This is a genomic window from Betaproteobacteria bacterium, assembly GCA_009377585.1.
Lineage (GTDB): Bacteria > Pseudomonadota > Gammaproteobacteria > Burkholderiales > WYBJ01 > WYBJ01.
Genome location: WHTS01000008.1, coordinates 7,438 through 63,916, shown reverse-complemented (window position 1 = coordinate 63,916; position 56,479 = coordinate 7,438). Strand labels below are relative to the sequence as shown.

Below are 56,479 nucleotides of genomic sequence, written 5' to 3'. Positions count from 1 at the left end.
AGCGCTTTCTGGACGAGGAGCGCTTCGTGCGCAGCGCCCAGACGCTGGCAACCGTGCGGCCCCGCAGCCACGTGCTCGCGCAACCGCGGCCGCAGGGCGCGCAGGCCGTGATCCCGCGCTGCACCTACCGGCTGCAGCTGCATCGCGAGTTCGACTTCTCCCGCGCCACCGCGCTCATCCCGTATCTCGCCGCACTGGGCGTGAGCCACGTCTACTGCTCGCCGTACCTGCGCGCACGCGCCGGCAGCCAGCACGGCTACGACATCATCGATCACGCCGCGCTCAACCCGGAGATCGGCAATCGCGACGACTTCGAGCACTTCGTGGCCGAGTTGAAGCGCCACGGCATGGGCCAGATTCTCGACATGGTGCCCAACCACATGGGCGTCATGGGGCGCGACAACGCCTGGTGGATGGATCTGCTCGAGAACGGACCGGCCTCGGCCTATGCCGACTATTTCGACGTCGACTGGCGCCCGATCGACCCCGAGTTCGCCAATCGCATCGTGCTGCCGGTGCTGGGCGATCATTACGGCGCCGTGCTCGAGCGCGCGGAGCTGCGCCTGGAGTTCGAGCCGGCAGCGGGCTCGTTCGCGGTGTTCTACTACGAGCACCGCTTTCCCATCGATCCGCGCGAGTATCCGCGCATCCTCGACCGTGCGGTGCGAAGCCTCGGCTCGGGCGAGCTCGACCCGGATGCGCAGGCGGGGCTGGAAAGCCTGATCGCCTCGCTCCATCACCTGCCGGCGCGGGAAGCGACCGAGCCCGAGGCGATCGCCGAGCGCACGCGCGACAAGGAAGTGCACAAGCGCCGGCTTGGCCGCATGGTCGCCAGCCAGCCCGTGCTGGGCGAGGCGATCGAGCGCAGCGTGCGCTTCATCAACGGCGCCAACAGCGAGCCCGACCGCTTTCGCGCCCTGCACGAGCTGCTCGACGCGCAGGCCTATCGCCTTGCCTACTGGCGGGTGGCGGGCGACGACATCAACTACCGCCGCTTCTTCGACATCAACGACCTGGCGGCGCTGCGCATGGAGAACGATGCCGCGTTCGAGGCGACCCACCGCTTCGTGCTGGAGCTGGCGGCGGCGGGCCAGGTGGATGGGCTGCGCATCGATCACCCCGACGGGCTGTTCGAGCCGGCGCGCTATTTTCGCAAGCTGCAGGAGCGCTACATCCAGCTCGCGTTCGCGGCCGGCTCAGCGCCGCCGCCCGATGCTGCCGCCCGCCCCCTCTACGTGGTGGTGGAAAAGATCATCGCCCCGCACGAGCATCTGCCCGAATCCTGGCCGGTGTACGGAACGACCGGCTACCGCTTCGCCAACGTCGTCAACGGCGTCTTCGTCGATACCGAGGCGCGAGAGCGCGTCCATCGCGCGTGGAAGGCGTTCGTCGGCGACGAGTCGGCGGCGTTCATCGAGGCCTGCTATCGCGGCAAGCGCATCGTGCTCACCAGCGCGCTCGCGGGCGAGCTGGCGGTGCTCTCGCGCCGGTTGCTGCACTTGGCGCGTGCCGACCGGCGAACCCGCGACTACACCGTCAACACGCTGCAGCGCGCGGTGACCGAGGTGATCGGCTACTTTCCGGTCTACCGCACCTACATCGCGGACTCGATCTCGAAGCAGGACCGGCGCTACATCGAATGGGCCATCGGGCGCGCGCGCGAGCACGGCCGCGGCGCGGACGCGAGCGTGTTCGACTTCCTGCGCTCGATCCTGCTGCAGCAATTGCCGACCGACGCGCCCGAAGCCCTCAAGGCCGAGTGCCGCGCCATCACCATGCGCTTCCAGCAGCTCACTTCGCCGGTCGCGGCCAAGGGCATCGAGGACACCGCCTTCTACAACTTCAACCGCCTGGTCTCGTTGAACGACGTCGGCGGCGATCCGGATCAGTTCGGCATGCGCGTGTCGGCCTTCCACGGCGCGAGCGCCGACCGCGCCGCCAAGTGGCCGCACACGCTGCTGGCCACGTCCACCCACGACAACAAGCGCTCGGAGGACGTGCGCGCGCGCATCGACGTCATCTCCGAGATGCCAGCGGCATGGCGGCTGCTGGTACGGCGCTGGAGCCGGCTCAACCGCGCCCGCAAACGCAACATCAACGGCGCGGTCGGGCCCAGCCGCAACGACGAATACCTGCTCTACCAGACGCTCATCGGCAGCTTTCCGGCGGACTGCACGGACGAGGCGCTCGCCGCGTATCGCGGCCGGATCGAGGGTTACATGGTGAAGGCGGCGCGCGAGGCCAAGGTGCGCACGAGCTGGCTCAACGTCAACGAGCCGTACGAAGCGGCGCTGATCGAATTCGTGCGCGGGCTGCTCGGGCGCAGCACAGGCAACCTTTTTCTCGACGACCTGGCGGCGCAGGCCCGGGCGTTCGCGTGGTACGGGGCACTCAACAGCCTGTCGATGGCGGTCATCAAGCTCACCTCCCCCGGGGTGCCGGACATCTTCCAGGGCAACGAGACGCTCGACTACAGCCTGGTCGATCCCGACAATCGCCGCCCGGTCGACTACGAGCATCGGCTGCGCATGCTGGCGGCGCTGCAGCGAATGAGCGCTAGAGCGGGCGAAAAATTGGGCGAGGCCGTGCGCGCGCTGGTCGAGTCCGCTTGGGACGGGCGCGCGAAGATGTGGGTCGTGCTGCGCTCGCTCGGCCTGCGGCGCAGCTCGCCCGAGCTTTTCAGCCACGGCGATTACCTTCCGGTCAAGCTGACCGGCGCGCGCGAACAGCATGCGCTTGCCTATGCACGCCGCCACGGCGAGAGCGGGATCCTGGTCGTTTGCGCGCGCATGTTCGCTTCACTCGGCGTCGATGTCGGCAGCGCGCCGGTCGGCGCAGCGCTGTGGCAGGATACGGTGGTGGATGCCAGCATGCTGCCCGCGGGCGCCGAGCTGACCGACCTCATCACCGGAGCGCGTTTCCAGGCCACCGACGGACGGCTCGACCTCGGGCGCGTCTTCGATTATTTTCCAGGGGCCATCCTGCACTACGACACGCAGGCTCGATAACAGCGAGTGAGTGTTGCGATGAAGGAATTTTCGGCTACCCTCCAGCAACTGGATCCGACGGCGCTGACCGCCATACGGATCGCCTTGATCCTGGCGGCGGCGTGGATCGTAGCCGCGCTCCTGCGCCACCTCATCCGCGTGTTTCGTAGCCGCGTGACGTTGCGCCTGGCCGACGCCGAGGCCAGCAAGCGCGCCGAAACGCTCAGCCAGGTGTTCCGCTACATCGCGAACGTCGCGCTGCTGCTGATCGTCGGCATGCTGATCCTGTCCGAGGTCGGCGTGTCGGTGGCGCCGATACTCGGCGCGGCCGGCGTGGTCGGTATCGCCATAGGGTTCGGCGCGCAAAGCCTGGTGAAGGACTACTTCACCGGCTTCTTCATTCTGCTCGAGAACCAGATCCGCCAGGGCGATGTGGTGCAGATCGCGGACAAGTCCGGACTGGTCGAGGAAGTCACGCTGCGCTTCGTGCGCCTGCGCGACTACGAGGGCAGCGTCCATTTCATCCCGAACAGCCTCATCAGCACGGTAACCAATATGAGCCGCAGCTTCGCCCATGCGGTGATCGATGTGCGAATCGGTTATGGCGACGATGTCGACACGGCGTTCGGCATCATGCGCACGGTGGCCGCGGGATTGCGCGCCGATCCCGCCTTCGCGCCGAACATCATCGGCGATCTGGAGATTGCCGGGGTGGAAAGCCTCGCCGAATCGGCGGTCATGCTGCGCGCGCGTCTCAAGGTGATGCCGCTGGAGCAATGGAGCGTGCGACGTGAATACCTGCGCCGGCTCAAGCACGCCTTCGGTGAGGCCGGTATCGAAATACCCTATCCGAGGCTGACCGTGCGCGGCATGGCGGAAGTAAAGAGTGAAGCGCGTGAAAAGTGAAGGGTGAACAGGCCGCGCGCTCAGCGACTCATTCATACGCCCTTCACGCTGCACGTTTCACTCACTCACGCTTCACTCGACCTAACACATCGGAGGAAATTCCAATGAACCAGTTGTCGCTACTCGGCCGCCAGGCCGGCGAATTGCTCAAGCTGCGCGGGGATACGATTACAGTCGCCGAATCGTCGGCGGGCGGCATCATCAGTGCCGCACTGCTTTCACTGCCCGGCGCGTCGGCATACTTTCGCGGCGGGGTCGTCACCTACACGCGCGAATCGCGCAAGGCCTTCCTGGAGCAGGCCGGCGATCCGTTCTCCGGCGTTGCGCCGAGCAGCGAGGCGTACGCGCTGGCATTGGCCCGCTGCGCGCGCGAACGGCTCGCAACCACCTGGGCGATCGGCGAGACCGGCGCCACCGGACCCACCGGCAATCGCTACGGTTACGACGCGGGCCACGCCTGCATCGCGGTGGCCGGGCCGATCGAGCTCTCGGCCATGATCGAAACGCGCACGGCCAACCGCGAGCTCAACATGTGGAGCTTCGCCTCGGCTGCGCTGGACCTGTTGTACAAGGCGCTGCAGCAGGCCGGGGGCGCGAGCGCCGGCACCCGGCGCACCTAAGCCCGCATACGCCACCAGGCCGCCCGTGCGCCGATGAAGTATCCGAGCTAGCGGAGCCGCATGACCCCCCGCCCGCGCAGGCCACGCCGATCGAGACAATGTCACCGGCGCGATCGCGTTGCTGCTGTATAACCTGGGCGAAGGCGGTATCCGCGCGGCCAGTCCACGCTGCCGCGCCTGTGCGAGATGTCGATGCCGGCGTCGTCGCGCCTTCAGTGCGATCCTTCATGATGGCCGGCATAGCCGCCTGCGCCGGCACCGATGGCGGCTCCGATCGGCCCGCCCACAATGCCGCCCACCACGGCGCCGCCGGTAGCGCCCACGGCCAGGCCGCGCTCCGAACCATCCATTTCATCCCACGTGGCGCATCCGCTGCCGAGCGCCGCCAGAATCAGTAAACCGACGGTCAATGTCGTACGCATGGAATTCTCCAGGGTTGTTCGATCGTCATACAGCAAATGAAAGGCCTGGGACGGCTGCCGCACTCATCGAGTCCAGGCCGGTCCGCAAGCGCCGTGCCACCGTTGCTCGTTGTATCATCGACGTTGCAGGTTCGGGAGAACGCACATGGCTGAATCGTCCATATCGAACTGGAAGTATCACGGCGTGCGGGTGGTGCACGGCAACGAGGTCGACATCAATACCGCACAAACACCGGGCATGAACCGCGCCGCCGCGATCACCCATGCCCGCACCGGCGCCGAGAAGCTCTGGGCGGGCACCGTGGTGATCCATCCCAAGGCGAAGACCGGAGCGCATCATCACGGGCCGGTCGAAAGCGTGATCTATGTCGTCAGCGGCAAGGCCCGCATGCGCTGGGGCGACAATCTCGAATTCATGGCCGAGGCCGGTCCAGGCGATTTCATCTATGTCCCGCCCTACGTGCCGCATCAGGAGATCAACGCCAACGACGACGAGCCGCTCTCATGCGTGCTGGTCCGGAGCGGCCAGGAGCCGGTGGTGGTCAACCTCGACATACCGGTGGTGGAAAAGCCGGAGGAAGTGCACTGGGTGGACAACATCCATCCCGCGCCCAAGGCGTGATCCGCGCTCTAGCGCGTGCCGCCGCCGCGGATGCGTCCGTACGATCCATGTTGAGCCCGTGCTGTGCCGAGCCGGGGATCATGTGCCCATAACGCTCCGCCCGGCAGCAAACAGCATGCGCTTCGGAATGTTCGGCGGCGCCCAGGCTGCCGCGTCCCGACCGGGCGCGCCGATGGGCCAGGGCTTCCACGATTACATCGAATTTGCCGTGGAAGCCGACGCGCTCGGCTACCATAGCTCGTTCGTCGTCGAACACCACTTCAGCGGCTGGACGCAGGTTTCGGCGACGCTGAATCTGCTCACCTGGCTCGCTGCGCGCACGCGCAGGCTGCGCGTCGGCACGGCGGTCATGGTGCTGCCATGGCACAACCCCGTCCTGCTGGCGGAGCAGACCGCAACGCTCGACCTGCTTTCGGGCGGACGGCTCGATCTGGGCATCGGCAAAGGTTATCGTCACAACGAGTTCCTTGGTTTCGCAATCCCGGCCGAAGAGGCCGATGCGCGCTTCGACGAATGTCTGGACGTGCTGCTGCGCGCCTGGAGCGCGACGTCGCCGTTCTCGCATGCCGGCCGCTTCTGGCGCTTCCGGGACATCATCGTCGAGCCGCCGCCGGCACAGCGGCCGCACCCGCCGATCTGGATGGCGGCCGGCAGCGCCGAGTCGATCCGCAAGGTCGCGCAACGCGGATTCAATCTGCTGCTCGATCAGTTCGCCGGCATCGACCTCATCGGCGAGCGGATCGCCCTTTTCAAGGCCGAGGTGCAGGCGCAAGGCCGAAGCTTCGACCCGATGAGGGTCGCGGTGGCGCGCGACGTCTACGTGGCGCGCGATGCGGCCGACAAGGCTCTAGCGCTCGAGCGCAATGCACGCATACGCCGACGCACCATCGAGGTCGCGCGTGCACCGGGGCAGCAGCGCGGCTCGCATGTGCTTGCGTACGCCGATGCGCCGGGCGGCAACGAAGCGGCCGCGCTCTACGGCAGCCCGAACGAGATCGCCGCTCAGCTCGAGGCGCTGCGCGCGGCCGGAGCGAGCTACATCCTGGCCAACATGGGCGGCGCCTCGCGCGAGAGCCTGCGCCGGTTCGCGCGCGAGATTGCGCCCGCATTCGATACGGAGTTCGAGCATGCGTAACCATGCAGGATCGGCCAGCGACTCGCGGCAATGGGGGCTCACGAGCCACCGCAACCGCGGCATGATGCGCGCTCGACTCGCGTGCGCGGCTCTCGTCCTGCTGCTCGCCGGCTGCGAGGGCCTTTTCACCGGTGCGCGCGAATCCGTTCACACCTTGATGCAGGGCGACGACGGCAGCTTCGCGCCGGTGCGGCTCGATCTCGACCCGGACATGAATCCGATCGCTTTCAATCTACGCGGCACCACGGTGGCAGCGTACGCGGAGATGGACCGCTGGAACAGCTACCGCGCCACGCTTTCGCTCGACGGCGCCCCGATCGCGACCGGCAGCTTCAACATCAACAACCCGGGCACCAACCAGATGCCGCAAGGCGGCGACTTTGCCCACACCATGCTGATCGTTTCGGTTCCGCAAGCCGGCAACTACGAGTTGAGCGTCCTGGTGGCGAAACCGAAAGAGATCACCATCGAATCGCCCAGGCTGGAAGTACGCCGCAACGTCGAGTTGCCGCCGGGCACCAAAACGCAATGAGCGCGCGGCTAGCGGTGCAGACCAACGGTCACGTTTACAATCGCTGCATCCGCCTGCTCGAACAAGATTGGAAATGAGGAGACACGACATTGACCTTGAAACGTTGCGTATCGCCTGAAGCCCCGGTCGCCGCTGCCGCGACCATCGCCGCCGGAAAGCGCGCCGAGGGCGCCGGCATCCGGATCGGCATCCTGGACAACAGCAAGGCGAACGCGGATCACCTGCTGCAGTTCCTGCTCGACGCCGCCGCAGATTCGCTTCCGATCAGCGCGACCGTCAAGCGCCGCAAGCCGGCGGCCTCGCGGCCGGCCGCGGCCGAAATCGTGGAGGATCTCGCGCGCGAGGCGGACTTCGTCTTGAGCGCGATGGCCGATTGAGGGTCGTGCACGTCGTGGAGTGTCCACGACATGGCGACGCTTCGGAAGCGTGGGCTGCGCACTGCGGTCATCTGCACCGAGCCGTTTCTCAACCTCGCGCAGGCGCAGGCGAAGACGTTCGGCGTGCCCGACCTGCCCATCATCATGATCCCGCACCCGCTGGGCGGCATCAGCGTCGAGCAGGTGGAAGGCCGCGGCCACGCCGCCTGGCCGCAGCTGGAGAAGCTGCTGGCGGAGATGCTGAAATGAGCGCTGCCGAGAAGCTACTGGCGGAAATGCTCAAATGAGCGCCATCGACAAGCTGCTGGTCGAGCCCGGCGCCGGCTTCGAGGCCGAGGACGATTCCGAGGCCGCGTTCGAATATTGCATGCAGCACGGCTGGAGCGATGGCCTACCCGTGGTGCTGCCCACGACCGAACGCGTCGAGCGCATGCTCGCCTACTGCGATCGACCCTGGGATCAACCGATCGCCATGCTGGCGCCTCGTTTCGGCGCCGCGACCCCGCTGCGCCTGGCGGCCAATGCCGTCATGGCCGGTTGCCGCCCGGAGTATTTTCCGTTGGTCGTGCTCGCCATCGAAGCGATGGCCGAGGAGCCGTTCAACCTCTACGGCATCCAGGCGACCACGCATCCGTGCGCGCCGCTCGTCATCGTCAACGGGCCGGGCGCGCAGGAGCTCGGCATGAATTCCGGGCATAGCGCGCTGGGTGCGGGCAATCGCGCCAACGCGACCATCGGCCGCGCGGTGAGGCTATCGCTGGTGAACATCGGCGGCGCGATCCCGGGGATCGGCGACATGTCGACCTACGGCGATCCGACCAAGTTCACCTACTGTGCCGCCGAGAACGAAGCGGGCAATCCCTGGCAGCCGCTGCATGTCGAGCGCGGTTTTCCGCTCGAAGCCACCACCGTGACAGTCGTCGCCGCCGAGCCGCCGCACAATGTCAACGACCACGAGAGCTACACCGCCGCCGGGCTTCTGACCACGATAGCGGGCACCGTCGCCAATACGGGACAGAACAATACCTACTACGCATCCGAACCCGTGGTGTTGTTGAGCCCGGAGCACGCGGCGACGATTGCCGGCGACGGCTATTCGAAGCAGGCGGTGAAGGAGTTCCTGTTCGAGCACGGGCGCGTGCCGATGCACAAGTTCTCGAAGGAGAATATCGAGCGGCGCTTTCGCATGAAGCTCGCGCACCGGTACGGCGATGCCGATCCAGACACGCTGGTGTCGATGGTGGAGCGCGCCGAGGACTTCATCGTGGTCGTGATCGGCGGCGCCGGCAAGCATTCGGCCTACATCCCAACCTTCGGCAATACGCATGCCGTGACGCGAGCGCTGAAGCATGGTGATGGACGTCTCGCTACGTCGATCGCCTCGATGAGAAAGTGAGAACCCAATGACCTTGCACTCCAAATACGGCGCCGACGCGTTCGAAGCCGGCATGGCGCTACAGCCGAAATCGTTCGAGCGGCGCGTCGCGCAGCGCGACGACATCGATCAGCACTTCACCCGGCTGTGGCTGGACTTCGCGATCAAGGGTCTCGGCCGCCGGCCCGCGCTCGATACGCGCACGCGGCTCCTGGTCCTGATCGGCCAGTACACGATGGCGAAAAGCCACGGCGCGCTGGAGGATTCCATCCATGCCGCACTGGCCGCGAAGGTGCCGGTGCGCGAGATCGCCGAAATCGTGCTTCAGTGCATCGTCTACGGCGGCCATACCGTGGTCGATCCGGCGATCGAAGTGCTGCACCGGGTGGCGGAAAGCGCGGGTTTGTTGGACGAGTTACGCCGCACGCAGCTGCCGCTGGACGGCAACGACCGCACCCGCTCGTACCAGGACGAGCGCAAGAAATGGCATCCCGACGATGCCGCCGATCCGCGTGCCGCCGAGCTGATCGGGAAGCATGGCTGGCATGCGGTCAGCCGCGGGCTCGTCATGCGGCCGCGCCATCACCTCAATATCCTGTCGTGGCTGGACGCAATCGACTCCGACATGGCCGATCTGTGGGTGAAGTTCTGCTATGGCGGCATGTATGCGCGCTTCATGATCGACGACAAGACGCGGCTGCTGTGCATGGTGGGCGATTGCCTTGCCGTCGGCGAAGAGACCAACGCGCGCGGTCACATGCGCGGGGCGCTGCGTCAGGGCGCCCATCCGCGCGAGGTGCTCGAGGTCGTGTTTCTCACCTGCGCCAACTTCGGCATGCCGCCCATGCTGCAGGCGCTGGAAGTGTTCGTGCAGGTGATGGCCGACGACAAGCGGCTGGACGAGATCGGCAATCCGCCGTTGAAGGTCGAGAGCTTCGGGAAGTAAGCGCGGACCACCCCGTCCGCGACACTGTCGCGTCCAGCCCCTCCTCGACGAGGAGGGGAAGATTCAATCTCGCGCCTCTCACGGGAGGGAAGATTCAATCTCCCCGCCTCTCACGAGGCGGGGTGTCGGCGTAGCCGACGGGGGTAAGGCCGGGAATTCGCGGACCATAGCGGCGCGAGCTTACCGGGCGAGGGGCCCCACTTGTGGGGATCGACCGCAAAGCGAGTCGACGCCAACCGCCAGGGCACTGACCACCGAGCCGGCCACGCAGCTCTCCGAGGCGGTCCGCGCCGGCCGAACGGCATCGGCCTGCATGCCGATGCGCGCCCTGCAAGGGGTGTGGTTTTCGGGGGCGAAGCGACTCTCGCATGTCACTCCCGTCCCACCCAGCCGCCGTGGACCGGATGATGCGAGCAGATGAATTCCAGCAGCGCGGGCCGGCCCTTGGCGTTTTCCGCGAAAGCGCGTTCGAACGCCGGAACGATCTCGGCCGGCTCGGTCACGTCCTCGGCATGAAAACCGAGTGAACGTGCCATCGAAGCCATGCACGCCGAGCCGTGGTCGGACACCTTCCAGGTGTACGGATCGTGACCCTTGCCCCAGAATCCGGGGCCGTAGCCCGAATAACCGCCGTTGTTGATGTGCACGGTCGTGATGCCGATGCCATAGCGCGCCACCGCCTCGAAGTTGCCCATCATGTAGCACACGCCGGCATCGCCGGTGATGTTGACGCACTGGCGCTGCGGATACGCGAGCTTGGCTGCGATCGCTCCGGCCAGGCTGAAGCCGAGCGTGGACACGTTGCCCCAGCCGAGGTGGCCGCGGGGAATCTGCGCTTCGTACACCGTGCTGGTCTGGTCGCGCGTGTTGCCCGAATCGGCGGTCACGAACGATGCTCTTGGATCGAGCACCTTTATGAGGTCGCCGATCACGCGGTAGGGATTGATCGGCTTGTCGCCCGATTCCAGCCAGGGACGGAACTGCGCCTGGAATTCCTGCCGCCCGGCCGCGATCTCCTCCAACAGCGCGGCATCCTTGCGCGCCCCGCCCGCCTGCTTGGTGTATTCGGCGATCAGGGCCCGCAGCGTAAGTTGGGCATCGCCGATCACCGCGTGCCGCGTCTCGTAGCTGCGATTGATGTCGAGCGTGTCCACGGCGCACTGCACGATCGTTTTCGCCTGCGGTTCCGGAATCGCGTGGCTGAAGCGATTGGGGAAGAGGCTCGAGCCGATCGAGAACACCAGGTCGGCAGCCTGCAGGAAATGCGCGGCGAGCGAGCCGCGCACGCCGAGCGCGAGCGGATGATTCTCCGGGAACGCGCCCTTGGCTTTCAGCGTCGTGAGCACGGGCAGCGACGCCAGCTCGGCGAATTGGCGCAGCTCCTCGGTCGCACCCGCGTAATAGACGCCCTCGCCGGCGTGGAGCAGCGGCCGCTTGGCCGCGCGCAGCGCCGTCACCGCGGCCGCTACGTCGTCCGGATCGGGTGCGCTGCGCCAACCCTTCACCGGCACATAGGGATAGCGCTCTTCGTCGTACTCGCCCAGATCGCGCGGCACGAGCAGCAGCACCGGGCCGGGGCGGCCGGAGCGCAGATGGGTGAAGGCGCGGCGCATGTAGTCCGGCACCAGCTCGGCGCGATCGATCTTTCCCACCCACTTGGTGACCGGGCGGAGCGCCTCCGCCATGTCGTAATGCGTGTGTCGGCTCGCACCCTGACTCAGGCCCTCGGCAATCACGAGTAGCGGAGACGAATCCTCCCACGCCTGGGCGATCGCACCGTAGGCCATCTGGATACCGGCGGCATTGAGGCTCGCCATGACCGTGCATACGCCGATCTGCTGGCCGCAGGTCACGCGCGAAAAGGCGTCCGCGACGCCGACCGCGAAGCGCTCCTCACCCATCATCAGGATGCGCACGCCCTCTTCGCCCAGCGCATTGTTGACGTGACTGGTCGGATAGCAGCTCACCCAGGGCACGCCCTCGGCCTTCAGAATGCGCGCGACACCGTTTGCAGCTTTGATCTTCATGGCGGATCTCCCGTGATTGCCGAGCTTTTCCGAAATGGTTGGCGCTCGGCTCCCTTCCTTGCAGTGCGCGCATCGGCATGCAGGCCGATGCCGTTCGGCCGGCGCGGACCATGGTCCGCGAATTCCCGGCCTCACCCCCAACCCCTCTCCCAGAGGGAGAGGGGAGCGTTCAGTGCTCGTCCATTGGCATCAACTTTACGAAAGGCTGGTAGTTCGAACCGCTGGCTCCAGTTGAATCGTTACAGGCGCTGCGAACCCGGCGGATCGCCCAGCTCGCGCCCGGCGCTTTCGAGCAGGGAACGGCCGACGAGTATGGGCGCGGAAAAATGGATCGCGAGCGCGATCGCATCCGAGGAGCGGGCATCGAAGACCTTGGCTTCACCGCCGAGATCGATGCTGAGCGCGCCATAGAAGGTCGCTTCGCGCAGCGTCACCACCACCTGCGTGACCTTGCCGCCGTAGGATTCCAATATGCTGTGCATCAGGTCGTGCGAGAGGGGGCGCGGCAGCTTGCTGCGCGTGAGCGCGGCGTGGATCGACGCCGCAACCGTCTGATCGACGAACACCGGAATCGCCTTGTTGTCGACCTTGAGCAGAACCACGGCACCGAGCGCGCTCGCCACCACCTCCACGCTCTGAACGCGCACGTTGTCTTCGCTCGGCGTTTCGGCCGCGCACGCCGGCGCAGCAAGCGCGATCGCCATCATGGCCGCCGCAAGGCGCCAGATTTCGCCAGTTCGAGCTCGCATGTCGATCCTCCTTGGCCGACGGTAGTGTCCTGAGGGCAGACGTTCGCGATCTCTGCGACGAACCTCGGACTCAGGACACTGGCGAACTATGCATGCCCGGCATGCCGGATCGCAAGTACCGCCGCTTCGGCCCGGCCCGGTTACAATTGAGGGTTGCTATCGGGGGAGAAACGCAATGGCCCAGATCGCTGCCTTCGACGACGTGAAGGACAACCGCAAACAGCGCGAGGTGCCCACTGGCGGGCTTGCCTGGCGCACCAATTTTCTCGTGCCCCCCGAGGGCGTGGTAGATGCGCCGGTCGCTTTCCTCGCCGAAGGCACGCGCGAGCGGGTGATCCACCCGCACTTCCACCAAGTGGACCAGTTCCAGGTCATCGCCCACGGCGGCGGCGTTCTCGGCCGCCATCCGCTCGCGCTGCATGCGGTGCATTTTGCCCGCGCGCACACGCCCTACGGGCCGATCCGGTTCGCCGACGAAGGGCTCGGCTTCCTCACCCTGCGCGCGCATTGGGATCCCGGCGCGCAGTACCTGCCGGCACAGCGCGAAAAGCTCGTGCAGGTGCCCGGCCGCAAGCCCTGGCAAGTGACCGAGGCGCCCCGGTTCGTGTCCGGCGATCCGCTCGGCATCTCGGCCTTCGCGCAGCTCGAAGACGAACGCGGCCTCGCCTGCTATGCGCTTACGCTGCAACCGAATGCGCGCGCGCTCGCACCCGATCCCGCTAGCGGCAACGGGCAGTACGTGGTGATCACCCAGGGAAGCCTCGTGTACGCCGGCAAAGCCCACGGCGCGATCACGATCGTGTTCGTCAAGCCCGACGAGCCCGCATTCGGCTTGCACGCCGGACCCGAGGGGCTGGAAGCATTGGTGCTCAACTTCCCGCGTGTCGATGTTGCCGCGCAACCGATGATCGCCAAGCCCGACTCGGCCCGCTACCGGGTGTGGCAGTGCGAGCTGTGCGCGTTCAGCTACGACGAAGCGAAGGGCCTGCCGGACGAAGGCATCGCACCGGGCACGCGCTGGGAAGACGTCCCCGAGGATTGGATCTGCCCCGACTGCGCCGCCGCGAAAGGCGATTTCCAGATGCGCGCCGTCGCCTGATATCGGAGGCGATGCTCGACGAGCGCATTGCGGCCCAGGCCGGCGAGGTGCCGACCCGGGGACCTTTTCCGCGATCGCCGGCACGCCAGCTTGCGAAAGGATCGACCATGGACGCTACCACCCGCGCACTCGCAGCCTTCGTGACCGGCCTGCGCTACGACGCGCTTCCGGCCAATACGGTGCGCGCCGCGAAACGCCACCTGGTCGACTCGATCGCCTGCCTGCTCGGCGGATACGACGCCGAACCCGCAACGATCGCGCGGCGGCTCGCGCTAGCGGCCAGCGGCACGCCCCCGGCACGAGTGCTCGGCTCGGGCGCGACGACCTCGATGGAGATGGCAGCATTCGCCAATACCGTAGCGCTGCGCTATCTCGACTACAACGACACCTACGTTTCGGTCGGCTCGGGTCATCCAAGCGACATGACGGCGGCCTGTCTGGCAGTCGCCGACGGCTGCCATGCCGACGGCAAACGCACCCTGCTGGCCATCGTCGCGGCCTACGAGGTGTTCGCCGCACTCGCCGACCAGGTGCCATTGCGTGCGCGCGGCTGGGACCAGGGCGTGTTCGTCGTGCTCGGGGTAGCCGCCGGCGCCGGGCTACTGCTGGGCCTTTCCACCGCGCAGTTGGGCGACGCACTCGCCATCGCCATTACGAGCAGCGTTTCCATCCGCCAGACGCGCGCCGGGGAGCTGGCGATGTGGAAAGGCTGCGCGACCGCAGCGGCCGCGCGCTCGGGCGTGTTCGCCGCCTTGCTCGCCAAGCAAGGCATGACCGGCCCGACCGCGGCCTTCGAAGGCTTCAACGGCGTGTGGGAGCTGGTGACCGGAAAGTTTCAGCTCGGCACGCTCGGCGGCGAGCAGTTCGGCATCGAGCGCACCAACATGAAATTCTTTCCATCCGAATACCATTCGCAGGCGCCGCTGTGGATGGCGCTGAAGCTGCGCCAGCGCGTGCGCGTCGAGGACATCGCGGCGATCCGCGTCCAGACCTACCACATCGCCTACAGCGAGATCGGATCGGAGCCCGAGAAGTGGGATCCGCGAACGCGCGAGACGGCGGATCACAGCCTGCCCTACCTGCTCGCGCTGGCGCTCATGGACGGCGCGATCCGGGCGGACAGTTTCGACGAGGCCAGGATGCGCGATCCGGCCACGCGCGCGCTGATGCAGAAGATCGCCATCGCCGAGAGTGCCGAGTTCACGCAGCGCTTTCCTGCCGAGCTCACGACCGAGATCGAGCTCGACACCCGCGGCGGCGAACACCTGAGCGAGATCGCATCCTATCCGCGCGGGCACGCCAGAAACCCGATGACGGACTCGGAGATCGACGCCAAGTTCGCCGCCCAGGCCGAGCGCGTGCTCTCACCGGCCAGGCGCGATGCGCTGCTGCATGCCCTGTGGGAGATCGATCGGGCAGCTGCGATCGGACAGGTCCTCGATCTCGTGCGCGTCGAGTCCTGAAGAGGCTCGCAAGCGATACTTCATCCGTCATCGTAAGCGCCTGCTCGAGCGATGAGGCGCTTGGCATGGCGTGCGAACGGACTGTTTCCGATTTGGCGCCTATACAGTGAGCGAATCCATCGCCTAAATTGATAGAATAGGCGGCGGCGGATTCATTCTGGTGTTTCGATCGGTCCCATGGCGCACGAGGTGACCGCCAACAGCATTCCGGGTCTTCATGATCCCGGTTGCGTCGAATTTCGGCGCTCGGATGCTGTTCGTACTTCTATCCCTTCGTTTCCTGGAGTGACCATGAGCTGTATTCACGCACGCAGCGGCGTTCGCGCGGCTGCATTCGGTGTTGCCCTTGCGACCGCCACCGGCGGCGCTTTCGCCCAGAACTACCCCGCCCGTCCGGTCCAGGTGATCGTGCCGTACAGCGCCGGCGGCTCGATCGACATCATGACGCGCGCGGTGGCGCAGGGGCTTTCCAAGTCGTTGGGCCAGAACTTCGTTGTCGAGAACCGCCCCGGCGCCAGCGGCATGATCGGCAGCGAGTTCGTTACGCGCGCAAAGCCCGACGGCTATACCCTTCTCGGACACACCTCATCCTTCCCCGCCACCACGTCGGTGCGCGCGAAACTGCCGTTCGATCCCGTCAAGACGATCGTCCCGATTGCGACGTTCGCCCGCGCCCCGATGCTCGTTGCCGTACATAATTCGGTTCCCGCCAAGAGTGTGAAGGAGCTGATCGAGCTGGCGAAGAAGAAGGAGCTCACCTATGGCTCTTCGGGCGCCGGCGGCAACAACCACTTCTCCGGCTCGCTGTTCGCAGCAGCCGCCGAAATCAAGATGACACACGTCCCCTTCAAAGGCATCGCACCCGCGGTGGCCTCTCTCTCCGGCGGCGAAATCGATCTCATCATTTCGAGCGCCGCCGCGCTGGGGCCGGCGATGCAGGCAAACCGCGTGCGCATTCTTGCCGTGACGAGCTCGAAGCCATCGCCGCTGTTCCCGGGCCTGCCCGCGGTCGCCGAGTCCGGTGCCCCCGGATACGAATACCAGCTCTGGTGGGGCCTGTTCGCCCCCGCGGGACTCCCGCAGCCCCTACTCGAGCAGATCAACGCCGCGGTGAACAAAGTGCTGGCGGGGCCTGAGATGCAGAAATTCTTCGAGCGCGAGAAAGCAGAAGCCTGGCCGCAAACGCCCAAGGAGCTCGACGGGTTCCTGGCGCGCGAGATCGAGCGCTATCGCAAGATCGCCAAAATCGCGGAGATCAAGCCGTTGTAATGCATGCGCCGCGCCGTAGAACGGCGTGCCTCATCCGCAGGCATGAAGGGCGAAGGTGCCGTGGTTCGCGTCTTCGCCCTTTGCTTTTTTCACTGCGTCATTGCGCCTTGATTCCCGCCCCCTTGATCACCTTGGTCCATTTCGCGATCTCGCGCTCGACGTGCGCGGTCGCCTGCTCGGGCGTGTTGGCCACCGGCTCCGCGCCCTGAGCGATCAGTTTCGCGCTTACGTCCGACAATTGCCGTGCTGATGGGCGCGTTCATCATCAACGGCATTACGCCCGGACCGTTTCTGTTCACAGAGCGCCCCGATCTGGTCTGGACCGTGATCGCGAGCTTCTTCGTCGGCAATGCGATGCTGCTCGTGCTGAATCTGCCGCTGGTGGGCGTATGGGCGAGCATCCTGCGTCTGCCCGCAGCGTACCTGTGCACGGGCACGCTGGTGTTCTGCATCGTCGGCGCCTACAGCCTCAGGGGCAGCGTCGTCGATGTGATCGTCATGGTCGTGTTTGGCTTGATCGGCTACGTATTGCGCAAGCTCGAGTTCCCGCTGGCGCCGGCCGTGCTGGCGCTGATCCTCGGCCCGTTCATGGAGAAATCGCTGCGAACATCGCTGGAGATCTCCGGCGGCGACTTCAGCGTATTCTTCACGCGCCCGCTGTGCGCCGCGCTCATTTTTGCATCCGTGGCGATCCTGGTGCTGTCGACCCTGCACATATCGACCGTGAAAGCCATCAAGGCCGCGGAAAGCACATGACGGTTTCCCTTTTTCACTCGCGCATACCCCTGTCCCACGCCACGAGGAAATCATCGCCATGAGAAAGTTGGTCGCAGTGCTCTTGCTGTGCGCAACCGGGCCGCTTGCGGCGGCCGAGTTCCCGACCCGTCCCATCAACCTGATGGTTGCCTATCCGGCGGGCGGCAGTACCGATGTCGGCGCGCGCATTGTCGCCGCGATCGCAGAGAAGATCGCCGGCCAGTCGATCGTGGTCGTGAACAAGGCCGGCGCCGGCGGCCAGGTGGGTTGGACCGAGCTCTCGCGGCACAAGCCCGACGGCTACAACATTGCCTTCATCAACCTGCCCGCCTTGAACACCGTGATCCTCGACCCGGACCGCAAGGCCATCTTCAAGATCGATTCGTTCACGCCGATCGCCAACCAGGTGCTGGATCCGGGCGTGGTGTGGGTCAAGGGAGACAGTCAGTACAAGACGATGCAGAACCTGATCGAGGCGGCCAAGAAAACCCCCAACAAGATCAGCGCCGTCACGACCGGCATTCTGTCGGACGACCACCTCGCGATTCTGATGGTCGAGGAGGTCAATCCCGGCGCCATTTTCCGTATCGCACATCTCGACGGCGGCGCGCCGCAGATGACCGCGATCCTGGGTGGGCACGTGGAGGTCGCGTTCGACAATGTCGGCAGCATCTTCAAGCGCGTACGCAGCGGCGAGGTGCGCGCCCTGGCGGTCATGGACAGCGCGCGCTCGAAGTTCCTGCCCGATGTGCCGACGACCGTCGAGCTCGGCATGAAAAGCGTGGTATCGAGCTCGACGCGCGGCATCGCGGGCCCGAAAGGCATGCCGCCCACGGTCGTGGCACGGTTGCAGATCCTATCCAAGGCAATGGCGGATCCCGAGCACACGCAGAAGCTGGAAGCTTCCGGCCTCGGCATCAAGGTGATGGTCGGCGACGAGTACGCCACGTACTACAAGGAACTGCACGGGAAGGCGGCCAAGTACACCGAGTGGGCGCGCAAGCGGCCGCACAAGTAGCCGCGCCTTTCCCTTCCTCGACGAGGGTCGCGCGCAAGAGTCGAGGCGCGTGTGGCGTTCCCCTCCTCGTCGAGGAGGGGTGGCGGCGCAGCCGACGGGGTGGTGTGGTTTGGCCGCCGAAGGAACCACCCCGTCCACGACACAGTCGTGTCCCGCCCCTCCTTTTGAAGGAGGGGAAAGTCACCATGACCGCGACGTAATCGTGTCCCGCCCTGCCCTACGCGCTCTAGCGCTTCGGGCGTTCGTCCGGCGCGGACACACGTTAAGTGTGTCCGCCAGAGCCGTCCTCACTCTCGACGAGGAGGGGCGTCATCGCGGGGTGATCTACGCCACCGGCTTGACCACGTACCCGTAGCGCTTGTTGGTGCGGCCGTCGCCGCTCTTCTCGTAGTCGACCTTCGCCAAAGAGATGCGATCGCTCTCGAGCTCGGCACGCCGATCGTACTTGTACAGCCGCGCCGAGTTCTCGCCGAAGATCGCGCGTTTGGTCGGGCCGCCCGCGGGGCCGAGCGCCGGGAAGCCGTGCTTTTTCTGCATCTCTTCGGGAATCTCCAGCCGGCGCAGCGCCTCGATCTGCCATTGCGGGGCGCCGGTCCAGACCGCGTCGGTTCCCCATACCACGTGGTCGGCGCCCAGTCCCTTCACCAGCTGCCCCATCATCGCCGCGCACAGGCGCGGCTCGGCGACGGTGCTCTGGGCGAAGATCTGACCGAGATCGCCGTAGACGTTGCTGACGCCGTGCTTGGCCGGAATCTCCGACAGGTCGGTCACCCAGTCAACGCGTCCCGTCTTCTCGAATTGCTCCCAACCAACCGGGAAGGAGCCGCCCGTGAAGCGGAATGCCGAGTGATAGACGATGAAATTGAGCTGGGGCCAATCCTTGGCCGCCTTGCCCACGTCGTCCACATCCGCATACTCCAGCAGCTCAGGGAAGCGCTTGGTCGTCGCCGGCGAGTACAGTCCCTTGTGGACGCAGACGTTGACGAGCCCGGCCTTCACCAGCTTCTCGTAGAAGGGATAGAGCAGCTTCTCGTCGTCCATGCGCCAGGGATGCTTGGACAGCTGCTTGTTGGTGTTGTCGCCGACGGTATAGCCCTTGAACGAATCGGGCTTGAGCAGCTCCATGTCGCGATCGACCTTTTCCATCCAGCCCGGCGTGCCCGGCATGAAGATGGCATGCGAGAACATCCGCTTCGTCCCCGCAAGGCGGTTGACCTTGCTGCGGGCATCGTTCTTCATTTCATTGGTGAGGAACCAGTCGCGCGGATCCTCCGAGCCCGAGCCCGAAATGAGCGCGACCTTGGTGTCACTGTCGAAATAGATTTCCTTGAAGTAGTTCGCGAACTTCAGATCGTCGATGGTCTGCGGCTTGCCCGCGAGCGCCGGGTTCCAGCCGGCCTTGCCCACCGCCTCGCGCTGGCGCACGAAGTTTTCCAGGCGCGTGTCGTCGCGCAGGAAGTGGGTGTGCATGTCCATGATGAACTGGTCGGCGAGCGACTTGGCGCGCTCGTTGGCCATGTCGGGACTGGCCGCTTCGGCCCGGCTTACGCCGAACATCGGACCGTAGACGTCGTTCATGGCGAGAAATGCGGCCGCCATGCCCGAGGCGGTCTTGAAGAACTTGCGCCGGCTGATGCCCTGGTGTTTCGCCAGCTGCGAGCCGAGCGCCTTGATGCGGGCTTCCACCTGCTTCTGCCGCTCGGTCTGCGGTGCAGGCATGAATTCGTCGCTGGAGACGAATTGCGTCGGTATGGGTGAGGGAAACGAATGCGTTTCGGCGGGAAGCAATTGTTCCAGTTCGCTGGGCTCGAGCAGGGACATGGTTTTCCTCCTGGTGGAACGCGGCGCAGGCATTCTGTGCTTGGCCCGTACGCGTGTCAAACATGCGCATGGAGGGGCGATGTTGCGTTGCGATATCGATGGATGCGCCTGGCGCCAGCTGCGTAGTTCGTCTCAGGCCAGCGGCGTAGATGGCCCTGACGCCAGCGGTTCAGTTGCAGTGTCAGGCGCCGAATGCCGTGCATCGGCAAGCGCGAGTGCGATAATGCGATCGCCATCGGGAGCCGGGAGTGACCCGATCGGTCCGTGCTCGACGCCGTTGCGCCCCAGCGATCGCCCGTACGCGAGGCGTTGGGATGGCTGCGGTGAAAATGCCACCAGCCTACAGAGGAATGACCATGATCTACGAGTTCAGGACATACGACATCAAGCCAGGCTCACTGACCGAAGTGGAAAAGCGCTACGGCGAAGCCTATGAGCAGAGAAAGAAGCTGTCCGAGCTGTTCGCGTTCTGGCACACCGAAATCGGGCCCTTGAATCAGATCATCCACGTGTGGGCGTACAAGGATCTGGAAGAGCGTGGCCGCATCCGCGCCGAGGCGGTCAAGGCCAAGGTCTGGCCGCCCGCGATCGGCGAATTCCTGGTCAATCAGAAGTCCGAAATCTTCATCCCGGCACCGTTCTGCCCCGAAGCGAAACCGGGCAAGATGGGCCCGTATTTCGAGATGCGCACCTATACCTATGCGGCCGGAGCGCTGCCCAACGTGCTCGAGAACTGGGGCGCCGCACTGCCCGAGCGCATGAAGTACAGCAAGCCCTGCTTCGTCGGTTATTCCGAACTGGGCGCGCTCAACAAATGGCTGCATATCTGGCCCTATTCGTCGATCGATCAGCGCAACGCCATCCGCGACCAGGCGCGGGATGCCGGCGTGTGGCCGCCTTCGGCGCTCGCTTCCAAGCAAGGGCGTAAGGTTATTCCTTATGTTGCGCAGGAGAACAAGATCGTCATGTCGTCGAGCTTTTCGCCGCTGCAGTAGTCCAGTAGTCGTATCCGCGCGCGTCGCCGCATCGGTGCGCAGCCGGCATTCGCGCGCGCAGCTTTCCTGTGCGCGCGTAGTCCTTTAACGGGCGCAGCGTTATCGCGCGCAGCTTTTGCTGGCGCGGCATTGCGCAGGCAGATAGATCGCGCGCGCGCACGAGCCGGCTGCCATTACATCGGGGAGGTTCGGAATGTCGCGACTACTTTGGCAGCGCGCACTTGCGCCGCTGGGATTCGTGGCTGCACTGCTCTGGGTGAACGGCTCGCCAGCCGCTTACCCCGAAAAGCCCGTTCGGATGATCGCGCACAGGCGATCACCGAGATGAAACCCGGCAATCGAATCACGTTCACATTGATACGATTTCTTTCGATGCCGCGGCGCTGAACCTGTCGACCTTCCTGAGTCTCTGAGCGCAAGAGCCTGTCGACCCGGGGAGAAGAACATGACGATACCTTCGATTCCGAACGCCGGCTCCGCCGATCTGCCCAGGCCGCTGGACATCAACGAGGTATTCCGCGGCGGCGGCCGCTCGGTCGAGTTTCTCGACGAGATCAACCAGGCCTCCGTTGTCATGCTGTGCGAGACTGGCATCGTCCCACGCGAGCTCGGCAGCCGCATCGCGCGCGGTATCGCCCAGGTCATGGCGAACGAGCCGCGGGCGCAACGCTCCGCCGACTACCTCGACTACGAGCCGCAGCTGATCGCCGTGGCCGGCCCCGAAGCGTCGCGCCTGCATTCGGGCGGCAGCCGCCAGGACATCGCCAGCACGATCGCACGCATGAACCTGCGCGACGGACTGCTGCAGGAATGCGAGGCGCTGATCGACGTGCGCCGTAAGCTTGTCGCGCTGGCCGAGAACCACAAGGAAACCATCATTCCCGCCTACACGCACGGCGTGCAGGCGCAGCCCACGACCTTCGCACACTACCTGCTCGCGTTTGCTTCCGCGCTCGCGCGCCAGACCGAGCGCATGCGTGAAGCCTATGCTCGCATCAACTGCAATCCGCTCGGAGCGGCCGTCCTTGCCACGTCGAGCTTTCCGCTCGATCGCAAGCGCCTGGCCGAGTTGCTGGGCTTCGATGGCCTGCTCGAGAATGCCTACGACGCCAACCATCTCGCCCCGATCGATGCTTTCCTCGATCTGGCCGGCGACTACCGCTCGTACGATCCGGTGCCGTGCACTCGCCCGCTGCAGGTGCTGAAGCTGTTCGCCGAAGTCGTGGACGGGATCGTGGTCGACAAGGACCGGGCGCTGGAGGAAGTGCACGCCGACTACTCGACCACGACCACGACCGAGATCGCCGATGCGCTCCTGCAGCGCGCGCAGGTGCCGTTTCGCGTCGGCCATCACTTCGCTTCGCTCCTCACCGACTACGGCCGCTCGCATCGACTGCGATTGAGCGACATACCGTTCTGCGAAGTGCAACGAATCTACCGGGACGAAACGAAGCAGCCGCTGCCGTTGAGCGAGAGCGAGTTCGGCCAGGTGATCAGCGCGTACTACATGGTCTCCGGCCGCAGAGGTGTCGGTGGGCCGCAGCTTGCGGAGATCGATCGCATGCTGGCCGACGAGAGCGCGCGGGCCGCGAACGACCGTGCCTGGCATGACGAAAAGCTACGACGACTCGCGGATGCGCTGTGCGAACTGGAGCAACGATTCCGCGCGATCGCGGCCGGCTGACCCGCGGGCGCGTGCTGCCGGTCGCGACCGGAAGCGAGCCAGCGCAATCTCAGACCGCCTTCCGCGCGACGGCGTGATTGGAGATCACCTCGAGCACGCGCTTGCCGCCGGTCGCGAGCAGCTCCGTGCGCACGACGGCGACATTGCGCCCACGCTGCAGGACGCTCGAGCGCGCGCTCAGGCCCTTGCCCTGGCCGGGACTGATGTACCAGGCCGATGCGGCCGTCAGCAGCGGATGGTGCGGGACCGCGGCGATGGCGGTGAACAACGCCGTGCTGATCGAGAAGCCGCCCTGCACATGGCCGACGCGATTGCCGATGTGCAATCCAATGGGGAGCCGGCCGACCGTGCGCTCGCCGCTTTTGCGCACAACCGGCGACCAGAGCCGATCGGCGAACTCGCCGTCTTTCGCGTCGCGCAGCGACTGAGCAACCCGGCGCATGGCGGCGCGCTCCATCGCATCGAGCTCGGCTGGCTTCAACAGCGGCGCGGGCGGTGCCGGCTCGGTGCGCGCCCAGGGCAATGGATGCATCGCACGCCCGTCGGGCGCCGGCGGCCGCGCCCAGGTGCCGGACATGCGCAGAATCTCCCTGTCCTCCGAGGTCAGCCGGCCGAAGCAATCCGCCTCGGCCAAGGCGGTGCGCTCGGAAAATCCGGTCGAGTGGGCCTCCGCCCGAAGCCGGCCACGCGCCTCGCCGCCGAGGAAGCGCAGGTGCAGCGCCATCGTCGCCGTGCGGATGCTCGGATCGACGAAGGTGCGGCAAGCCTGTGCGAGCGCGAAATCGGCCAGGCACGTGACCGCCGCCAGATGCGTCGTGCCGTCCGGATTCGCATTGTGGGCGCCGGTATCCATCTCCAGCACCACGCCGCCGGTGTCGTAGCGGATGCATTGAAGGTCCAGGAAATAGCCGGGGAAGTTGTATCCGGGCGTACGGTTGTTCGATAGCGCGGTGAGCGCGCGGCGGCGTATGGATTCGGCCTCTGCAGGAGTCATCGTAGGGTTCGGGTTGTTGTCGTGTGATCCGGTTGGCTGGGTCGCCATTGTCGCATGCGAGACCGCCGCTCTACGATCGCGATCGAAACTGATCGCGATCGAACCTGTCCTGATCGCGATCGAACCTGATCGCGACCGAACCTTGCTGCGTGCTGGGCAAGCGCATAGACTTCGATGATTCCTGTGGCGCGGCTTCGACCCCACGCCGCGATCCAATTTCCGAAAACACGCAGGCAGGAGACGTTATGGCAACGGGCCCGAAGCAGGCCAGCACCGGCAACGGCATCACAGGCGCGCGTGCGCTGGTGGACACGCTGTTGCGCGAAGGCATCGATCACGTGTTCGGCATACCGGGAACCCAGAACCTGGCGATCCTCGATGCGCTGCGCGACACGCCGCGCATCCGCTTCATCCTCACCCGCCACGAGCAAGGCGCCGCCTTCATGGCGTATGGTTTCGCGCGCGCTTCCGGCAAGGCGTCGGTGGTCACCGCGACCGAAGGCCCCGGCGTGACCAACCTCGCAACCGGAATCGGCGCAGCCAACCGCGCGTTCCTTCCGGTGATCAGCGTGTGCGGCGTGCAGGAAAGCGAGGTGCGCGAGCGCGACGCGACTCAGGACATGGATCAAGTGGCGTTCATGCGCCCGCTCACCAAGTGGGCTTACAGCATCCCCAACACCGCCAAGGTGCAGGAGTCGATGCGCAAGGCCTTCCGCGTCGCCTTGACCGAGCCGCGCGGCCCGACGCACGTGGAAGCCTCCAGCGAGATCCTGCTGCAATCGATCGAGCAGGAAGCGATCGAGCCCGCGGCCTATCGCAATAGCGTGCTGCCGGTCTGCGATCCCGCGCAGATCGATCGCGCCTTCGAAGCGATCGCCGCCGCGCAGCGGCCGGTGTTCGTGGTCGGCCGCGGCGTGCTGAACGAGCAGGCAGCCGCCGCGATGATCGAGCTGGCCGATCGCACCGGCATCCCGGTGGCGGCGCTGCAATACTCGCCCGATGCGTTTCCGACCGATCATGCCAGCGCCCTGGGGCCGCTCGGGCGCAATGGCTGGGAGAGCGCCAATACCACCGTGCCGCAGGCCGACGTCATCGTCGCGATCGGTGCGCACATGGACGTGTATTCGACCATGTTCCGGTACGGCATCTTCAGCAAGGATGCGAAGCTCGTCCACCATACCGCGGCGCCGGGCCACATCGGCATCGTGTTCCCGGTGAGCGTCGCCGTCACGGGGTCGACGGCGAGCTTCATCGCCGGCTTGAGCCAGCGCGCCGGGGCGAAGGGATTGCGCAAGGCTTGGATCGACGTCGCAAAGGTGCGCGACAAACACGACAGCGAGCGCAACGCAATCGTGCGTCCGGACGCCGTGCCGATCCAGCCGCAGTTCGTCGCGCATACCTTGCGCGAAGTGCTGCCGAGAAACGGCATGGTCGTCACCGATGCGGGCAACGCCGGTAAGCATGTACGCAACTACTATGGCACCTACGCGCCCGGCACCTTCATCACCATCGAGGACTGGGGTTCGGTGGGCGGCGCGTTCCCGATCGCGCTCGGCGCCAAGCTGGCGCGGCCCGATCGGCCGATCATCGCCGCCGCCGGCGACATGGGCGCGCTGTGCAACATCGGCGAGTTCGAGACCGCGATGCGCGAAAACATTCCGGTAGTGCTGGTCGTGTTCAACGACCAGGGGCTCGGCAACGAGCGCGCGTTCCAGCAGGCGCACTACGGCGGGCGGCTGTTCGCCGTCGACTATCGCAATCCGGACTTTGCCGCGCTGGTGCGCTCGTTCGGCGGGCACGGCGAGCAGGTCACAAAACCGCAGGACTTGAAGGGCGCGCTCGAACGCGCACTGGGGTCCGGCAAGCCGGCGCTGGTCGAGGTTGCGATCGACCAGAACACGCTCGCGCCGGTGGTGTTCAAGGCTTGATGGCGCACGCGCGGTCGCGTAGTCACGGCGTTTCGTTCATCCACCCCGAGGGCGGCGTGAGCTTCCCGGGCGAGGGGCGGCAACATGAGCTTCCCGGGCGAGGGGCCCCACGCAGTGGGGATCGACCGCAAAGCGAATGGCGCCGGGCACCGACGGCTTGGCGGTTTCAGTTGCATCTATCGGTTCGGAGGTGCCCACGCAGTGGGGATCGACCGCAAAGCGAATCGACGCCGGCCTCCGACGGCTTGGCCGTCGAGGTGAGATGTGCATCCGGAGGAGGTCAGGTATGACGACAAGCAGCAGCGCACCGACCCTGTTCCACTTCTCGTTCGCGGTCGACGATCTGGATCGCGCGCGTAACTTCTACGGCGAGCTGCTCGGCTGCCCCGAAGGCCGCAAGCTGCCGGGACGGGCGGACTTCAACTTCTTCGGTCACCACATCGTGGCCCATCTGGCTCCGACCGAGATCGTGGGCGGCCAGGGAAGAAAATTGGGAGAATCCGGCAAGACGCCGTTGCGTCATTTCGGCGTGGTGATGACCTTGGAGGACTTTCAGCGCACGGCTGAGAAGCTCACGGCACATGGGGCGGACTTCCTCAACAAGCCGGCGGTAACGCAGAAGGGCACGATCCGCGAGCAGATGCTCATGACCGTGACCGATACCTGCGGCAACGCGATCGAGTTCAAGGGCCTGCGTGACATCACGGACGTTTACGCGGTGGAGAACAAGTGATTCGCCGCATGCAAACCACACCACCCCGCCTCCTTCGCCGGCGCCCCTCCTCGTGAGAGGAGGGGCAATAGACCTCCCCTCCTTTTCAAGGAGGGGCTGGACGCGACAACGTCGCGGACGGGGTGGTCTCACGCGACCGAGAACCACACCGTCGATTCGCTCTAGTCGCGCACGCCGGGCCGGGTGAGGGCCGCGGGTTCGAGCAAGCGCTCGAGCTCTTCGCGTGCGAGGCCCGTCATCTCGACCGCCACGTCCAGGATCGGCCGGCCCTCCGCATAAGCGCGCTTTGCGATCTGCGCGCCGCGCTCGTAGCCGATGCGCCGATTGAGCCCGGTCACCAGGATCGGGTTGCAGCCCAGCTGTTCGCGTAGTCTCGCCTCGTTGATCGTCATGCCGGCGATGGCTCGGCTGGCCAGCGCGCGGCAGGCGTGCGCCAGCAGCTCGGTCGACTGCAGCAGATCGTGCGCGATCAACGGCAGCATGACGTTCAACTGAAAGTTGCCCGACTGGCCGGCGACGGTGACAGTGGCGTCGTTGCCGATCACCTTGGCGCACACCATCGCGACCGCTTCGGGAATCACCGGATTGATCTTGCCCGGCATGATGCTGCTGCCGAGCTGCAAGGCCGGCAGGCTGATCTCCGCCAGCCCCGTCAGCGGACCGCTGTTCATCCAGCGCAGGTCGTTCGCGATCTTCATCAGGCTCACCGCCGTCACCTTGAGCTGCCCGCTCAACTCGACCGCGGTGTCCTGGCAGCTGAGCGCTTCGAAATAATTCTCGCTGGCCGAAAAGACGACGCCGGTTTCATCCGACAGCGCCCGCGCCACGCGCGGCCCGAAATCGGCCGGCGCGTTCACGCCGGTTCCGACTGCCGTACCACCCTGCGCCAGCGCCCGCAGCCGAGGAGCGACGTTGTCGATGCGCTCGATGTCGTGGCGGACCTGCGCTGCCCATCCGCCGAGCTCCTGCGCAGCCGTCAAGGGCATCGCATCCATGAGGTGCGTGCGGCCGGTTTTCACGATGGCTTGCATCTCGGCTGCGCGGGCTTCGATCGTCCCTGCCAGCGTGTCCAGCCCCGGCCGAAGTTGTTCTTCGACCAGCAGCGCCGCGCTCACGTGGATCACGGTCGGTATCACGTCGTTGCTGCTTTGACTCATGTTGACGTGGTCGTTCGGATGCACCGCGCGCCCGAGCGCTGCGGTCGCGACCTGCGCGATCACCTCGTTCGCATTCATGTTCGTGCTGGTGCCGGAGCCCGTCTGGAAGATGTCGAGCGGAAAGTGCGCGTCCAGCTCGCCGCGAGCGACGCGCATCGCGGCATCGAACACCGCCGCCCCGATCGAACCATCCAGCAGGCCGAGCTCCTGGTTCACGCGCGCGCAACAGGCCTTCACCAGGCCTAAGCCCCGCAGAAACGGCCGTGGCATGCGCAGACCGCTCAATTGAAAATTATCGACGGCACGCTGAGTTTGCGCGCCGTAGAGGGCGTCAGCCGGAACCGCGATCTCGCCCAGGCTGTCGTGCTCGACTCGGGTGCTCATCGCGTGCTCCGGTCATGGGAGAAAGCAGCCATGGTAGCGCGGCGCGAACGCCCGACGTGCAACGACCCGGCAGGCCAGGAACTTCAGGATAGCGCTTGCCGGGTCGCTGCCGATGACTTACCTGCTCGTCGCTACTTGTCGTCCGCTACTTGTCGTCCTGGGACTGCGAACTCTTTTGCGGCTGCAAATTCCTTTCGTGGCCCTTCACCTTGGCGTGCTGCTTGCCCTGCTGCTCGGCCTTCTGCATATCGCGCGCTTCGCGTTCGTCGCGTGGTGCGGCCTTCTTCGCGTCTTTCTCGACATCGGCCGATTGCAGATAGTCCTTGGTGCGCTCGTTGTAGTCGCGCGTGGCCTGGTAGTTGCCTTCGCCGTGAACCTGCTTTTTCATGGCTGCCTCCTCGACAAAAATGTCACAGCGGGAGGCGCAAGGCACGTGCCCGCACGCACGCGGGTCACACCGGATCAGCCGTTGCCGCGCTCGTACTCGCGCAGCCGGTTGTAGAGCGTCTTGGGGCTCACGCCGAGCAGCTCGGCCGCCTGCTCGCGCCGGCCGCCGCAGTAGTCCAGCGTGGCGAAGATGAGCTTTCGTTCCATCTCCGCGATCGAGGTGCCGACACGCACGGTGACGCTCGCGCCATCGGCGGGAGCGGCGGCGGCGGACGAGACGGCATCGAACGACAGGCAGTCTTCGTCGATCTCGTTACCCTCGGCCATGATGAAGGCGCGCTGAATGGCATTGCGCAGTTGGCGCACGTTTCCAGGCCAATGATAGGCGGTCAGTGCCTCGATCGCACCGGGCGTGAAGCGTTTCGAGGCTTTCTCCAGAGTATTGAGCTCGCCGAGGAAGTTCTGCCCGAGCAGCTCCACGTCGTCGCGCCGTTCGCTCAGCGGCGGCACGTCGATGCGAAAGACGTTGAGCCGATACAGCAAGTCCTCGCGCAGCTTACCCTGTGCGACGGCCTCGTAAGGGTCCCGGTTGGTGGCGGCGATGATGCGCACGTCGATCTCGATCGATTCCGTGCCGCCGATGCGCTGGAACATGCGCGTCTCGAGCACGCGCAGCAGCTTCACCTGCAGGTCGAGCGGCATCTCGGTGATCTCGTCGAGCAGCAGCGTGCCGCCGTGGGCGCGCTCGAAATAGCCTTGATGCTGGCGGGCGGCGCCGGTGAAGCTGCCCTTCTCGTGACCGAACATCTCGCTTTCGATCAGTTGCGGCGAGATGGCGCCGCAGTTCACGGCGAGGAAGGCGCGGTCGCGGCGCCGGCTCAGCTCGTGGATGGCCTGCGCGACGACTTCCTTGCCCGTGCCGCTCTGACCGCAGACCAGTATGCTCACCGAAGTGCGCGCGACGCGCGTGATCTGGTGATAGATCTCACGCATCACCTTCGACCGACCCCAGAGCGGCCCGAAGCGGCCGATCTCGCTCACATCCTTCTCGAAGCTCGCGATCCGCTTCTGCAGCTCGGCGGGCGGCGTCACGCGCGACAGGATGTTCTTCAGATGGCGGAAATTGATCGGCTTGACGAGGTAGTCGGTGGCGCCCAGGCGCAGCGCCTGGATCGAGGTATCGAGGCTCGCGTGGCCCGTGATCATGACCACTTCGCTGCCGGAAAAGGCTTCCGGGCGATCGGCGAACAAATCCATGCCGTTCCCGTCCGGCAAGACCAGGTCCAGCAGGACGAGGTCGGGCTCGCGCAGGGCCAATTGCTGGCGCGCCTCGGCCAGCGTATGCGCCGTAGCCGTGGTGAATCCCTCGCCCTTGATAAGCTCGGCGAGCATATCGGCGGAATCCGGGTCGTCTTCTACGATCAGCGTATGAGGCATGGGCGGCGCGTACGCGTGCCGCCGATCGGCGGCACGTCAAGCAGCGATTGTTCGTCCGGCGATTCTACCCCGGTTCGGACGAAACGTGTCCTGCGTGCTCCTGTCCCGCGCGCTCCTGGCTCCTGTCCCGAGCAAATGCCGCCCGCCCTCAGCGGAAAGCTTCCGCCGAAGGAGGATTCGTCCCCACGCGCCGCGCATCCCTCGCGGGAGGAGGTCGCGAGGTCGTGGCGATGGCGTGGTCAGCCGAGCCGCCGATGTAAGGCTCGAGCCGGGCGCGGGGGACGAAATACGTTGGCCCAATGCGTTGGCCCTCGTGCTTGCAACGCGCATGCCCTGGCGGGCCTCGAGCAGCGGCTCGGGCTTTTCGGAGAAAACACCGCTGCGAGCCGCGGGCGTGCCGCTTGCTGTCAGCGACACCGACGCTGCGGTACTGGCGCGCGTGCGCCGGCTTGGCGCGACGTTATCATGCCAATGTATTGAGCTCGACTCATGCGCAACGGTTCGCCGTGAACGCTTCCGCCGACGCGCCTCGCATCATGGTCGTGGTTGCGCACCCGCGCGGCGAGCAAAGTCTGAGCGCGGCGATCGCCGCCTCCTATGCCATCGGCGCGCGCTCGCAAGCTTCGGCGCAAGTCCATATACGGGACTTGAGCCAGGCGCGGTTCGATCCGAACGTGCGCACGCCATCCCCGTGCGACCATATCCTGGAACCGGACCTCGCGTCGCTACGCGGCGACATCGAATGGGCCAGTCATCTCGTGTTCGTCTTCCCCACGTGGTGGGGAACGATGCCGGCGCTGCTCAAGGGCATGCTCGACCGCGTGTTGACGCCGGGCTGGGCATTCCGCGTAACCGAAGGCGGCAGCGGCTACGAGGGCTGTCTCACCGGACGCACGGCGGAGATCATCACGACGATGGATACGCCCGCGCCGGTGTATCGCGTGATCTATGGGGCCGGGCGTTCGCCTGGCTACGGGCGTTGCGCCTGCAGTTCTATCCCATGACCTTCCTCGCTTACCTCCTCGGTGCGGCTGCCGCCCTGCGGCCGCTCGACATGAAGACGTTCTGGCTGGGTTACGCCATGCTGTTCTGCGTCGAGGCCGCAACCGTATTCAGCAACGAGCTGATCGACGAGCCGAGCGACCGGCACAATCGCCACTATGGTCCCTTCAGCGGCGGCTCGCGCGTGCTGATCGAGGGCAAGCTCAGTCGGGTGGTTCGTGCTGCTGCCGATGTTCGGCATGATCGCCTGAAGCACGCTCGTCGGGAAAGTATTGCCGGCCGCGGCTCTCGGAGTCCCCCGTGGTTAGGGGCACAGCGGGCACGTCGATTGCGAGGCGGACCTAACTCTGTAGGGAGACCCCGCGATGATTCCATCGGTCCATAATCTTGCGACGCTGTTGAATCGTTTCGATTGCGCGATGCTCACCGTGATCGATGCCGAGGGTCGCCCCCGCACCCGCCCGATGACGCCGTTGAAGGCGCCGTTCAACGGCCATCTCTGGTTTCATGTCGGCGCCGACGGCCAGCCGGCAAGCGAGATCGGGCGCGGCGCGGACGTATCCGTCGCTTACGGAGCCGCAGACGCCGGCCCCTACGTCACCGTATATGGTTGGGCGATCGTCCTGCGCGATCCGCCCTATGTACGCTCAGTCTGGCGCGCTGCCAGCGAAGGCCGCCATCTACCCCACACTTTGTCGAAGCAGCTTATTTGCGTGACCGCCCGCGCGGCGGAAGTGTGGGATGCCGCTTCCACGGCAAGCCGGCGCATTTTCGCATTCTCCAACGCGCACCCTATGTGCGAAGAGGACAGCGCCGTGGCTCACGAAGCAGCCGTCGCGCCCCGCCTGGTCGTCAGTTCGGGTATCTCCTGCGCGCAGTGATCGGCCCAGCGCAGTTCGGCTAACCCTTTCACCGGCAGATGATCCGAAGCGCTGCGCGCCAGCGCACTGACGTGCGCGCGCACGGTGGAGACGATGCTTGGCCGGGATACCCAGATCCGGTCGAGCCGGAAGGCCGGACACATCGAAGGAAAACTGCGCGGCGCCGGTGGCCGCCCGAAGTGCGCGTGCAGCCAGCGCAACGGCCGCCCCCAGGTGAACCACTCGTTGATGTCGCCGAGCAGCACGACCGGACAAGTCTGCTGCATCACCACCGGCAGTAGGCGCTGGATTTGCGTACGCCGTTCCGCGGGCGACAGGCCGAGGTGCGTCGCGATGACGCTAATGCGTGCCGCATCGCAGTCGAGCTCGACGTGGATCGCCCCGCGCGGCTCCCTGCCCTGCACGCCCAGATCGATCGTGGACATCGAGCGCAATGCAAAACGCGTAAGGAGCGCGTTGCCATAGTGCGCGAAATGGCCGAGCAGCTCGGCGCCTGCGATCGCCTTCAATCCCGTAACGGCGCTGACACGGTTGAGGAACAGCCCCCCACCGCGTTCGAGACGCGGCACTTCCTGCAGCGCCACGATGTCGCCGCCGACCTCGCTCAATACGGCTGCGACGCGCCCGGGATCGGCACGACCGTCCCAACCGAGGCAACCGTGAACATTGTAGGAAACGAGGTTGATCCGCACTTGTTGAATGCCCTTGCCGGCAGCCGGGATGCAAACCATGTTCCCGCTTGGATTGCAGGCTGGCATGACAGCTGCGAGACGGCTGATCGTCCTACTAAGATTGCGGAGATAGCCATGACGATCAAGCGATTCTTTTACGTGCTGCTGGTCTCGCTGAGCTTGACGGCCTGCAGCAATATGCCTGGCTTCACCGGCACCGGCATCGACAACACTCAGGTCCGTTCCGGCTACGGCACGGTGGAATCGGTCGAGGTCGTCGACCGCAACAATCCGGGCATTCTGGGCGCCATCGGCGGCGCGGTGGTCGGCGGGCTGATCGGCAACCAGATCGGAAGCGGCAGCGGCAACACCGCAGCCACTATCGCGGGTGCGGCCGGTGGCGCAATTGCGGGCCGCGAAGTCGAACGGCGCGTACGCTCCGACGACCTCTTCAAGATCTACGTGCGTATGGACGACGGCACCTATCAGGCGATCGCACAGGAATCGTCGCCGATACTGCGACCGGGTGATCGCGTGCGAGTGGAAAACGGCGTGGTCACGCCGATCTCGTGAGCTTGCGACACCCCCGAGGCTACATCATGAGCGACCCCAAAAGGCCCCCGCCCAAGAACGATCCGAGCGCTCACGATCCGAGCGCCGAGCACGATCCGAGCGCCGAGCTCGGGCTGCGCAATCCGGTGCGCGACCAGGAGCGCATCGGCGAGCAGAAGTACAGCGTGACGCCGCCGCGCTCCAAGGTGCGCGCGCCGGAGGATAGCGAGTCGGGCAAGGTCTCGTGTCGCGCCTGCAACGCCGAGCTCGACCCCACGCGCTCGTATCGCATCGACGCCGAAGAATACATCTATCACTTCTGCGGCACCGAATGCTACGCGCACTGGCGCGAGGGCGAGGATCGCGGCAGCGCCGGGACGCGGTAGCGGGCGAGCGAGGTTACGGAACGCTCGTGCGCTGCTCCGGTCGCACATGAGGAGGCGGGGCTGGTGACAGCTTCCGCCTTGCGTTGCTCGCGGACCGCAACCAAAGTACCGCAACCACCTACCGCAAAAGCGCCGGGAGGAATCGATGCAGGAGTTTTTCGCCGAGCTGCCCGCGTGGGCTTTGTCGCTCATCGTCTTGGCGTTCATGGTGATCCTGGGGTTCGTCGCGCACTCCGTCGTCTACGCGATCGCCGCCCGGATCGCCCGGCGCACGCCGCGTCCATTGGACGAACTGCTCGTCTCGCATAGCAGGGCGCCCGCACGCCTGCTGTTCCCTTTGCTCTTCATCATCCTGGCTTGGAGCGCCATTCCACCGGCGCCGGAGATCGCGTTCACCGGCGAGCGCGTGCTGGGGGCGCTGTTCATCGTCGGCATCGCCTGGCTGCTGGTCAAGATGCTGGCGGTGTTCAGCGATTGGGTCGCGTTGCGCTACCCGGTCGACATCGCGGACAACCTTGCGGCTCGACGTGTCCGCACCCAGGCGAGCATCTTCCGCCGCATTGCAGGCACGATTGTCGGGGCGATCGCAGGGGCGCTCATCCTGATGAAGATTCCCGGTGCGGAGAACGTGGGTGCAAGCCTGCTCGCATCCGCCGGGATCGCCGGCATCATCGTCGGCGCGGCGGCCAGACCGGCACTCTCCAACCTGCTCGCCGGCTTGCAGCTCGCGCTCACTCAGCCGATCCGGCTCGACGATGTGGTCATCGTGGAAGGCGAATGGGGGCGCATCGAAGAGATCACCAACACCTACATCGTGGTGCGCATCTGGGACCTGCGCAGGCTGGTCGTGCCGTTGAGCTATTTCATCGAGAACCCGTTTCAGAACTGGACCCGGCAAACCTCCGAGCTGCTCGGCACGGTCTATCTCAACGTGGATTACACCGTGCCGCTCGACGAAATGCGCGCCGAGCTGCACGCCATTCTGCAAAGCTCGAAACTGTGGGACGGCAAGGTGTGGAATCTGCAAGTCGTGGAAGCCACGGAGCGCACGGTTCAATTGCGCGCGCTGATGAGCGCCCCGGACGCCTCGACGGCGTGGGATCTGCGTTGCGAAGTGCGGGAGCGACTGATCGGCTTCATCCAGGAACGCTTTCCCGACAGCCTTCCGCGCGCACGGGCTGAGATCCGCGGCGCGCTCGACACAGCCGGACGCGAGCATTTGCACGGCAAGGCTCCGGGCCCGGATCTGCTGCCGTCGCCTCGCGGCGAGGAGTCCGGCGCGACGCACGAGCCGGAGCCGACACGCGTGTGACGCTCAGCCCGCCCAAGGGGCTGGAATGGCGATTGCGTGACGTCGGTCCTGACCGCGGGGGCATGCCATGCGAATAGCCATCCGTTACGCCGTCATCTCGGGCACTTTCGGAGCGTTGCTCGCCTGCACCCAACCCGGCGACGAGCATGTTCGCCCCGAGCCGCAAGGCGCTCCGGAGCGTGGCGAATCGTGCGCTCCGCCGCAGGACTGCCCTGCGCCCAAGCCGCCGGGGCGCGCTGCGAAACCGGTCAAACCGGCCGTGCCCGCGGTACCCGATTCACCGATCAAGGTCGACTGTACCAAGCTGCCGACGCAGCTCGAGCGCGACACCTGCACCAATCGAAAGCAGTCCACCGGATAGCCCTCCACGGATAGCCACCCGGGGCCGCCGCGGGCACATCCTCGCGCGGCATCACTCGTGGCTGCCGCCGAGGTGGCTGCAACCGAGGTGGCTGCCCCCGAGGCATGTCGCTTGCGTTGTGTCGCGCGTACCCGGGCGCGGTCTTGCAGCCGGGGCAAATTCGTAGCAACTGCCGAGGTGTCCATGAGCCGAACCGCCCGCCTACGTCTTTCTCGCCTCGGACGCGGATTCGTCGTTCATCACGGGAATCGTGCTGCAGGTCAGGGGCGGAGAGACCACCGGTGGATAGCGGCCCGCTGAGCGCGTTGCTCAACATCAACGGCGTGGCCCACTCGCTGCTGCTCGAGCCGCGCCGCTCGCTGCTCGACGTGCTGCGCGACGACCTTCAGCTCACCGGCGCCAAGAAGGTCTGCGACATGGGCAACTGCGGCGCCTGCACCGTTCTGGTCGACGGACGCGCGATGTACGCATGCCTCAAGCTCGCGATCGAGTGCGATGGAGCCGAGATCACGACCATCGAGGGTCTCGACGCGAACGGCGAGCTGGATCCCGTGCAGCAGGCATTCATCGCAGCCGATGCATTCCAGTGCGGTTTTTGCACCCCCGGTCAGATCATGAGCCTGAAGGCGCTGCTTGCCGACAATCCGCATCCCGCGGACGCGGACATCGAGCGTGCACTGAGCGGCAACCTCTGCCGCTGCGGGGCGTACCGCAATCTTCTGCGCGCAGGGCGCATCGCAGCCGGACGCGATGCGGATGCGCATGCTACCGACGATGCCTACGATGGATGAGGCGCATCCCCGTACGCTGGAAGCGACGGAGCACCCGGAATCCGTCGCGCGGGTCGGGTCCGCCGCGTCGGTGCGTTCACCCATCGCAGCGCGCCTCGAAGGCGCGGAAAAAGTCACCGGCCGGGCGCGCTATGCGAGCGACGTGCATCTTCCTGGAATGCTCTGGGTCGCGGTGCTGCGAAGCCCGCACGCACATGCGCGCATTCGCAGCATCGACGAGCGCAAGGCGCTTGCCCTGCCCGGCGTGCACGCCGTCTTGAGCCTCAACAACGCCCCTGCCATTTCGTGGTACGACCGCGGCGTTCTATTCGAGCGCACGCCGCGCTTCGCCGGCGAAGAGGTGGCTGCGGTCGCTGCGGAGAGCGAGCGCATCGCCGAGGACGCGGTGCGCCTGATCGAAGTCGACTACGAGCCGCTGCCGTTCGTGCTGGAACTGGCCGCCGCACGCGCGCCGGGAGCGCCCAGCGTTCATGCCGAAGGCAATCTGGCCGACCAACCGTCCGTCCAGAGCCGCGGCAACGTGCGCCGCGGCATGCGCGAAGCCGAGCTCATCATCGATCGCGTCTATACCACGCAGGTGGCGCTGCACAACAGCCTCGAGCCGCACGCCTGCACCGCCGTCTGGGAAGGCGAACAGCTGACGCTGTATGCATCGACCCAGGGCGTGTTCGCGCTGCGCAAGGAGGTGGCGGAAAAGCTGGAACTGCCGGAGAACCGGGTGCGCGTATTCGCCGAGCATATCGGCGGCGCTTTCGGCGCCAAGCAGGTCGCATGGAAGCACGACGTCATCGCCGCGCTGCTCGCCCGGCAAACGCGCCGTCCGGTTCGCTTCGTGCTCGACCGTGCGGGCGAGAACCTGGCCGCGGGCAATCGCAATGGCACGCGCCAGCACGTGCGCATCGGTGCGAAGCGCGACGGCACGCTCGCCGCGATCTGCGCCGAGGTGGACGTGCAGATCGGCGCCTACCGGGCGGGCGGCGAAGGCAGCATCGCCGACGGGATCTACCACTCGCTGTACGCCTGCCGCAACGTGCGCACCGAACAACGCATCGTGTACACGCATACCGGGCCGGCGATCGCGTTCCGCGCGCCCGGCTATGTCGAAGGCGCATTTGCGCTGGAGTCCGCGATGGACGAGCTGTCACGGGCGCTTTCTATCGATCCGATCGAGCTGCGGCTGCGCAACTACACCGAGACCGACCAGATGCGCAGGAAACCGTACACCTCGCCCGATAGCCTGCGCCTGTGTTACGAGCGAGCGCGCAACGCGTTCGGTTGGCGCAGCTATGCGCGCGCGCCCGCCACGGGGCCGATGCGGCGCGGCATCGGCTTCGCTGCGCACGACTGGGTGGGCGGCGGCGGTTATCCTCCGGGACGCGTTCGCGTGACGCTCAATCCCGAAGGCAGTGTCCGGCTCGATACCGGCACGCAGGACATCGGCACCGGGACGCGCACGGCGCTGGCGCAAGTCTGCGCGCAAACACTCGGTGTTCCGCTCGGCTCCGTTCAGGTCGTTCTCGGCGATACACGCAGCGAACTGCACTCGCCCGTGAGCTCGGGCAGCGCGACGCTCGCGACCCTGGGTCCGGCAGTACAGGCGGCCTGCGAGCAGGCGCGCCGGCGCGTGCTCGAGAGCGCATCGAGCCTGCTTCACGTCGGCGCGGACCGGCTTCGCATCGAGAACGGCCGCATCCATTCGGACGAACCCGGTTCGGAGCCGCTCGACATGGCGCGGATCTGCGCCGCGGTCGGTACGCGCTTGATCCAGGCCACCGGCAAGCGCGGCTCCAACCGCCGCTCGCACTCGGTGCGCACGTTCGGCGCCCAGTGCGTGGAGGTGGAAGTCGATACCGAAACCGGCCAGGTGCGGGTGCTGCGCGTGGTCGCCACGCACGATTGCGGTCGGATCATCAATCGCAATCTGGTGGACAGCCAGGTGATCGGCGGCGTGACGCAGGCCGTCGGCTTCGCGCTCACCGAGCAACGCATCGTCGATCCAGGCAGCGGCATCGTGCTCAACGCGAATCTCGAGGACTATAAGCTGCCGACGGTCGCGGACGCCCCGGATATCGTGCATGCCGCGCTCGACGTTCCCGACTTCCTCGCCAACGCCACAGGCGCCAAGGGCATCGGGGAGCCGCCGATCATTCCGACCGCGCCCGCCATCGCCAACGCGATCTTCGACGCCGTGGGCGTGCGGCTGCACGACACGCCTTTTACCGCCTGCCGCATGCTCGAGGCGCTGCAGGCGCCGCCCCGCACTCGGCTGTGCGACCGCGAGATCGGGTCGTGAAGCCGTTCGATTACGTGGCGCCCGGCTCGATCGAGTCCAGCGTGCACGCCCTGCGTGGCGCAAGCGCCGAGGAGGCCCGCCTACTCGCCGGCGGCACCGATCTGCTGCCGCTGATGAAGTCGCACATTGCCGCGCCGCGCCTGCTCGTCAGCCTGAAACGGGTGGCCGATCTGCCGCGCGACATCGTGCTCGACTCGGACGCGTTGCGCATCGGCGCCCTCGCCACGCTGGCCGACATCGGCGGCCACCCCGAGATCGCGCGCGACTTCGCGGCGCTTGCACAGGCCGCCGGCACGGCTGCGACCGCGCAATTGCGCAACATGGCGACACTCGGCGGAACCCTGCTGCAGCGGCCGCGCTGCTGGTACTTCCGCAACGAAAGCTTCCACTGCTGGCTCAAGGGGGGTGCCGAGTGCCATGCTCGCGCCGGCGAGAACGGCTTGCACGCGCTGTTCGATACCGGGCCGTGTCGCGCCGTGCATCCCTCGGATGTCGCCTGCGCCCTGATGGCTCTCGACGCCCGGGTGGAGCTGCGCTCCGCGCGTGCGGCCCGCAGCGTCTCGCTGCGCGAATTCTTCGCACCACCGACCGACGAGCGGCGCGTGGAGACCATTCTCGGCGCGCGCGAAGTCGTCACGGCGGTGCGGGTCCCGCGGCCCGCAGCAGGCTTTCGCAGCATCTATCTCAAGGCGATGGATCGTGCGGTGTGGGCATTCGCCACGGTCAGCGTGGCCGCGGCCGCGCGCGTCGAAGCGGGCCGCTTCGAGGATCTGCGCTTGGTGCTCGGCGGTGTCGCGGCCGTGCCGTGGCCCGTCGAGGATGCGTTCCGGAGCCTGCAGGGCGCGCAGCCCGACGAGGCAGCGATCGCGCAAGCTGCGCGCGACGCCTTGGCCGGCGCCGAACCGCTGCGCATGAACGGCTACAAGGTGCCGCTGGCCGAAGGCCTGATCCGCCGCGCGTTGCACGCGCTGCGCTCATGATTGTTGGACAAGCTTGTCTTCCCTTGTATGTTTGTTCCAAGAGGTATGGTTGTCTTCCCTCTCCCTCCGGGAGAGGGATCGAGGGTGAGGGAAATTATGCGTCGTGCTGACGATATCCCTCGCTTGCAGTGCGCGCATCGGCATGCAGGCCGATGCCGCTCGGCCGGCGCGGACCATGGTCCGCGAATTCCCGCCCTCACCCCCAGCCCCTCTCCCGGGGGGAGAGGGGAGCGCCGCTCGCTACGATCGATAGTCTCAGCACCGGCTCGCCGTCAGCAGCAGCGCCAGCGCATTCCAAACGATCGCGATCAACGCCAGGCCGCAAACCATGGTAGCGACGTGAGCCACCACGCGCCGGGTGTCGTCGCTGCGTCGTGCGATGCTGCCCTGCAGCCTGTCGGCGCGCCGTGCGATGACGTACAAGACGCCGAGCGATAACGCCGCTGCCAACAGCAGCAGCAAGGGCACGACACCCAGGCCGAGCCACAGCGCATACGAAAAACCGCGCGTGCAGGCGATCGCGGCGAAGATGTAGGTAAACAGGAACAACGCCGCCCACACCAGCAGGCCGCCGCAGAGAAAACGCACCGCGCGGGCGAAATCCAAGGACGGCGCGCTCATGCGCCGCTCCCTCGCAACCGCGGCGCGCTCATGCGCCGCTCCCTCGCAACAGCGGCGAGCCGTAAACGATCGCCAGCGCAACCAGACCCTGGCCCACGGCGTACAGCCAGAACAGGCGGCAATTGTCGAAGCTCACGCGCCGGATGCCATCCAGGAGCCCCGTCCAGGAGCGCGCGAGCAGGTATGCCGCCATGATGACGACCACCGCAACGAACAAACCCTGATAGGCGAAGAACGCATAGACGACGGCAGCGTACGCATGCTCGGTCGGAGCCAAGCCGGCACGGTACTGCCCGTAGAGCCCCACGCCGAATGCCGCGCACGCGGCCAGCAAGGCGATCCCGATTCCGAGGCGAAAACGCCGGTGGCCATAGCGCTCGAGCGCCTGCCGCGCCCACCGCAGCGCGAACGCCGAAGCCGCATACAGCAGGGCCGAAGCCAGCGGCCACGTCAGGTCGGGCAGTGCGCCGGGCAGCGGCGGCCACGCGCCCGGCGTGACGGTCCAATAGTAGAAGTACGCGAACGCGAGGCAGGCGAAGATCGTCCCGGACACGAACATCAGGACGACCATCGCCCACCAGGAATGCGAGTTGGGCCCAGTCATGTAGACCGGCAGCCGGGTGCCCTCGCCCACGTCCACCGGCGGATGCATCGGACCCTGGTCGCTCTGCCAGAGCCAGCGCCAGATGGCGACCAATGCGACCACGCCGCCGATCGCCGCGGGCAGCGTCATCTTCACGGTCAGGAGCAGGAAAAACGCCGCGGTCCCGGCGCCGGCTACGAGCGGCAACCAGCTCGGCCCGGGCAGGATCGCCAGGTACTGCGGCTGCGCCTCGAGGGGCGAAGTGACGATACTCTCGCGCCGGCCGGTGGCGGTGCCGGGAAGAAAATGCTGGCCGCTATCGACTTCGCGCGGCAACTCGGGATGGTTCCAGAGCGGATAGCGCGCCTCCACCCGCGGGATGCTGCGGATGCCGAAATCGTCCTGCGGCAGCCACTCCAGGGTGCCGGCGCGCCAGGGGTTGGTGTCGACCTTGCCCGCGACCCGCAGATGCAGAATGACGTCGATGAGCACCAGCGCGACTCCGGCCGCGAGTACGAACGCGCCCACGGTCGATACGAGGTTAAGCCCGTCCCAACCCAGATCGGGCGCATAGGTATGCACGCGCCGCGGCATGCCGCGCAGTCCCGTCCAGTGCATCGGCAGAAAGGTGACCGTGAAGCCGGCGAACATGAGCGCGCACGCACACTTGCCCAAACGTTCGGACAACGGGCGCCCCGAGATCATCGGCGCCCAGAAGTACAGCGCCGCGAACAACGGAAACACCATGCCGCCGATCAGCACGTAATGGAGGTGGGCCACGACGAAGTGGGTATCGTGCACCTGCCAGTCGTACGGGATCACCGCCAGCATGACTCCCGTGAGCCCGCCCAGCACGAAGGAACCGAAGAATGCGAGCAGGAACCAGGTCGGCGTTGCCTTGAGCACGTTTCCGCGCCATAGCGTCGCGATCCAGGCGAAGATCTGGATGCCGGTCGGAATGGCGACCGCCATGCTCGCGGCCGAGAAGAAGCTCATCGACAGCTGCGGCATTCCGGTCGCGAACATGTGATGCGCCCACAGCCCCATGCCGAGAATCGCCACGCCGATCAGCGCGGCGACAATCCAGCGGTAGCCGACCAGCGCCGTCTGCGCCAGTGCCGGCACCATCATCGAGATCATCCCGGCCGCGGGCAGGAAAATGATGTAGACCTCGGGATGGCCGAAAAGCCAGAACAGGTGCTGCCACAGCAACGGATCGCCGCCCTTGGCGGCGATGAAAAACGGCCAGTGCAGCGCGCGCTCGATCTCCAGCAGCAGCGTGGCCAGTATGACCGGCGGAAAACCGAACACGATCATCGCGCCCACGACGAGCATGGTCCAGGCGTAGATCGGCATCCTGCCGAGCGTCATACCGGGCGCGCGCGTGCGCAATACGCCAACCACGAGCTCGATCGCGCCGGCGATCGCCGAGATCTCGATGAAGCCGATCCCGAGCAGCCAGAAGTCCGCCCCGAGCCCGGGCGAATGCTCGTAGCTGGTCAGCGGCGGGTACATGAACCAGCCGCCGGATGGCGCAGCGCCGAAGAACAGCGTGCAGAAGAACACCGCGCCGCCGATGGCATAAGCCCAGAACGCGTATGCCGACAGGCGTGGAAACGGCAGATCGCGCGCCCCCAGCATCGGAGGCAGCAGGTACACCGCGACCGCTTCGATCACCGGCACGGCGAACAGGAACATCATCACCGTGCCGTGCATGGTGAAGAGCTGGTTGTAGAGCTGCGGCGAGACCAGATCGTTCTGCGGCGCTGCGAGCTGGACGCGCATCACCAGCGCGAGCACGCCGGCAAGCAGCAGGAAAACGAACGCGGTGCCGATGTACCACAGACCGACGTTGGTATTGTTCACCTCGGTCAATCGGCGCAACCCGGCCGGTACGGCCCACGCGCGCTCGAGGCGCTCGACTTCGTCCTCCGGGCGTGGCAGCGCGTTCGGCAAAGCCTTGCGCAGGCGCGACAGCCGCTCGCCCTCGGCCTGCATCAGTCCAGGCTCGCGAGATAGGCGGCCAGCGCACGCAGCTCCGGTCCGGCGAGATCCTTGCTCGGCGGCATGCGATTGCCCGGTTTGACGCGCTGGGGATCGGCGATCCAGCCGGCCAGCGTACCGACGTGATTGTCCAGCGTGGCGGCGGCAAGCGTTCGGCGCGAAGCCACATGGGTCAGGTCGGGGCCGTCGGTTCCGCGCGCCGCCGTCCCGCGAATGGCATGGCATTCGACGCAGCGCGCTTGCAGGAACGCCTTTCGCCCGCGTGCCAATTGCGCATTCGCGGGAGGACGCGCGGCCCCCGCCTGGCGCTCAAGCCACGCCCGATAGTCGGCGGGATCTTCCGCGATCACGATGAGCCCCATCAGCCCGTGCGGGCCGCCGCAATACTCCGCGCACTGGCCGCGGTAGACGCCGGCCCGCGACGCCTGCCAGACCAGCCGGTTCACGCGGCCCGGAATCATATCGACCTTGCCGCCGAGCGCCGGCACCCACAGGCTGTGGATGACGTCGCGCGTATGCAGCTCCAATTCGACCGCGTGCCCGACCGGAACCCGAATCTCGTTGGCCAGAACGATCGCCTCGGGCGCGTCACCCTGCAGTTGCTGCGACGGTTGCTTCGACGCCGAAGCGGCGGCAACCCGCGCCCCGCCGCACAATTCCTGCAGCAGCAAGGCCAGCTCGGAACCCGGCTTCGCGGGCGGGAGGTAACGCACCTCCCACCACCACTGGTGCGCGATCACCTGGATGCGCGCAACCGGCGAGGCTGGCGGGCGCGTCAACGAATTACCGATTAACAGCGATGCCACGAGCAGCACGCTGAGCACCACCACCGGAAAGGCGATGCCGCCGCCGAGCACGAACAGCGGGCTGCTGGCCGGCCGCGGCGAACCGAACATCGCTCGCATCGTGAGCAAGAGCACGAACAGCGTGATCGCGGCCGCGCCGATGTACATCGCGATACCGAGCGCATGAATCGTCTCGGCGGCGGCGCTCGCCGGCGCATGCACCGATTGCGCGGCGCACACGCCTCCTGCGGCGAGCAGCAACGCGCAAGCGGGCAGAAATGTCACCATACAAGCATCGCGGGCTGCATCCTCGAACCTGCGTGGCCTCCCTTCCCTCACCCCCAACCCCTCTCCCGGAGGGAGAGGGGAGCGTCGCGTGCCCGCCAGGCGGGCAGGTTCCTGGGGCCTGCGCAAGGTCGTCATCAGTGCAGGCTCAGCAGGTAGGCTGCCATGTTGCGCGCATCGACTGCGTCGACACCGACGGCCGGCATGGCAGTCGAAGGCACGAGCGCGGGCGGATCGACGATCCAGCGCGTGAGCATCGCCTCGGTGTTGGCGAATCGCCCGCTGATGTAGATGCGATTGCCGAAGCCCGCGAGCGGCGGTCCCACCAGGCCGACCGCGCCGCGCACGCCGGGAATGCGATGACATACTCCGCAATCGTGCGCCTGCAAGGCAGCTTGGCCCGCTCTTGCGTCGCCCGTGATCGGGGGGCCTGCCGGTTCGGCCCCGCATGCGGCCAACGCGGTCGCCAGGCAAACACCGGCGATGCATCGGACCGCATTCATTTCAGCCGCACGAGGTAAGCCGCGATATCGCGGGCATCGGCCTCGGTGAGCCCGGTATCCGGCATCGCGGTCTGCGGATCGACCGACTGCGGCTCCCGCAACCAGCGAACCAGGTTCTCGAAGTTGTTGGGCAAGGTGCCGGCGATGTACCTGCGACTGCCCATCGCCTCTAGCGGCGGCCCGGTGTGCGATTTCGGTCCGACGATGCCCGGGATTCGATGACATGCCGTGCACGCGTACTGCTGGATGACGACGCGGCCGCGAGCCGGGTCGCCCATCGCCTCTGGCCCCGCATCGGGTTCGCGCGGGCCGCAACCCGACGGCGAAATGCGGCTTCCCAGCCGCGCGTATTCGCGCGCGCTCATCCCGGGCAGCGTCTGCAGGAAGGCGACGGTGGCCCACAACGCGTCGTCGTCCAGGCGAAACTGCCACGCCGGCATTCCGGTCATCTTGATCCCGTAGCGGATGATCCAGTAGAGCTCGGCGGGAGACCAGTCGTGCGCAGCCTGCGACAAGGACGACGGCACGGGCAGCAATCCCTTGGCGAACTCGGCGCGCGCCACGCCCGGCGCGCCGTGGCACTGCTCGCAATGTGCCTTGAAGCACGCGAACCCGCGTGTCAGGGCGGCAGGCGCTTGCAGCGGCGGCACCTCGATGCCGCGCGAGTGATGCTCGACCGAACGGCGCAGCCCGATTTCGAGCGCAAGAAAGGTCGGCCGCAGGTGCTGTTCGGTGGCTGCGACGCTGTACCAGCCCGAATACATAAGCGCGGCCGCGCCGATCGCGCCAAGCAGGATGAGTAGGCCTGTGACCGCGCCGGCTACGCGTGCTGTCCGGGACGCCATCCGGACACTAGAGCGCCTCGGACTCGAGCGCAACGTACTGCGACCGACCGGAGCGAAGCACGAGCAGCGCAACCGGCTGACCGGCGCGCGCTTCAACCAGCCGATCAAACTCCGCGCGCGTGCGGAACGGAGCATCGCTGACGGCAACGATGACGTCGCCGCTCTGCAGCGTACCCGGCCGGGCCATATCGTCGGCGCGTTCTACCAGCAGCCCACAGGAAAACTTGCGTGCGTCCCGCTCTCCAGGAGCGACCTCGGTCAGCACCAGCCCGATCGTTCGCTTCGCCGCGCCGGCTACAACGCCCGAATGCGCAGAGGCCCACTCCGATGCGGAATCGACGATGATGGCCGCATGTAGCAAGGCGTTGCGTCGCCACAACTCGACATCGGTACGCGTGCCGGGTGCCGTGTCCGAGACTTCCCGCATCAGGTCCGACGGTTCCTCGATCGACTTGCCGCCGTATCCCAGCACGATGTCGCCGGCGCGGATGCCGGCGCGGCTCGCCGGGCTTTGGCTGCGAACGGCCGTGACCAGCGCGCCGCGCGCCGGATCGAGATTGAACGACGCGGCCAGAACTTCGCTCACGGGCTGGGCCTCGATGCCGAGGAAGCCGCGGGCGATGCTGCCTCGGCTGCGCAGTTGCTTGCTCACCTCGAGCGCGGTCTCGATGGGAATGGCGAACGACACGCCCATGTAGCCGCCGGTGCGTGTATAGATCTTGGAATTGATTCCCACCACCTCGCCGCTCAAATTGACCAGCGGCCCGCCCGAGCTACCCGGGTTGATGGCTACGTCGCTTTGCAGGAAGCGAGTCGGCGACCCGCTGGGCAAATTGCGTTCCTTGGCGCTGATGATTCCGGCCGTGATGGTATTGTCGAAGCCGAATGGGGAGCCGATCGCGGCCACCCAATCGCCGACGCGCAGCCGCCGCGAGCTGCCCACCGGTGCTGCGCGCAGCCCCCGCGCGCTCACCTTGAGCAGAGCGATATCGGTAGCGGCATCCATGCCCACGATCTTCGCCTTCAGCTCGCGCTTGGAGCCGGTCAGGCGCACATAGACTTCGTCGACGCCCTCGACCACGTGCGCGTTGGTCAGTATGTAGCCGTCATGGCCAAGCACGAAGCCGGATCCGAGCCCCGTCACCGTGCGCTGCGTTGCCTCGCCCATCAACTCGCGGTAGACATCGAAATGCCGCTCGGCGATTCCCGGAGCATGACGGACGAGCGAACGGGTGGTGATGTTGACCACCGAAGGACCGACGCGCTCGATCAGCCGGGTGAAATCCGGTAACCCTGAAACGCGGTCCGGCGCATTGGCCGGCGCCGGCGCCGGCGCTGCCGCCGCGACCTCGACCGCAAGGGCAGATTCCTCGCGCACGCCCTGCGGCACGGCGATGAAGACACCACCAGAGACGAGACAACCGGCGATGAACCACTTCGGCGCGGACATGGAGGTCTTGGCAGCTTTGTCTTTGTTATGGGACAGGCGGGCTCCTGCTCCACACAGGCAGGACGCGTCCGGTGGCATCCGTCGAGCAACCACCATGCCCGGCCTCAATTGGGGTTGCGGCCGCCGAACCCTGATTCAGTAGTGCCTATGCGTTTGTACTACAGCAGGTCGATCGAGCGTTGCCAGAGTCAACCCGATGCGAGGTGGCACACCGCAGAAATTCGCTGCGCGAGAGCAGCGCTACGCCGCAGCGGGCCCGCTATGCCGCGCCTCCGCCGCCAGCAGCTGCAGCAGCGACTTGCGCAGCGCGATCTGGTCCAGCAGCTTGCGACAATTGTAGTCGAGGCCGATCGTCCGCCGGCGCTGGTTGAAACGCCTGCATGCCGCGCGATACTGCACGAGCTGCAGCACGATGGCTTCGAGCAGTTGGCGATCATCGACCGAACGCTCACGATTGCCTGCGGATTTGGTGGTCATGCTCCTGCCTCCTTCGCTTGTTCTCGCAGGCGTTGAAGCAGCAAGCGTGCCAAAACAAATTCGCGTGGAATCAAACATTGCGCCAGCGCGACGAAGTTGGAATTGCCGGTTCGGCGAAGCAACTTACCGCGCGCGCCATCATGCCAGCCGGTTGACCAGGCAGTGGCCGGCCATCGTCAAGGAACTCCACCACGTCGACTCGGGTATGGAGTTTGCACGCGCGAACGCCATGCACACACGCCGGAGCGGCCTGCATCCTGCGCTCATGCAGGGACAGCCGCACATTATCGATCGGATCGTGGACTCCGCAGGCGCCTTGCAACGGGTACTGCGAGCGGAACCGCAACGGGTTGCACTGGATGTCCTGGTCGACGGGGCGGTGAGCCTCGCGCGACGTACGCTCGCGGCCGCCGCGCCGGCGATCGAAGTACGGCACGAACCGCACCCGTATATGTTGGAGGTCGACGCCGCGCGCCTGCAGCGCGCCATTGCCACCTTGATCGTGAGCGCCGTCAAAGGAAGGGCGCCGTTCGCGCCGTCGGTTGCCATCGTCTCTCATGGCAGCGCGGCCGGTGCCGACATTCGCATCACCCAGGCGGGTGCCGAGGTCGATCCACGCGCCTTGGGCGATAGCGTTCGGCACACCGATAGCAACCCGTCCACACTCGATCTGCAAATGGCCCTGGCGCGCCAACTGATCGACGCGCAGGGCGGATCGATCGTGCTGAGGGCGGCGGGCGGCGGCGTGCAGCCCAGTCTCGTAGTCCGCCTGCCGGCCAAAGCCGTCAAGCGGTTTGGCGGGAAACCGAAGACGTTCGCGCCCCCGGCACCGCTCGGCACGCGCCTGGACGGCGTTCATATCCTGCTGGTCGAAGACGACCCGGATGCTCTCGAGTTTCTTGCGCTCATCCTGCGCCAGACCGGCGCGACCGTCTCGGCGTTCCCCTTGGCCGCGCCGGCGTTCGACTTTTATTCGCGCAGCGAGCGGCTGCCCGACATCGTGGTTTCGGACATCGCGATGCCGGTCGAAGACGGCTACAGCCTGATGTGGCGCCTGCGGGCGTGGGAGCTGAACCGCGGGCGCATTCCTGTTCCTGCCGTGGCCGTGTCGGCTTTCGCCCGCGATGAAGACGTGCAGCGCGCCCACGCCCACGGCTTCGACGTTCACGTGCCGAAGCCGGTGGACGCCAGTCAGCTGATCAGCCTCATCGCCGCCTGGACGCGTTCCTCGCCTTAGCACGGCGCGCCCACACACCGCAGCACTATCGAGATGCGACCACACCGGAGCGCTGCAGGGGGCGCGCGCCGCACGCGTTCGCGGCGCTTCCTTCCGTATTATTTTCCGGGCCCGGACCGACTTTACAGGTTTCCGCCGTCTGAAAGGCTTGCACGTCTGTGCGAGAGCTGCGGCTTTCGCCAAGCCGAACATCGGCTTGCACTTTTGCGCGGCAGCGTTGGCGTTCCGGCATAGCTCTTGCAGACGAGCGTTCTTATAACCGCGCTGGGAGCTCTCATGCAACAAGGCCTGGAACTTCGTACCACGCAACAATTGACCCTTTCGCCGCAGATCGTGCAGGCGATCAGGATCCTGCAGCTCTCCGCGGCCGACCTCGAACACGAGGTGGAAGAGGCCCTGGCAAACAATCCCTTTCTGGAACGCGCGGAGACCGCCGCGCAACCGGCCGCAGCATCGACCACGGCCACGACGACGGCCTCTACCGAAGACGAGGTTGCGGAGCCCGCCCAATCTGTCGCAGCCGCCTCGGAAAGCGACGACGATGGCGAAGGCCACGACCCCTGGACCAGCGTATCGCCGAAGCGCAACGACGACGAGCGCCCGATCGGCGAAGGTTATGCGCTCAGCGTGACCTTGCGCGATCATCTGGTCGAACAGCTGGCCGGCAGCCGCCTGAGTGAATACGACCGCCTCGTCGTGGAGATCGTAATCGACGGCCTGGACGACGATGGTTATCTGCGCCAGACCCCGGAAGAGCTGCTTTCGACGCTGCCCAAAGGTCATCCGGTTACCGTGGAGGACGTGGACGTGGCGATCCGCTTCGTGCAAAGCCTCGATCCTGCCGGCATCGGAGCGCGCAACCTGGCGGAGTGCCTTGCGCTGCAGCTCGATCGCGCCTGCGATGCAGGCGACGAGTTGCCGATCGCCAAGCGCATCGTTCGCGAGCACCTCGATCTGCTCGCCTTGCACGATTCCACCCGTCTCGCGCACAAGCTCAACGTGACCGAAGAAACGGTCCGGCGCGCCAACATTCTCATTCGCAAGCTCAACCCGAGGCCCGGGGGGCAGTTCAGCGAGGCGCAGGCGCGCTACGTGGTGGCCGACGTCATCGTGCGCAAAGCCAACGGCAAGTGGATCGCCTCGATTCATCCGCAGGCACTGCCCAACATCCAGATCAATCAGATCTACGCGGATGCGCTGCAGCGCGACCGCTCGGGCAACGGCGCTCTTACACGCCACCTGCAAGAGGCCCGCTGGCTGATCCGTAACGTGCAGCAGCGCTTCGAGACGATCCAGCGCGTGGCGCAGGTCATCGTCGACCGGCAGCGGCGCTTTCTCGAACTGGGCGAGCTCGCGATGCGTCCGTTGATGCTGCGCGATGTCGCACGCGAGCTCGGTCTGCATCCTTCGACGATATCGCGCGTCACCAGCAACAAATACATGGAGACGCCAACGGGATTGATCGAGCTCAAGCGCTTCTTCTCCAGCCGGCTTACCAACGAAGAGGACGGCTCGAGCTGCTCTTCCACCGCGATTCGCGCCCTGATCCGGGAGTTGATCACCGCCGAAGATGCGCGTAACCCGCTTTCCGACGTGCAGATCGCGCGCATTCTCGCCAGCCGCTCGATCAAGGTCGCACGGCGCACCGTAGCAAAATATCGCACGGCACTGCGCATACCCTCGGTGGAAGCGCGCCGCATGTCGGTGACCGGAGTCGAGCCCTTGCGCCCCGCGCCGCCGCGGCCGATCGCTGCGCTCGCATCGGAACGGCGCTGGTCGAAGCGCAACCAGCAGGCGCCGAAACCCGACGCGCCGGGCGAGCTGACGCCTTCTCCTTCGGTCTAGCTGAAGCCGCCTCGTCCTTTAGCGCCGGTCGCACGCGCACGTAGCGTGCGACCGGCGTTTTTCCTTTTGGGAAGGCACGGCGTGTGCGCAACTCGTGCGCGCTGCCGTTCTGACGTGGAGTGAGGCGTGCCGCCCATCGATTGGTCTCAGGTCTGGAACCTCACCGTATCGCCGTGGGAGCTCGTCATACGCGGCAGCGTCATGTACTGGTTCATCTTCATCGCCTTTCGCACCCTCATGCGCCGCGACATCGGATCGATCGCGATCTCCGATGTCCTGTTCCTCATGCTGGTAGCCGACGCGGCCCAGAACGCGATGGCCGGCGAATATCGCTCGATTACCGACGGCATCATCCTGGTGGTAACCCTGTTGGCGTGGAACATCGTGGTCGACTGGCTGGCCTACGCCTCGCCCGCGCTGCGGCGAGTGCTGGCGCCGCGCAGCATTCTGCTGGTGCGAAACGGAGCGCTCATTCGCCCCAACCTGCGCAAACAATTCATCACCGAAGACGAGCTGTGCGCGAAGCTGCGCGAGCATGGCGTCGAGGATCTCGCCAAGGTGAAGGAGGCTTTCCTCGAAGCCGACGGCGACGTGAGCGTCCTCAAGCGCTGAGCCGAGGCCATCAACGCTGAGCCGAGGCCATCAACGCTGGGCCGAGGCCATCAACGCTGGGCCGAGGCCATCAACGCTGGGCCGAGGCCATCAACGCTGGGCCGAGGCCATGGCGGGCATGGGTGCTGCGCCGGCATTTTCCGTCTCAAACCGATCAGAGGAGCACGCGATGAGTGACGTCACCGCTTCCGCGCCCAAGGGAAAGGCGCCGTCCGCGCCGTCCCCCGGAGGCGCCCAAATCGTCGGCACGCCGCAGGATTCGTCCGGGCCCGGGCCGCGGCTGATGCTTGCCAGCACCCTGGAGGGCGATCCGGTCATCAATCGCGAAGGCGATAAGCTGGGCACGATCGACGAGATCATGCTCGATGTGCCGATGGGACGGATTGCCTACGCCGTGCTGTCGAGCGGCGGTTTTCTGGGCGTGGGAGACAAGCTCTTCGCCATCCCATGGGGAGCGCTCACTCTGGATACCGACAACAAGTGCTTCATTCTCGATGTGTCGAAGGCGCGTCTGGAAAAGGCGCCCGGTTTCGACAAGGACCACTGGCCCTCGCTCGCCGATCAAAGCTGGACGCGCAACGTGCATAAATACTACGTCACGCCGCCGTATTGGGAATGAGGCGTGGCCCTCTGCGGCCGTCAGCCTAGCCGGCCTCTGCCGCCGTCAGCCGGTTCTCGACCCGCTCAACGCCTTCGATGCTGCGTGCTATCGTGAGCGCGCGCTCGACTTGCGCCTGATTCGCGAGCCGCCCCGTGAGCGTGACGACACCGCCAGTCGTATCGACGTCGATGCTCGTGCCGGCAACGCCGTCGTCGGCCAGCAATGCCGTTTTCACCTGGGCCGTCAGCCCGCCATCGCTCAGCAATCGCCCGCTCGTCTGCGCGCCCTCTTTGATGATTTCGCCTGCCTTGCGCGCGAATTGGCCGGTCTCGCGAGCGCCCTCGCGGGCCACTTCTTCGGCCTTGGACAGCGCCTGGTTGGCGCTGCGCACAGCTTCCGACGCACTCTGCGCCGCGCGATCTTCCTGAGCGCGGTCACAGCCCACTGTGAGCACGGCAACGCCCAACGCCGCCGCAACAAGCCGAAGTCGTATACCGCCGCAGCAGCCGTTCATCTCGCGCTTTCCTTCCCGTGTCCCGAGGCGTGCGCCATGGCTGCGCACAATGCCAATGCCGGCAAACAAAGCGCCGGCAACCTTGGGGCTGCCGGCGCGAGCAGGCTTGATGCGCTGAACCTTCGGATCGTCAGATCGGCGGCCGGCGACCCATGACCGCGAACACGATTGCCAGGATGATCCCAATCACTGCCAGGGCCCACGCGATATTGACCGCGGTACCCGCAATGCCGCTGAAGCCCAGCACAGCAGCGATCAACGCGATGACGAAAAATGTGACTGCCCATCCGATCATGGCCATCTCCCGATAAGTATGAAAGTCTGAGGTTGATTCGCCTCGCTGCCGGTTGCCGCGGGAAATCGGGGCGCCTGCACGGGCTTGCCTCCTCACCGCAAACAGCAGGCCCGCGCATCCGACCGGATTCTCGTTCAACGCGCGGCCATCGAAGCGCTGCGCTGATCGGAAGACATGGCTCCGGCCTGCTGCTCCACGCTCGCAGGGAATCGCATGACGACGCGACGCTTCCCCGGCCCGACGTTGACCTGCTGCGTACGAGTCTCACCGCTAAACTGCGCCTTGACGGTGTAATTTCCCGCCGGCAGCCTGGCCATCAACCATGGCCCGTCGGTGACGGTCGAAAGCACGTTGTTGCCGCGTGCATCGGCGATATCGACCTGGACAGCAGACAGGTATTCGCCCTCGGGCGCATAGGCAAATTCGAGCTGCAGGTTGTATTGACCCGACTGCGCGGCAAGTTGCTGGCGCGCGGCCAAACCCACGCCGCCGCTGGTGAATTCGACGCCCGAGGCACTGCGGCTGGCATCGCTTCGAGCCGGTTGGCCGGACTGCGGTTGGCCGGACTGTGCCTGCGCCATGCTGCCGACGATGGCGAATGACGAGGCCAGGACAAGGGCTGTAAAAGGCTTGCGTTTCATTTCTGAAGCTCCTTTTGTGGTTTACTGGAAAAGAACCCTATGCAACGGGCGTGCCGCTCGCGCTCCATGCAATTACGCGGTCCGTCGGGGCGCGCTCACATCAAGCTGCGGCCGGGATGCCATGGCAGCAGGTGAGTGAGCGCTCGAGGGCCCACGGGCATGTTTGGCATTTTCGCGGGTACGGCCGATGCAAGAATCGAGAAATAGTGCGCCCGCCAAGCCTGTGCGAGTGCGGGCGCCCGGCAGGCGGCGTGGCTGTGCGCGGCACCCGAGGCGCGTGGCAAGCCCTCGGCGCATGTGCCGGCCCAAAGGGTCCGCGGGAGACGAACAATGGAGGGATTCGCAATGGACACCGCGCCATACGCCAGTTCTGCCGTGAACGAACCCGAGTTGAGTTACGTGGGTTCCCCGGGTTGCGGGCGTTTCGTGCAATCGCAAGCGGCTGACCCAATCGTCGGCGTGGTTCTCGCCGGCGGTCAGGGTTCGCGACTCGCTCCCCTGACGATGGACCAGGCCAAGCCCGCCGTCCCGTTCGGACCGCAGCATCGCATCATCGATTTCGCGCTTTCGAATCTTTTCAACTCCGGGCTTGGCCCGATCCACGTTCTGGTTCAGCATAACGCCAGCTCCATCACGGACCACTTGCGGCTCGCCTGGCAGCCGTTGATGCGAAGGGGTGCTCTGAAAACCGTGCAGCCACGCGGGCGCGTGTTCAAAGGCACGGCGGACGCGGTGCGGCAAAGCATCGATGCGCTCGGGCTCGAGCGCGGCGGTGTCGTGGTCGTGTTCGGCGCCGACCACGTCTACCGCATGGACGTAAACCAGATGATCGAATTCCATCGGGCGCACGCAGCCGACGTAACCGTGGCCGCGTTGCCCGTTGCGCGCACTGAGGCGCGTGCCTTCGGGGTGATCGGCTGCGATCGCGACGGGCGCATCGCGAGCTTCCTGGAAAAACCCGACGATCCCCCGGGCATGCCGGACGAGCCGTCGAAGGCGCTGGCGTCGATGGGCAACTATGTCTTCAACGCCGACTGCCTGCTGCGCGCGCTGCGCGAACCGGCAGGCCGCGAGGAACCCGATTTCGGCCACGACGTGCTGCCGCGCCTGCTGCGACAGGGCAGCCGCGTGTACGCCTACGACTTCGCATCCAATCGCGTCCCGGGTACGCCGCCTTACGAGCAGCTTGCGTATTGGCGCGACGTCGGCACGGTCGACGCTTATTTCAACGCGAATCTGGACACCCTCGGCGCCCAGCCGGTGTTCGATCTGTCCAATCCGCACTGGCCTATTCGCATGGCAGCCCGCTCGTGGCCACCGGCCCGCCTGGTACGCAGCAGCCTCGGCAATAGCCACGTCGGTGCGGGCGCGCTCATTCGTGGCGCCGCGATACGAGACTCCATCATCCGTCGTGCCGCGATCGTCCAAGACGGCGCCGAGCTCGAGCAGTGTGTCGTCATGGACCACGGCCACATCGGCAAGGGCGCTCGGTTGCGGCGCACGATCGTCGATTGCAACGCCGTCGTCCCGCCCCACGCGCGCATCGGATTCGATCCGGAGTACGACGCACGTTACTGGACGGTAACGCCCGAGGGCATCACCGTGGTGGGCCATACGGCTTGCGCGGCGGCGACAACAGCGTGAACGTGCTGCTGCCGTGCGCGTGCTAAGCTCGTCACGCATCGCCCTGGCCGTGTAGTCGCTAGTCGTTGCCTGCGCTCGCTGCAATGGCGATCCGGGCGCGGGCGGATTGCAACGGATCATCTCATGCGCATTCGACAAGTCAGGCTGCGGCTACTTCTCGCGCTGCTGGTACTGGCGGCCATCGTACCGGTCACGTTGCTGACGGTAAGTCTGCTGCTGCGCTTCTGGAACGATCAGGTACAGAGTGCGGAGCAGCGCAATGTCGAGACCGCGCGCGCCATATCGGTATCGGTCGAGCAGGAGATCGAGGGGGCGATCGCGGCCCTGAATGTCATGAGCACGTTCGACGTCTTCGACGCGTGGCGGCTGTCCCGCTTTCAGGACGCGGCGCTGCGGCTGGTCGGGCAAAGACCGGGATGGCTGGGGCTGATCCTGGTCGATCCGGCGGGAGGCCTGCTGGTCAACACCGCCTATCCGTCCGCGGTTGGCGGCACCCACAGGCCATCGTGGGCGAGCACGGTTGCAAGCACGCGGCGCGCGGCCGTGTCGGAGCTGTTCGAGGATCCCGCGAGCCGGCAGCGCTTCGTGGTCGTCGCGGTGCCGGTGATGCGCAATGCGTCGCTGCAATTCGTGCTTGCGGCGCAGATCAGCACCACGGCGTTCGCCAACCTGCTCGCGCGCCAGAGCGCCCCAACCGAGGGTGTCATCAGCTTGATCGACGGAGCCAAGCGCATCATCGCCGGCACCCACTCCGAGCCCGGCATGGTGGGCAAACCGGCCAACCCGGATCTGGTCGACGCGGCCACCCGCATGGACGAAGGCGCATGGCGCGCGCAAATGCCAAGCGGCGCCGAGGCGTACGCCGCGCTCAGCCGCTCGCCGCTTACCGGATGGACGGTGGCCGTGACGCAGCCGAGCGAAGCGATCGACGGGCCGATCCGGCATGCCTTCTGGATGCTGGCGGCCGTGGGGCTGGTGGTTCTGGCGGCGGCAATGACGATCGCGCTCTCGCTCGGACGCACATTGATCCGCAGCCTCGCCGCGGTTACGGTCGCCACCGAGGCGCTGGCGCGCGGCCACAGCGTCTCTTCTCAGCCATCGGCGCTGGTGGAAATGGAACAGCTGTGGGGCGGCCTGCGCGAGGCGCAAGCGATCCTGGAGCGGCGGCTGCACGAGCGCGACCAGGCGGATCGCGACCGCCAGCGCGCGCTCGAGGCCGAGCGCATCGCGCGCGAAACGAGCGAAAAGGATCAGGGCCGCCTGGCAGTCACGTTGAGCAGCATCGCCGATGCGGTGCTGGCCACCGACTCGTCGGGTGGTGTAACGATCCTCAACGAAGTTGCGCAGGCGCTGACCGGCTGGAACGAATCGGGCGCGCTCGGAAAGTCGATCGACGAAGTGTTCCGGCTCGTGGACGAGCACACCCGGGAGCCGCTGGAGAGCCCGGTGGCCCGGGTTTACCGGGAAGGCAGCGCCCACGGCGGCGCGCATCCCATGCTGATCGCACGCGAAGGGTGCGAGCTGCCGATCGAGTACAGCGCGGCGCCCATCCACTCCGCGGACGGGCGCCTGCTCGGCACGGTGCTCGTATTCCGCGACGCAACCCGGGCGCGCGAAACCGAACGCATGCGCGAGGCGCTGCTCGCACGCGAGCAACAGGCGCGGCAGGATGCCGAACAGATGAGCCAGAGCAAGGACGAGTTCGTCGCAATGATCTCGCACGAGCTGCGCGCGCCGCTCAACGCGATCTACGGCTGGGTGCAATTGCTCCAGGGCGGGACGCTCGATGCGACCCAGCAGAAGCGCGCCATCGAAGTGATCGAGCGCAGCACCCGGGCGCAGACTCAGTTGATCGACGACCTGCTCGACATGTCGCGCATCATCCGCGGCAATCTGCGCCTGGACCTCGCGCCCACCGAGCTGCCGGCGGTGCTGCATGCGGCCATCGAATCGGTGCGTCCGTCGGCCGCCAGCAAGAAGCTCGAGCTGCAGCCGGCGCGGATCGAGAGCGTAACTGTGCTCGCCGATCCTGATCGCCTGCAGCAGATCTTCGCCAACGTGCTGGTGAACGCGATCAAGTTCACTCCCCAGGGCGGCCGCATCGAGATCGGTCTTGCCCGCGAAGGCTCCGAGGCCGTCGTGCGCATCGCCGACAACGGACTCGGCATCGAGGCCGACATGCTGTCGCATATCTTCGAGCCGTTTCGGCAGGCCGAAGCCGGCGGCGGCAAGCGTTCTCGCGGCGGCCTCGGCATCGGGCTTGCGCTCGTGCGTCACCTGGTGCAGAACCACGGCGGCAGTGTCCAGGCGGCAAGCGACGGTGCGGGAAAGGGCACGACCTTCACCCTGCGGTTGCCGGCATTGCTGGCAGACGCGTCCATAGAAGAGCCGGCCGCTCCGCCGCCCGACCACGCAGGCCGGATGGCCGGGCTAGGCTAGGCTGAGCCCGGATATCACCAGGTCCGTCACGAAGCGCAGTCAAGAT

Annotated in this window: 53 protein-coding genes (1 of these 53 cut by a window edge); 34 read left to right on the top strand and 19 right to left on the bottom strand. The window is 66.2% G+C overall.

Annotated features, from left to right (window positions below; translation table 11 throughout):
- The 3 genes from GEV05_04775 to GEV05_04765 all read left to right on the top strand — a co-directional run.
- Positions 1–3,008 carry the 3' portion of a malto-oligosyltrehalose synthase gene (locus GEV05_04775; protein MPZ42716.1) on the top strand. The gene continues 2,137 nt to the left of window position 1, outside the view, so only the last 3,008 of its 5,145 coding nucleotides appear in the window; its start codon lies off the left edge, out of view; it ends in the stop codon at positions 3,006–3,008.
- 18 nt (positions 3,009–3,026) lie between these two features.
- The gene (locus GEV05_04770) at positions 3,027–3,893 is read left to right on the top strand and encodes a mechanosensitive ion channel (protein ID MPZ42715.1); all 867 of its coding nucleotides are present in this window, start codon (positions 3,027–3,029) and stop codon (positions 3,891–3,893) included.
- A 104-nt stretch (positions 3,894–3,997) separates the two neighbouring features.
- A complete protein-coding gene (locus tag GEV05_04765) occupies positions 3,998–4,513 on the top strand; it encodes a damage-inducible protein (protein MPZ42714.1) in 516 nt (171 codons plus the stop codon).
- A 212-nt stretch (positions 4,514–4,725) separates the two neighbouring features.
- Here the strand turns inward: GEV05_04765 and GEV05_04760 are convergent, their stop codons facing one another.
- Positions 4,726–4,935 carry a hypothetical protein gene (locus tag GEV05_04760; protein ID MPZ42713.1) on the bottom strand — a complete coding sequence of 70 codons (210 nt, stop codon included), beginning with the start codon at positions 4,933–4,935 and terminating at the stop codon, positions 4,726–4,728.
- 145 nt (positions 4,936–5,080) lie between these two features.
- Here GEV05_04760 and GEV05_04755 point away from each other — a divergent pair, with 145 nt between their 5' ends.
- From GEV05_04755 to GEV05_04725, 7 genes are all read left to right on the top strand, one after another.
- Entirely contained in the window at positions 5,081–5,557 is a 477-nt protein-coding gene (locus GEV05_04755) for a cupin domain-containing protein (GenBank protein ID MPZ42712.1), read from the top strand.
- 115 nt (positions 5,558–5,672) lie between these two features.
- Positions 5,673–6,692, top strand: a complete 1,020-nt coding sequence (locus tag GEV05_04750; protein MPZ42711.1) for an LLM class flavin-dependent oxidoreductase — start codon at positions 5,673–5,675, stop codon at positions 6,690–6,692.
- On the top strand, positions 6,685–7,224 hold the full coding sequence (locus GEV05_04745; protein ID MPZ42710.1) for a hypothetical protein: 540 nt from the start codon (positions 6,685–6,687) through the stop codon (positions 7,222–7,224). Before GEV05_04750 ends, GEV05_04745 begins: the two co-directional genes overlap by 8 nt.
- A gap of 89 nt (positions 7,225–7,313) precedes the next feature.
- On the top strand, positions 7,314–7,601 hold the full coding sequence (locus tag GEV05_04740; protein MPZ42709.1) for a hypothetical protein: 288 nt from the start codon (positions 7,314–7,316) through the stop codon (positions 7,599–7,601).
- Positions 7,602–7,631: 30 nt separating this feature from the next.
- On the top strand, positions 7,632–7,850 hold the full coding sequence (locus tag GEV05_04735; protein MPZ42708.1) for a hypothetical protein: 219 nt from the start codon (positions 7,632–7,634) through the stop codon (positions 7,848–7,850).
- A 118-nt stretch (positions 7,851–7,968) separates the two neighbouring features.
- The gene (locus tag GEV05_04730; GenBank protein MPZ42707.1) at positions 7,969–8,997 is read left to right on the top strand and encodes a hypothetical protein; all 1,029 of its coding nucleotides are present in this window, start codon (positions 7,969–7,971) and stop codon (positions 8,995–8,997) included.
- A gap of 7 nt (positions 8,998–9,004) precedes the next feature.
- The gene (locus GEV05_04725; protein ID MPZ42706.1) at positions 9,005–9,922 is read left to right on the top strand and encodes a hypothetical protein; all 918 of its coding nucleotides are present in this window, start codon (positions 9,005–9,007) and stop codon (positions 9,920–9,922) included.
- Between the two features lie 371 nt (positions 9,923–10,293).
- Here the strand turns inward: GEV05_04725 and GEV05_04720 are convergent, their stop codons facing one another.
- Together GEV05_04720 and GEV05_04715 are read right to left on the bottom strand one after the other, a co-directional pair.
- Positions 10,294–11,949: a hypothetical protein gene (locus tag GEV05_04720; protein ID MPZ42705.1), complete on the bottom strand. Its 1,656-nt coding sequence runs from the start codon at positions 11,947–11,949 to the stop codon at positions 10,294–10,296.
- A 239-nt stretch (positions 11,950–12,188) separates the two neighbouring features.
- Positions 12,189–12,698, bottom strand: a complete 510-nt coding sequence (locus GEV05_04715) for a bifunctional nuclease family protein (protein MPZ42704.1) — start codon at positions 12,696–12,698, stop codon at positions 12,189–12,191.
- Positions 12,699–13,602: 904 nt separating this feature from the next.
- Here GEV05_04715 and GEV05_04710 point away from each other — a divergent pair.
- From GEV05_04710 to GEV05_04690, 5 genes are all read left to right on the top strand, one after another.
- Entirely contained in the window at positions 13,603–13,797 is a 195-nt protein-coding gene (locus GEV05_04710; GenBank protein MPZ42703.1) for a rubredoxin, read from the top strand.
- 11 nt (positions 13,798–13,808) lie between these two features.
- Positions 13,809–15,260 carry an MmgE/PrpD family protein gene (locus tag GEV05_04705; protein MPZ42702.1) on the top strand — a complete coding sequence of 484 codons (1,452 nt, stop codon included), beginning with the start codon at positions 13,809–13,811 and terminating at the stop codon, positions 15,258–15,260.
- 177 nt (positions 15,261–15,437) lie between these two features.
- Positions 15,438–16,529 carry a tripartite tricarboxylate transporter substrate binding protein gene (locus GEV05_04700; protein ID MPZ42701.1) on the top strand — a complete coding sequence of 364 codons (1,092 nt, stop codon included), beginning with the start codon at positions 15,438–15,440 and terminating at the stop codon, positions 16,527–16,529.
- Positions 16,530–16,778: 249 nt separating this feature from the next.
- The gene (locus tag GEV05_04695; protein MPZ42700.1) at positions 16,779–17,285 is read left to right on the top strand and encodes a hypothetical protein; all 507 of its coding nucleotides are present in this window, start codon (positions 16,779–16,781) and stop codon (positions 17,283–17,285) included.
- 58 nt (positions 17,286–17,343) lie between these two features.
- A complete protein-coding gene (locus tag GEV05_04690) occupies positions 17,344–18,303 on the top strand; it encodes a tripartite tricarboxylate transporter substrate binding protein (GenBank protein ID MPZ42699.1) in 960 nt (319 codons plus the stop codon).
- Positions 18,304–18,627: 324 nt separating this feature from the next.
- Here the strand turns inward: GEV05_04690 and GEV05_04685 are convergent, their stop codons facing one another.
- On the bottom strand, positions 18,628–20,124 hold the full coding sequence (locus GEV05_04685; protein MPZ42698.1) for an amidohydrolase family protein: 1,497 nt from the start codon (positions 20,122–20,124) through the stop codon (positions 18,628–18,630).
- Between the two features lie 314 nt (positions 20,125–20,438).
- Here GEV05_04685 and GEV05_04680 point away from each other — a divergent pair, with 314 nt between their 5' ends.
- Together GEV05_04680 and GEV05_04675 are read left to right on the top strand one after the other, a co-directional pair.
- The gene (locus GEV05_04680; protein ID MPZ42697.1) at positions 20,439–21,119 is read left to right on the top strand and encodes a hypothetical protein; all 681 of its coding nucleotides are present in this window, start codon (positions 20,439–20,441) and stop codon (positions 21,117–21,119) included.
- 445 nt (positions 21,120–21,564) lie between these two features.
- The gene (locus tag GEV05_04675) at positions 21,565–22,803 is read left to right on the top strand and encodes a hypothetical protein (GenBank protein ID MPZ42696.1); all 1,239 of its coding nucleotides are present in this window, start codon (positions 21,565–21,567) and stop codon (positions 22,801–22,803) included.
- 49 nt (positions 22,804–22,852) lie between these two features.
- On the opposite strand, the gene GEV05_04670 is transcribed toward GEV05_04675, so the two are convergent.
- Positions 22,853–23,797, bottom strand: coding sequence for a hypothetical protein (locus tag GEV05_04670; GenBank protein MPZ42695.1), 945 nt, complete (start codon positions 23,795–23,797; stop codon positions 22,853–22,855).
- Between the two features lie 245 nt (positions 23,798–24,042).
- Here GEV05_04670 and GEV05_04665 point away from each other — a divergent pair, with 245 nt between their 5' ends.
- Positions 24,043–25,725, top strand: coding sequence for a hypothetical protein (locus GEV05_04665; GenBank protein ID MPZ42694.1), 1,683 nt, complete (start codon positions 24,043–24,045; stop codon positions 25,723–25,725).
- Between the two features lie 136 nt (positions 25,726–25,861).
- The gene (locus tag GEV05_04660) at positions 25,862–26,458 is read left to right on the top strand and encodes a glyoxalase (protein ID MPZ42693.1); all 597 of its coding nucleotides are present in this window, start codon (positions 25,862–25,864) and stop codon (positions 26,456–26,458) included.
- Between the two features lie 161 nt (positions 26,459–26,619).
- On the opposite strand, the gene GEV05_04655 is transcribed toward GEV05_04660, so the two are convergent.
- The 3 genes from GEV05_04655 to GEV05_04645 form a co-directional block, all read right to left on the bottom strand.
- Entirely contained in the window at positions 26,620–27,999 is a 1,380-nt protein-coding gene (locus GEV05_04655) for an aspartate ammonia-lyase (protein MPZ42692.1), read from the bottom strand.
- A 145-nt stretch (positions 28,000–28,144) separates the two neighbouring features.
- Entirely contained in the window at positions 28,145–28,387 is a 243-nt protein-coding gene (locus tag GEV05_04650) for a hypothetical protein (GenBank protein ID MPZ42691.1), read from the bottom strand.
- A gap of 74 nt (positions 28,388–28,461) precedes the next feature.
- Entirely contained in the window at positions 28,462–29,823 is a 1,362-nt protein-coding gene (locus tag GEV05_04645) for a response regulator (protein MPZ42690.1), read from the bottom strand.
- Positions 29,824–30,122: 299 nt separating this feature from the next.
- Here GEV05_04645 and GEV05_04640 point away from each other — a divergent pair, with 299 nt between their 5' ends.
- Positions 30,123–30,827 carry a hypothetical protein gene (locus tag GEV05_04640; protein MPZ42689.1) on the top strand — a complete coding sequence of 235 codons (705 nt, stop codon included), beginning with the start codon at positions 30,123–30,125 and terminating at the stop codon, positions 30,825–30,827.
- On the opposite strand, the gene GEV05_04635 is transcribed toward GEV05_04640, so the two are convergent.
- Positions 30,794–31,066 (bottom strand): hypothetical protein, encoded by a 273-nt coding sequence (locus GEV05_04635; protein MPZ42688.1) that lies wholly within the window; start codon positions 31,064–31,066, stop codon positions 30,794–30,796. The genes GEV05_04640 and GEV05_04635 overlap by 34 nt on opposite strands.
- A 124-nt stretch (positions 31,067–31,190) precedes the next feature.
- Here GEV05_04635 and GEV05_04630 point away from each other — a divergent pair, with 124 nt between their 5' ends.
- The gene (locus GEV05_04630) at positions 31,191–31,706 is read left to right on the top strand and encodes a hypothetical protein (protein MPZ42687.1); all 516 of its coding nucleotides are present in this window, start codon (positions 31,191–31,193) and stop codon (positions 31,704–31,706) included.
- Here GEV05_04630 and GEV05_04625 read toward each other — a convergent pair.
- A complete protein-coding gene (locus tag GEV05_04625) occupies positions 31,646–32,464 on the bottom strand; it encodes an endonuclease (protein MPZ42686.1) in 819 nt (272 codons plus the stop codon). The two genes, GEV05_04630 and GEV05_04625, sit on opposite strands and share 61 nt — an antisense overlap.
- A 48-nt stretch (positions 32,465–32,512) precedes the next feature.
- Here GEV05_04625 and GEV05_04620 point away from each other — a divergent pair, with 48 nt between their 5' ends.
- From GEV05_04620 to GEV05_04590, 7 genes are all read left to right on the top strand, one after another.
- A complete protein-coding gene (locus tag GEV05_04620) occupies positions 32,513–32,950 on the top strand; it encodes a glycine zipper 2TM domain-containing protein (protein ID MPZ42685.1) in 438 nt (145 codons plus the stop codon).
- 185 nt (positions 32,951–33,135) lie between these two features.
- Positions 33,136–33,315, top strand: coding sequence for a DUF3330 domain-containing protein (locus tag GEV05_04615; protein MPZ42684.1), 180 nt, complete (start codon positions 33,136–33,138; stop codon positions 33,313–33,315).
- 145 nt (positions 33,316–33,460) lie between these two features.
- Positions 33,461–34,627, top strand: coding sequence for a mechanosensitive ion channel (locus GEV05_04610; protein ID MPZ42683.1), 1,167 nt, complete (start codon positions 33,461–33,463; stop codon positions 34,625–34,627).
- A 67-nt stretch (positions 34,628–34,694) separates the two neighbouring features.
- Positions 34,695–34,988, top strand: a complete 294-nt coding sequence (locus tag GEV05_04605; GenBank protein ID MPZ42682.1) for a hypothetical protein — start codon at positions 34,695–34,697, stop codon at positions 34,986–34,988.
- Between the two features lie 104 nt (positions 34,989–35,092).
- Positions 35,093–35,779 (top strand): 2Fe-2S iron-sulfur cluster binding domain-containing protein, encoded by a 687-nt coding sequence (locus GEV05_04600; protein ID MPZ42681.1) that lies wholly within the window; start codon positions 35,093–35,095, stop codon positions 35,777–35,779.
- A complete protein-coding gene (locus GEV05_04595) occupies positions 35,739–38,072 on the top strand; it encodes a molybdopterin-dependent oxidoreductase (GenBank protein MPZ42680.1) in 2,334 nt (777 codons plus the stop codon). The genes GEV05_04600 and GEV05_04595 overlap by 41 nt, the downstream gene beginning before the upstream one ends.
- Positions 38,069–39,052, top strand: a complete 984-nt coding sequence (locus tag GEV05_04590) for a xanthine dehydrogenase family protein subunit M (GenBank protein MPZ42679.1) — start codon at positions 38,069–38,071, stop codon at positions 39,050–39,052. Before GEV05_04595 ends, GEV05_04590 begins: the two co-directional genes overlap by 4 nt.
- Before the next feature lie 255 nt (positions 39,053–39,307).
- On the opposite strand, the gene GEV05_04585 is transcribed toward GEV05_04590, so the two are convergent.
- The 6 genes from GEV05_04585 to GEV05_04560 form a co-directional block, all read right to left on the bottom strand.
- Positions 39,308–39,673, bottom strand: a complete 366-nt coding sequence (locus tag GEV05_04585; protein MPZ42678.1) for a hypothetical protein — start codon at positions 39,671–39,673, stop codon at positions 39,308–39,310.
- A 28-nt stretch (positions 39,674–39,701) separates the two neighbouring features.
- Positions 39,702–42,254: a cytochrome c oxidase subunit I gene (gene ctaD, locus GEV05_04580; GenBank protein MPZ42677.1), complete on the bottom strand. Its 2,553-nt coding sequence runs from the start codon at positions 42,252–42,254 to the stop codon at positions 39,702–39,704.
- Positions 42,254–43,165 (bottom strand): c-type cytochrome, encoded by a 912-nt coding sequence (locus tag GEV05_04575; GenBank protein MPZ42676.1) that lies wholly within the window; start codon positions 43,163–43,165, stop codon positions 42,254–42,256. The genes ctaD and GEV05_04575 overlap by 1 nt, the downstream gene beginning before the upstream one ends.
- 302 nt (positions 43,166–43,467) lie before the next feature.
- Positions 43,468–43,833 carry a c-type cytochrome gene (locus GEV05_04570; GenBank protein ID MPZ42675.1) on the bottom strand — a complete coding sequence of 122 codons (366 nt, stop codon included), beginning with the start codon at positions 43,831–43,833 and terminating at the stop codon, positions 43,468–43,470.
- Positions 43,830–44,678, bottom strand: coding sequence for a c-type cytochrome (locus GEV05_04565; protein ID MPZ42674.1), 849 nt, complete (start codon positions 44,676–44,678; stop codon positions 43,830–43,832). Before GEV05_04565 ends, GEV05_04570 begins: the two co-directional genes overlap by 4 nt.
- 7 nt (positions 44,679–44,685) lie before the next feature.
- Positions 44,686–46,224, bottom strand: a complete 1,539-nt coding sequence (locus GEV05_04560; protein MPZ42673.1) for a PDZ domain-containing protein — start codon at positions 46,222–46,224, stop codon at positions 44,686–44,688.
- 316 nt (positions 46,225–46,540) lie between these two features.
- Here GEV05_04560 and GEV05_04555 point away from each other — a divergent pair, with 316 nt between their 5' ends.
- The 4 genes from GEV05_04555 to GEV05_04540 all read left to right on the top strand — a co-directional run bounded on the left by GEV05_04555 (position 46,541) and on the right by GEV05_04540 (position 50,918).
- Positions 46,541–47,842 (top strand): response regulator, encoded by a 1,302-nt coding sequence (locus tag GEV05_04555; GenBank protein ID MPZ42672.1) that lies wholly within the window; start codon positions 46,541–46,543, stop codon positions 47,840–47,842.
- Between the two features lie 276 nt (positions 47,843–48,118).
- Complete coding sequence (locus tag GEV05_04550) at positions 48,119–49,687, top strand: RNA polymerase factor sigma-54 (GenBank protein ID MPZ42671.1); 1,569 nt, start codon at positions 48,119–48,121, stop codon at positions 49,685–49,687.
- A gap of 201 nt (positions 49,688–49,888) precedes the next feature.
- The gene (locus tag GEV05_04545; GenBank protein MPZ42670.1) at positions 49,889–50,299 is read left to right on the top strand and encodes a DUF421 domain-containing protein; all 411 of its coding nucleotides are present in this window, start codon (positions 49,889–49,891) and stop codon (positions 50,297–50,299) included.
- A gap of 169 nt (positions 50,300–50,468) precedes the next feature.
- Positions 50,469–50,918 (top strand): PRC-barrel domain containing protein, encoded by a 450-nt coding sequence (locus GEV05_04540; protein MPZ42669.1) that lies wholly within the window; start codon positions 50,469–50,471, stop codon positions 50,916–50,918.
- A 25-nt stretch (positions 50,919–50,943) separates the two neighbouring features.
- Here GEV05_04540 and GEV05_04535 read toward each other — a convergent pair whose 3' ends face one another.
- The 3 genes from GEV05_04535 to GEV05_04525 all read right to left on the bottom strand — a co-directional run bounded on the left by GEV05_04535 (position 50,944) and on the right by GEV05_04525 (position 52,350).
- The gene (locus GEV05_04535; GenBank protein MPZ42668.1) at positions 50,944–51,414 is read right to left on the bottom strand and encodes a BON domain-containing protein; all 471 of its coding nucleotides are present in this window, start codon (positions 51,412–51,414) and stop codon (positions 50,944–50,946) included.
- Positions 51,415–51,544: 130 nt separating this feature from the next.
- Entirely contained in the window at positions 51,545–51,709 is a 165-nt protein-coding gene (locus tag GEV05_04530) for a DUF1328 domain-containing protein (GenBank protein ID MPZ42667.1), read from the bottom strand.
- 134 nt (positions 51,710–51,843) lie between these two features.
- On the bottom strand, positions 51,844–52,350 hold the full coding sequence (locus tag GEV05_04525) for a carboxypeptidase regulatory-like domain-containing protein (GenBank protein ID MPZ42666.1): 507 nt from the start codon (positions 52,348–52,350) through the stop codon (positions 51,844–51,846).
- A gap of 330 nt (positions 52,351–52,680) precedes the next feature.
- Here GEV05_04525 and GEV05_04520 point away from each other — a divergent pair, with 330 nt between their 5' ends.
- The gene (locus GEV05_04520) at positions 52,681–53,994 is read left to right on the top strand and encodes an NTP transferase domain-containing protein (protein ID MPZ42665.1); all 1,314 of its coding nucleotides are present in this window, start codon (positions 52,681–52,683) and stop codon (positions 53,992–53,994) included.
- A 123-nt stretch (positions 53,995–54,117) separates the two neighbouring features.
- Positions 54,118–56,433, top strand: a complete 2,316-nt coding sequence (locus tag GEV05_04515; protein ID MPZ42664.1) for a PAS domain-containing protein — start codon at positions 54,118–54,120, stop codon at positions 56,431–56,433.
- Positions 56,434–56,479 lie beyond the last annotated feature (46 nt).

Excerpts from the sequence above, each read along its gene's own strand:
- GEV05_04770 (MPZ42715.1), top strand. The coding sequence starts at position 3,027 with ATGAAGGAATTTTCGGCTACCCTCCAGCAACTGGATCCGACGGCGCTG.
- GEV05_04765 (MPZ42714.1), top strand. The coding sequence starts at position 3,998 with ATGAACCAGTTGTCGCTACTCGGCCGCCAGGCCGGCGAATTGCTCAAG.
- GEV05_04760 (MPZ42713.1), bottom strand. The coding sequence starts at position 4,935 with ATGCGTACGACATTGACCGTCGGTTTACTGATTCTGGCGGCGCTCGGC.
- GEV05_04755 (MPZ42712.1), top strand. The coding sequence starts at position 5,081 with ATGGCTGAATCGTCCATATCGAACTGGAAGTATCACGGCGTGCGGGTG.
- GEV05_04750 (MPZ42711.1), top strand. The coding sequence starts at position 5,673 with ATGCGCTTCGGAATGTTCGGCGGCGCCCAGGCTGCCGCGTCCCGACCG.
- GEV05_04745 (MPZ42710.1), top strand. The coding sequence starts at position 6,685 with ATGCGTAACCATGCAGGATCGGCCAGCGACTCGCGGCAATGGGGGCTC.
- GEV05_04735 (MPZ42708.1), top strand. The coding sequence starts at position 7,632 with ATGGCGACGCTTCGGAAGCGTGGGCTGCGCACTGCGGTCATCTGCACC.
- GEV05_04730 (MPZ42707.1), top strand. The coding sequence starts at position 7,969 with ATGCAGCACGGCTGGAGCGATGGCCTACCCGTGGTGCTGCCCACGACC.
- GEV05_04725 (MPZ42706.1), top strand. The coding sequence starts at position 9,005 with ATGACCTTGCACTCCAAATACGGCGCCGACGCGTTCGAAGCCGGCATG.
- GEV05_04720 (MPZ42705.1), bottom strand. The coding sequence starts at position 11,949 with ATGAAGATCAAAGCTGCAAACGGTGTCGCGCGCATTCTGAAGGCCGAG.
- GEV05_04715 (MPZ42704.1), bottom strand. The coding sequence starts at position 12,698 with ATGCGAGCTCGAACTGGCGAAATCTGGCGCCTTGCGGCGGCCATGATG.
- GEV05_04710 (MPZ42703.1), top strand. The coding sequence starts at position 13,603 with ATGATCGCCAAGCCCGACTCGGCCCGCTACCGGGTGTGGCAGTGCGAG.
- GEV05_04705 (MPZ42702.1), top strand. The coding sequence starts at position 13,809 with ATGCTCGACGAGCGCATTGCGGCCCAGGCCGGCGAGGTGCCGACCCGG.
- GEV05_04700 (MPZ42701.1), top strand. The coding sequence starts at position 15,438 with ATGGCGCACGAGGTGACCGCCAACAGCATTCCGGGTCTTCATGATCCC.
- GEV05_04695 (MPZ42700.1), top strand. The coding sequence starts at position 16,779 with ATGGGCGCGTTCATCATCAACGGCATTACGCCCGGACCGTTTCTGTTC.
- GEV05_04690 (MPZ42699.1), top strand. The coding sequence starts at position 17,344 with ATGAGAAAGTTGGTCGCAGTGCTCTTGCTGTGCGCAACCGGGCCGCTT.
- GEV05_04685 (MPZ42698.1), bottom strand. The coding sequence starts at position 20,124 with ATGTCCCTGCTCGAGCCCAGCGAACTGGAACAATTGCTTCCCGCCGAA.
- GEV05_04680 (MPZ42697.1), top strand. The coding sequence starts at position 20,439 with ATGGCTGCGGTGAAAATGCCACCAGCCTACAGAGGAATGACCATGATC.
- GEV05_04675 (MPZ42696.1), top strand. The coding sequence starts at position 21,565 with ATGACGATACCTTCGATTCCGAACGCCGGCTCCGCCGATCTGCCCAGG.
- GEV05_04670 (MPZ42695.1), bottom strand. The coding sequence starts at position 23,797 with ATGACTCCTGCAGAGGCCGAATCCATACGCCGCCGCGCGCTCACCGCG.
- GEV05_04665 (MPZ42694.1), top strand. The coding sequence starts at position 24,043 with ATGGCAACGGGCCCGAAGCAGGCCAGCACCGGCAACGGCATCACAGGC.
- GEV05_04660 (MPZ42693.1), top strand. The coding sequence starts at position 25,862 with ATGGCGCCGGGCACCGACGGCTTGGCGGTTTCAGTTGCATCTATCGGT.
- GEV05_04655 (MPZ42692.1), bottom strand. The coding sequence starts at position 27,999 with ATGAGCACCCGAGTCGAGCACGACAGCCTGGGCGAGATCGCGGTTCCG.
- GEV05_04650 (MPZ42691.1), bottom strand. The coding sequence starts at position 28,387 with ATGAAAAAGCAGGTTCACGGCGAAGGCAACTACCAGGCCACGCGCGAC.
- GEV05_04645 (MPZ42690.1), bottom strand. The coding sequence starts at position 29,823 with ATGCCTCATACGCTGATCGTAGAAGACGACCCGGATTCCGCCGATATG.
- GEV05_04640 (MPZ42689.1), top strand. The coding sequence starts at position 30,123 with ATGCGTTGGCCCTCGTGCTTGCAACGCGCATGCCCTGGCGGGCCTCGA.
- GEV05_04635 (MPZ42688.1), bottom strand. The coding sequence starts at position 31,066 with ATGCCGAACATCGGCAGCAGCACGAACCACCCGACTGAGCTTGCCCTC.
- GEV05_04630 (MPZ42687.1), top strand. The coding sequence starts at position 31,191 with ATGATTCCATCGGTCCATAATCTTGCGACGCTGTTGAATCGTTTCGAT.
- GEV05_04625 (MPZ42686.1), bottom strand. The coding sequence starts at position 32,464 with ATGCCAGCCTGCAATCCAAGCGGGAACATGGTTTGCATCCCGGCTGCC.
- GEV05_04620 (MPZ42685.1), top strand. The coding sequence starts at position 32,513 with ATGACGATCAAGCGATTCTTTTACGTGCTGCTGGTCTCGCTGAGCTTG.
- GEV05_04610 (MPZ42683.1), top strand. The coding sequence starts at position 33,461 with ATGCAGGAGTTTTTCGCCGAGCTGCCCGCGTGGGCTTTGTCGCTCATC.
- GEV05_04605 (MPZ42682.1), top strand. The coding sequence starts at position 34,695 with ATGCGAATAGCCATCCGTTACGCCGTCATCTCGGGCACTTTCGGAGCG.
- GEV05_04600 (MPZ42681.1), top strand. The coding sequence starts at position 35,093 with ATGTCGCTTGCGTTGTGTCGCGCGTACCCGGGCGCGGTCTTGCAGCCG.
- GEV05_04595 (MPZ42680.1), top strand. The coding sequence starts at position 35,739 with ATGCGGATGCGCATGCTACCGACGATGCCTACGATGGATGAGGCGCAT.
- GEV05_04585 (MPZ42678.1), bottom strand. The coding sequence starts at position 39,673 with ATGAGCGCGCCGTCCTTGGATTTCGCCCGCGCGGTGCGTTTTCTCTGC.
- ctaD (MPZ42677.1), bottom strand. The coding sequence starts at position 42,254 with ATGCAGGCCGAGGGCGAGCGGCTGTCGCGCCTGCGCAAGGCTTTGCCG.
- GEV05_04575 (MPZ42676.1), bottom strand. The coding sequence starts at position 43,165 with ATGCGAGCGATGTTCGGTTCGCCGCGGCCGGCCAGCAGCCCGCTGTTC.
- GEV05_04570 (MPZ42675.1), bottom strand. The coding sequence starts at position 43,833 with ATGAATGCGGTCCGATGCATCGCCGGTGTTTGCCTGGCGACCGCGTTG.
- GEV05_04565 (MPZ42674.1), bottom strand. The coding sequence starts at position 44,678 with ATGGCGTCCCGGACAGCACGCGTAGCCGGCGCGGTCACAGGCCTACTC.
- GEV05_04560 (MPZ42673.1), bottom strand. The coding sequence starts at position 46,224 with ATGGTGGTTGCTCGACGGATGCCACCGGACGCGTCCTGCCTGTGTGGA.
- GEV05_04555 (MPZ42672.1), top strand. The coding sequence starts at position 46,541 with ATGGCTTCGAGCAGTTGGCGATCATCGACCGAACGCTCACGATTGCCT.
- GEV05_04550 (MPZ42671.1), top strand. The coding sequence starts at position 48,119 with ATGCAACAAGGCCTGGAACTTCGTACCACGCAACAATTGACCCTTTCG.
- GEV05_04545 (MPZ42670.1), top strand. The coding sequence starts at position 49,889 with ATGTACTGGTTCATCTTCATCGCCTTTCGCACCCTCATGCGCCGCGAC.
- GEV05_04540 (MPZ42669.1), top strand. The coding sequence starts at position 50,469 with ATGAGTGACGTCACCGCTTCCGCGCCCAAGGGAAAGGCGCCGTCCGCG.
- GEV05_04535 (MPZ42668.1), bottom strand. The coding sequence starts at position 51,414 with ATGAACGGCTGCTGCGGCGGTATACGACTTCGGCTTGTTGCGGCGGCG.
- GEV05_04530 (MPZ42667.1), bottom strand. The coding sequence starts at position 51,709 with ATGATCGGATGGGCAGTCACATTTTTCGTCATCGCGTTGATCGCTGCT.
- GEV05_04525 (MPZ42666.1), bottom strand. The coding sequence starts at position 52,350 with ATGAAACGCAAGCCTTTTACAGCCCTTGTCCTGGCCTCGTCATTCGCC.
- GEV05_04520 (MPZ42665.1), top strand. The coding sequence starts at position 52,681 with ATGGAGGGATTCGCAATGGACACCGCGCCATACGCCAGTTCTGCCGTG.
- GEV05_04515 (MPZ42664.1), top strand. The coding sequence starts at position 54,118 with ATGCGCATTCGACAAGTCAGGCTGCGGCTACTTCTCGCGCTGCTGGTA.